Here is a 47,281-nt window from a genome sequence, read left to right as displayed (position 1 = left end):
GTGGCCGCGATCTCCTCGTAGGTCAGCCCCTCGATGTCGCAGAGGACCACCGCCACGCGGAACTCCGGCGAGAGGGCGTCGAGGGCCGCCTGCACCTGCGGGTCCAGGTGGGTGTCGGCGTAGACCTGCTCGGGGCTGGGCGCGGTGCCGGGCAGCCGCTCGGTGTCCTCGGGCAGCGCGTCGAACCGGATCCGCTGCCGGCGCCGGACCATGTCCAGGAACAGGTTGGTCGTGATCCGGTGCAGCCAGCCCTCGAACGTGCCGGGCCGGAAGTCGGCCAGCGAGCGGAACACCCGGATGAAGGTCTCCTGGGTGAGGTCCTCGGCGTCCTGGGCGTTGCCCGACAGCCGGTAGGCCAGCCGGTAGACCCGGGCGGAGTGCTCCCGCACGACCTGCTCCCAGGTCGGCGTCACCCAGCCCTCGGGCCCGAGGGGGGCAGCGGCAGGGGCGGCGGCGGGCGAAAGATCAACGGTGCTCACGGCGGAGGCCTCCAACACAGGGTCGGCAGGTCTCCCCCACCTGGACGGCGCCAGGCCGGTCGCGCCGGGCCTGATTCCAAGCCGTACTGACGACGCTCCGCGGAGGGGTACTCCCCTACGGCACCCATTCTGCACGACTTCGGCGACGCGCGGGCGCCTCCCCCGCCCGCGTCCCCCGAACGTGGCGGCCGCTCACGGCGCGGCGGCGTCCTTGCGGTTCCGCTTGGCGGCGTACATCGCGGCGTCGGCGGAGGCCAGCGCCTGGGCCGCCGTGCACCCGGTGGCGTCGATGAGAGCCAGCCCGGCGCTGACCCGGACCGACAGGGTCCGCCCGCGCAGCGCCACCGGCTCGCTGCAGAGCCACTCCACCCGGTTGCACAGCTCCCGGGCGTCGGCGGCGGTCGGGAGGTGCGCCGCGAGCACGAACTCGTCCCCGCCGACCCGGGCCACGGTGTCCTCCTCGCGCAGGGCGTCCCGCATCCGGGTGCTGAGCACGACGAGCGCCAGGTCACCGGCGTCGTGGCCGTGCACGTCGTTGATCTGCTTGAAGTCGTCGACGTCGAGGTAGAAGACGGCCACCACCCCGCCGTCCCGGTCGCGGGCGCGCAGCACCCGGTCGATGTCGTGGTCGAGCAGCGCCCGGTTGCGGATCCCGGTCAGCGGGTCGTGCATCGCCAGGCGGGACAGCTCCGCGTGCCGCGACCGGTGCTCGGCGATGTCTTCAGCGGCGACGACCGCGCCGATCGGCGCCCCACCGGCGTCGCGGAGCAGCGTCGCGGTGACCCGCACCCAGATCAGCTGCCCGTCGGCGTGGCGGAGCCGCTTCTCGATCGACGGGCCCCGGGTGGCCCCGGCCATGAGGACGGCGACCGCCTCGTGGTCCAGGTGGAGGTCCTCGGGGTGGGTGAGGGTGTGGTACGTCGCGCCCAGCAACCGGTCGGCGGGGTGGCCCACCAGGTCGCACATCGCCTGGTTCACCCGCAGGCACTGCCCGTCGAGCGTCGTGACGACCAGCGCCACGGGGGCGGCGTCGAACGCCAAGGCGGCCACGTCGAGCCCGTCCGGCAGCGCTGCCGCGGGAGAGATGAGGCGGACGTCCTGGCCGGACGGCCGGCGCGGGATCGGCATGGACACGGCGACATGCGCTCCGATGGCTCAGACCGCCGAGGCCCTGGCGGCGCGGCTGCCGAAGCTACCGGCCCCCCGGGGATTCCGGAATGCCTACGACGACGTCCGCAGGCCCTGCGGCGCAGGCTGGGCGCCTGCTGTCTCGCCGCGCAGCGGAACCGCCACCCCCCACCCTCCCGCGGCACGGGCCTCTGAACGAGGAGCCTGGGACGCCACCGTCCAGCCCGAACGGAACTCCCTGCTGGACGGGATCAGCAGGGAGCGTCTCCGCCGGTTCGGGGGCGACCCGGGCTGCACCCCGCACACCGCGTGGCGGGCCGCGGAGCGGGGCACAGGCCCGGCATGAACCGTGCGAGCTTCGACTTCACCGACTCGGTCGTTCTGGTCACCGGCGGCGGCAGCGGCATCGGCCTGGCCATCACCCGGGCCTTCCTCGGGGCCGGCGCCACGGTCGCGATCACCGGCCGCCGCAAGAACCGCCTCGAGCAGGCGCTGGAGGGGTATCCGGGCGAGCGCACCGCGGCGATCCCCGCCGACGTGTCCGACGGCGCCCAGGTGGCCGGCCTGGTGCGGCAGGTGCTCGACCGGTTCGGCCGGCTCGACGTCGTCGTCAGCAACGCGGCCGACTACGCGACCGGGCCCATCACCGAGCTGACCGACGAGGCGTGGGAGCGGCTGCGGGCCACGAACGTGGATGCCTTCTTCCACCTGGCCCGGTCCGTCCTGCCGCACCTGGCCGACTCCGGCGGCAACCTGGTCGCCGTCTCCTCGGTCTCCGGCGACCGGGGCGACTGGAACCAGGCGGCCTACAACGCCACCAAGGCGGCGATCACCAACTTCGTCCGCTCCCTGGCCCTGGACTGGGGTCGGCGCGGGGTGCGGCTCAACGTCGTGTCCCCGGCGTTCACGCTGACCGAGCTGACCGAAGGTGTCGGGCGGGATGAGCAGTCGCTGGCGCCGTTCGTCAACCGGATCGCCCTGGGCCGCCCCGGCCGGCCGGAGGACGTCGCGCCCCCTGTGCTGTTCCTGGCCAGCGACGCCGCCCGCTACGTCACCGGCGCGGTGCTCCCGGTGGACGGCGGGACCAGCGCCTCGACCGGGCAGCCGAATGTCTAGCCGCCCCACCGGATCCGGTCACCCGGGGAACAGGGCATTCGGTCGTGGCCCTCGGTAGATCCCCCACGGCACGGGGAACACCGGACCGGTGAGCGTGCTGCCCGCTGACCGACCAGCGACGAGGCGCGGCATCGTGCGCCTGCTCAACACCGCCGGCGGACGGGTGCTGTGCCTGGCCGGCACGGTCGACGACGCGGCCGTCGACTCCTTCCTGCGGCGGTACGGGCGGGAGCCCGCGCCGGTCGACGTCGTCGACGCCGGCTCGGTGACCTCGCTGTCCATGCGCGGCCTCGAGCTGCTGCTCGACCACCTCGACGCCGCCGAGCGGGCCGGGCGCCCGGTGACCCTGCGCCGGTCGCTGCAGGTCGAACAGCTGCTCGCCGGGCGGGGTCAGCCCGCCCGGTAGTTCACGTGCGGGTGGTCCATGTGGTTGGCCGTCGCGCCCCCGCGGTCCTCCATCTGCTGCCAGGCGCCACCCGGCGAGGAGAGCATCCGCTGCTCCCAGATGATGTAGTCCACGCCCAGCGCGTCCCAGTGTGCGAGGTGGTACGCGACGATCGCGTCGCCCAGGGCGGCGTCGGACATGACCATGTAGTCCAGCGCCAGCCCGGACGGGTGGCCGCCCGAGTCGGCCGCGCTGCCGCGGGTGCCGCCGAGGGTGATCGAGCCGGCCCCCGGGACGTTGGCGACGACCGCGTCGGCGGCCGCCTGCACGACCCGGTGCACGGGCCCGGCGCTGTTGGTGATGAGCGCGGCCCCGGCCGGCGCCGCCGCGGGCGCCGCGGCGGCCACCTCGGCCTCCCGGGCGGCGGCCTCGGCCGCTGCGGCGGCCTCGGCGGCGGCACGGGCCCCGGCCTCGGCCTGCTGCCGGTCGAGCTCGGCCCGGTCGGCGGCGGCCTGCGCCTGCTGCGCGGCGACCTGCTCGGCCTCGCGGCTGCTGCGGCTGGCCGCGAGGTCCACGAGCGGCTGCAGGTCCGGTGGCGCGGTGGCCGGCCCGGAGGAGGCGGTCAACCCGAGCTGCTGGGCGACGCTGACCGGCTCCGCCGTGCCGGCCTCGGCCTGCGCGCCCGGTTCCGGGACGACGAGGACGTTGGCGAGGACGGCACCGGCGGCGGCCACGCCCAGGTAGAGCCCAGGACGGCGGGGTGCGGAGAGTGGACGGCGGTGCGCGCGGGCACGGCCGGCGAAGGTGCGGGGGCGATCCATGGGGAGGCGCTCCGAGGGGTACGAGCGCAGCAGCGCCCCGGGGGGTGGGGCGGTCGGGCTGCGAGGGTGTGCGCGCGGCGAGGGCTGCGGCCGGCCAGGAGCGCGGGGCCGCCGGGCACACCAGGGAAGCGGCGGAGAGCCGGTCGAGCAGGGGTGCTCGGGAGCGGTGGGCCCGGGGGCGGCGGTCAGGGACGGCCGCGGGCGGTCAGGTGCGCGGGCACACCCGCGGAGGACGGTGCCGGGGCGGGCGGGGTCGTGCGTGAGGGCTGGGGCGCGCCATCGGACGGCTCTCCGTTCTTCCGCTGGCCGCCTACCGGGTTAGCTGACGGGTTCGGGCGGGAAGCGGCCCTACCTGCGCCGGGCGGTGCGCCCGGGAGCGGGATTCACCCCAGTACTGCGGTGGGTCCCCGGCTCGCCTGCGTCCTCGGAAGGTCGCGGGCGACTCGGCGGCGTCCGCCCGGACTCCCCTGATGGGGACGTGACCACCGACCGGACCCGGCCAAACTAGCGGGCGTTATGCATCCGTGACAATCCGCGACGGAGGAATCGGGGGGCTAGGTTGGTCCCGAGTCAGGGCGCAGGAACCGGATGAGCCGCCGACGAGGCGAGGTCGGACGCGAACATGACCTTCCCGGTGCGCGAGGACCGGTCACCGCCCGAACCTCTGCACGCCGTGGCCGCCACGCTGCTTCGTGCCGTGCCGCCTCTGTGGCGGCGGCTGCCGAGGCGACTGCGCACTCACTCGCGAAGGATCGCGCCGGTCAACCGGGCGCTGATGGCACTGGGCGGCGGGCCTCTCGTGGTGGCCGACATGCGCGCGGGGCACCGGCTGATCGTGGACCTGCGGTCCGGAACCGAGTGGTTCACCTACTACACCGGCGAGTTCGACGACCGGCGGATCCGGGTGGCCCGTGCCGTGGTGCGTCGCCGGCCCGGCGTCGCGGTGGACGCCGGCGCGAACATCGGCCTGTGGACCGTGCCGCTGGCGCTGGAAGCCGCTGCCGCGGGCAGCCGCGTGGTCGCGGCGGAGCCGGTGCCCGCCAATGCGCTCCGGCTCGCCGAGAACCTGCGGCTGAACGGGGTCGAGGCGCACGCCGACATCCGCCGGGTGGCGCTCTCCGATGCACCTGGCCGCGTGACCCTGACCCTGCGCGAGGACTTCGCGGCGGGGGCGATGACCGGCAATGCGGCGGTCCTGATCGATGACGGCAGCGACGCGCAGTGGGATCACCTGGAGGTGCCGGCTCAGCCGCTGGACGAGGTGCTGGACGACCTGGGGCGGCCCTCCGTCTCGGTGATCAAGTCGGACCTCGAGGGCTCCGAGGACCGGTTCCTCGCCGGAGCCGACCGCACCTTCCGGTCCGACCGGCCGGTCGCCCTCGCCGAATGGAACGCGGTCTACTACGACCGCCGGGAAACCCGCCCGACGGAGACAACCGCTCCCCTGCTCCGCGACTGGGACTACCGGTGCCTGCGGCGGGACGCGCGGGAGTGGACCGTCGACCACCTCTTCCGGAGCAACCGCCCCCTCGACAACGTCCTGCTGGTCCCGGCCGAGCGGGTCGAGGAGATGATCGGACTTCTCCGGCAGACCGACCGCGAGCCGCTCTGACCTCCGCCACCAGCCCATCTCCGCGTCCGGCTTCTCACGGTTGTCAACATCCGACAGAGTCGTCGGCGTAGTTCATGGCGTCCGCTACCCAGCTGACAGGGGCAGGACGCCGATGGTTGTCGCATGCCCGCTCGGCTCGTCACGGCGCGGTCTGCGATGGAGCAGCCCCGCCCGGCCTCGCAGTCGCCGTCGCCCTGGTGGCGGTCCGCGGTGGTCTACCAGGTGTACCTGCGGTCGTTCGCGGACGGCAACGGCGACGGCATCGGCGACCTGACCGGCCTGCGCGCACGGCTGCCCTATCTGACGTGGCTCGGCGTCGATGCCCTGTGGATCAACCCGCACTACCCCTCGGGCGGCGCGGACGGCGGCTACGACGTCATCGACTACCGGGCCGTCGACCCGGACTACGGCGACGTGGCCGACCTCGAGGCCCTGGTCGCCGATGCCCGCCGGCTCGGCCTGCGGGTTCTGCTCGACGTCGTCCCGAACCACACCTCGGACCAGCACCCCTGGTTCCGGGCGGCGCTCGCCGACCCGGACTCCCCCGAGGCCATGCGCTACCACTTCGCGCCCCCGTCGGAGGAGCCGCCGAACAACTGGCAGTCGCTGTTCGGCGGGCCGGCGTGGTCGCGCACCCCGGACGGCCGCTGGTACCTGCATCTGTTCGCCCCCGAGCAGCCCGACCTGAACTGGCGCGACCCCGCCGTGGCCGCCGATTTCGAGAAGACCCTGCGCTTCTGGCTCGACCGCGGGGTCAGCGGCTTCCGCGTCGACGTCGCCTACGGCTTGTTCAAGGACGCCGGGCTGCGGGACAACCCCGGCGCCTACTCCCCCACCCTCTTCGGGCACGGCCCGGAGCAGGCGATGACCTGGAACCAGCCCGAGGTGCACGACGTCTGGCGCCGCTGGCGGTCGATCTGCGACGAGTACCCGGACACCATGCTGGTCGGCGAGGTGTGCCTGGCCGACCTCGAGCAGGTGGCCCTGTACTCGCGACCCGACGAGATGCACCAGTCGTTCTCCTTCCGGCTGCTCAAGTCCCCGTGGTCCGCGGAGGCCTTCGCCGACGGCGTCCGGACCGCGCTGGACGCCTTCGGGCGGGTCCAGGCCCCGGTGTCCTGGGTGCTGGGCAACCACGACAAGGACCGCCTGGTGACCCGGTTCGGCGGCGGGGCGGTGGGCGCCGCCCGGGCCCGCGCCGCCGCCCTGCTCCTGCTGGCGCTCCCCGGCTCCGCCTACGTGTACGCCGGCGACGAGCTCGGGCTCCCGCAGGCGGAGGTGCCCGACGAGGCCAAGCGGGACCCGATCTTCTTCCGCAGCGCAGGCGCCCGCGCCGGTCGCGACGGCTGCCGCGTCCCGATGCCGTGGAACGCCTCGGCCGGCGTGGGCTTCTCCCCGCGCGGAGCGGCCGAGCCCTGGCTGCCCATCCCCGCCGGCTGGCCGCGCTCCGCCGTCTCCCGCCAGACCCGGGACGGCGGCTCGATGCTGCACCTGTACCGCAGGGCGCTGGCGCTACGGGCGGAGCACCCGGCGCTCGGCTCCGGTGCCGCGACGGTGAGCAGGCGCGGCGACGTCCTCACCGTGCGCTGCACCGGCGAGGGACGGACCGTCCGGTGCGTGGTGAACATGGGGTCCGGGACGGTCCTGGTCCGCTCGCGAGGCACCGTTCTGCTGGCCTCCGCCGAGCACGTGCCCTCCTCGGGCGGCAGCGTCGCCCTGCCCCCCGACAGCGCCGTCTGGCTGGCCGAGGACTGAGGGGCACCGCACGCGGCGCGTCAGGATGGGACGAGCACCGACCAGGCGTGCTGCTCGACCCGCCACGTCCGCGACCCGACGGGCTCCTGCAGTTCCCCGTCGGCGATCACCTCGACCGGAGGGCCGCTGAAGGTCACCTGCCGGCCACGCGTCACGAGGACGTCGTCCCGGTCGACGTGCGACCCGGCGAGCAGCGCGGCCGCGAACGCGGCCCGGGCCACCGGGCCCGTGGCGGCGCACACCACCACGTCGGCCAGCCCGTCGTCGACGAGCGCGCCGGGGGCCAGGGGCGTGCCTCCCGCGATCGTCGGCCCGTTGCAGACGGCGAGCATCAGGACGTCGGTGCTGCCGTCGGCCCGCCAGCCCCCGGCCTCGTGGACGACGACGTGGCCGTCGACCTCGACCCGCAGCGGGGCACCCGAGCTCGTCACCCCCGCGATGGCCGCGCCGAGCGGGAAGGCCGCCGTGCCGAGCCGGCTCTTGAACCGCGTCGCCTCGGCGCCGGCGCGGGCCCCGACGCCGGCGTGGACGGCGTTGACGACCGTACCGCCCGCGTCGTCGCGCAGCAGATCGACCGGACGCGGGCGGCCGGCGAGGACCACCCCGGCGCCCTCGACGGGGTCCAGCGGCAGCCCGAGGGCCCGGGCGAAGTCGTTCCCGGTGCCGGCGGGGATGAGGCCGACCGGCTCGTCCGGCCCCAATCCGCCGGCGCGGTCGAGCGCACGGACCGCTGCGTGCAGGGAGCCGTCCCCGCCGATGACGACCAGCCGGCGATCCCCGCGGGCGGCCACCGCCTCGACCAACTCGGTCTCGTCGGCGGTCATGAGCACGGTCACATCGGCATCCCGGCGCAGGGCGCCCAGCGCCGCCTCCACCGCGGGGTCATCGCCTGATCCTGCGGACCGATTCAGCACGACGAGCAGCCTCCGCATGCCGGGCACCCCACCTTCCGACCTCCGGCACCGTCTCGCCGGCCGCGGGCCACCCGCTGAGGACGAGAGGCTAGTGCCGTCAGGACCGGGCCGCCCCCGAACCGGCGGCCGCGGTGATCATCACCCGGCCCTAGGGAGGGTGAGCCGTCAGCCGCGCAGCTCGGGGAAGTCGGTGTCGCCGTACTCGGTCGGCGAGCCGCCGGAGGGCGCGAGCTGCTCCTCCCGCTGGCGCAGCTCGACCCGGCGGATCTTGCCGCTGATCGTCTTCGGCAGCTCGGCGAACTCGATCCTGCGGACCCGCTGGTACGGCGCGAGGTTCTCCCGGGCGTGCCGCAGGATCGACAGGGCGGTCTCCCGGCTGGGCTCGTGCCCGGGCGCGAGGGCGATGTAGGCCTTGGGGATCGCGGCCCGCACCGGGTCCGGCACCGGGACGACGGCGGCCTCGGTGACCGCCGGGTGCTCGATGAGCACGCTCTCCAGCTCGAACGGGCTGATCTTGTAGTCGCTGGCCTTGAAGACGTCGTCGGTCCGGCCGATGTAGGTGATGTAGCCCTCGGCGTCCCGGCTCGCGACGTCCCCGGTGTGGTAGTAGCCGCCGGCCATCGCCTCGGCGTCGCGCTCGGGATCGCCCTGGTAGCCGGTCATCAGGTTGAGCGGGCGGGCGCCGAGGTCCAGGCAGATCTCGCCCTCGTCGGCGGGCTGCCCGCTCACCGGGTCGACCAGCACCACCGGGACGCCGGGCAGCGGCCGGCCCATCGAGCCGGGCTTGACGACCGAGCCGGGGGTGTTGCCCACGGCCGCCGTCGTCTCGGTCTGGCCGTAGCCGTCGCGCAGGGTGAGCCCCCACCGGGCCCGTACCTGCTCGATGACCTCGGGGTTGAGCGGCTCGCCGGCGGCGACGGCCTCGCGGATCGACCCGGGCCCGCCGGAGAGGTCGGCCTTGATGAGCATCCGCCAGACGGTCGGCGGGGCGCAGAAGGTGGTGATGCCGTCCGCGCGGATCCGGCCGAGCAGGGCGGCGGGGTCGAAGCGCGTGTAGTTGTAGAGGTAGACCGTGGCCTCGGCGATCCACGGGGCGAAGAAGCAGCTCCACGCGTGCTTGGCCCAGCCGGGCGAGCTGATGTTGAGGTGCACGTCGCCGGGCTGCAGGCCCAGCCAGAACATCGTCGACAGGTGGCCGACCGGGTAGCTCACCTGGGTGTGCTCGACCAGCTTGGGCCGGCTGGTCGTGCCGCTGGTGAAGTAGAGCAGCACCGGGTCGGTGGCCACCGTGCCCGGGGAGCCGGGCGGGGCGTCGTCCGCCTGGTGCGACTCCGCGTAGGCGCGCCAGCCCTCCGGGGCCTCGCCGACGGCGATCCTCGTGTAGTCGCCGGGGACGGTCGCGAACTTGCCGGCGTCGGCGGCGTTGACGATGACGTGCCGCGCGCCGCCGCGGTGGATGCGGTCGACCAGGTCGGCCGGCCCGAGCGCGGTCGTCGTCGGCATGATGACCGCGCCGAGCTTCATCACCGCGAGCATCGCCTCCCACAGCTCGACCTGGTTGCCGAGCATGAGGACGACGCGGTCGCCCTTGCCCACCCCCTGCGCCCGCAGCCACGCGGCCACCTGGTCGGAGCGCCGCACCATCGTGTCGAAGCCGTACCGGGCCGACCGGCCGTCCTCCTCGACGATGTGCAGCGCGGTGCCGTCGTTGCCGCGGGCGTAGGCGTCGAACCAGTCCACCGCCCAGTTGAACGGGCCGTCGACGGTCGGCCAGCGGAACTCGGCGACCGCCTTCGCGTGGTCACCGCGCAGCGCCAGCAGCTGGTCGCGGGCGGCGCGGTAGGCGGCCGTGGCGGGGCTCTCGGACATGGCTCTCCCGACCTCGAGGATGTGGGTGCGGCCACATGCTGGCCTCTTCCCGGAGGTGCCCGCCACCCCGGACGTGCCGGTCCCCGGGAGCGGGTGGCTCCCGGTGCCGTCCGCGCCGCCCGGCAGCTGGGCCTGCTGCCGGAGGCGCTCAGCCCAGCACGCGGGTCAGCGCCGGGCCGACGTCGGTCAGCCCGCGTACCAGCTGCGCAGTCCCGGCGCCCCGGGCGGCCAGCGCCCGCGCAGCCGCCTCCGCCTCCGCCGTCGGGAGCGGGCACAGCACGTGCAGCCGGTCGATGCCGGCCAGCGCCGCCTCGGGCGGGTCGCCCGTGGTGTGCAGGCAGTCCGAGAGCAGGACGACGAGCCGCTCGTCGGCGTCGGCCGCGCTCAGCTGCGTGCGGGCGGCGCGCAGCCCCGCAGCGAGGTCGGTCATGCCGTGCCCGCGCAGCGCGACCAGCCGGCCGACCAGGTCCTCCGCGCCGCGCTGCTCGCCGTGCCGCTTGAGCACCTCCACCCGGTCGGCGAAGGTCAGCACGCTCACCTCGAGCCGCGCGTCGCCGGCGAGCACCACCCCCGCGGCGGCGACGGCGGCGATCGCGACGGCGAGGCCGGTCATCGACCCCGAGCAGTCCACGAGCAGGCAGACCGCCCGGCGGGCCCCCGTCCAGCGGCGCACCACCAGGTCCTCGGCCGGGGGCGGCCAGCCGCCCGACCACCGGTCCAGGGTGCGGTCGAGGTCGAGATCGCCCTCGGTGCGGCGGCCGTGCACCAGCCGCCGCGTGCCGCGGCTCCGGGCGCGCCCCACCCGGCCGACCTGGATGAACACCCGGCAGGCCAGCCGGCGGGCGGCCGCGCGCAGGTCGCGGTCGGTGGCCAGCGCCAGGTCGGCGAGCAGCGCCGCCGCGGCGTCGGGGTCCTCGACCATCAGCGCGGCGAAGGCGTCCTCGTCGAGCTCGCCCACCTCGGGGCTCACCTGCTCGAACGAGTCGTGCCGCGCCGCCAGTTCACGGCGGCTCGTCTGCCGCCGGGCCGCCCCCGTCTTGCGGTCCCGGCGCAGGGAGGAGGCGGAGTCCGGGCCTGCCGTCTCGGCCGGCAGGCCCTCAGCTTTTCCCGGGCCGTCCCCGGAGGGGTCCTCGGGCGCACCCGCCTCGTCGTCCGGCGGCGGCATGTCCTCCGGCCAGACGTCGTCCAGGATGCTGTCGATGACCGCCTCGGCGGTGCGGTCGACGCCCTCGGCGACGCGGATCCGGCCGGAGAGGGCCGCGTACGCGGCATCGCGCACGGTCTCCCGGGCGCCGGGGGCGGAGAGCCCGTACCCGCCGCGCAGCCGGAGCAGCCCGCCCAGCAGGAGCACGAGGTCGATCGCGCCACGCACCGACGACCCCATCCGCAGGTCCCGGTGCTCCCGGGTGGCGCGGACGAGGCGGACGGCCAGGCCGATCGGGGACGGATCGGCGCCGGTCACCGCCGCGACGATCGCCCGTTCCGCGGCGGCGTCCTGATAGCCCAGCACCACCCGGCACATCCGGTCGGCGATCGCCTGGCCCACCCGCGCGGTGCCGACGGCGTCGAACGGGTTCATCGCCGCGATCAGCCGGAAGCCGGCGGTGGCCCGGACCAGGCCGAGCCGGGGGACGGTGATCTCCCCCTCGGTGAGAACGGTGATCAGGACGTTGAGGGTCTCCTCCGGGATGCGGTTGAGCTCCTCCAGGTAGAGCAGCCCGGAGCCGCGCATCGCGGTCAGCAGCGGGCCGTCGGTGAAGCTGGCGGGCACGTACCCCCCGGCCATGACGGCGGCCGGGTCGTACTGGCCGACCAGGCGCGCCGGGGTCAGCTCGGCGTTGCCCTCGACGAAGACCACCTCCTGGCCCACGTCGGCGGCGATGGCCCGCAGCAGCGTCGACTTGCCGGTGCCCGGCGGCCCCTCCAGGACCACGTGCCGGTTGGTCTGCAGCGCGACGGTGAGGACCTCGCGCTCGCGGCGCAGCCCGATCACCGGGCCGACCGCGGCCGGCGTCCCCGCACCCTCGGTGCGGGCCGCCCCCGGCACCGCCGTCCCTGCGCTCACCGTGCCCTCCTCTGCTCAGTGCGCGGGGACCGGCTCCCCGGCACAGGCGTCGGCCGGGACCGGTCGGGTGACCGGTCCCGGCCGCGCGCCACGGTCAGGCCGGAGCGCCCTCGAGCGGCGGCGTGTCGTACCTGATGACGCCGCGGATGTTCTTGCCCGCGATCAGGTCCTCGTAGCCCTCGTTGACCTGGTCGAGGGTGTAGGTCGTGGTGATCAGCTCGTCGAGCTTGAGGTCACCGGACTGGTACAGCTCGACCATCTTCGGGATGTCGTGGAAGGGGTCGCCGGAGCCGAACAGGCTGCCCTTCACCGTCTTCTCGAAGAGGGTGAGCATCGAGCTGCTGAGCTCGATGTTCACCTTGGTCGGGTCGGCCAGGCCGGTGATGACCACCGTGCCGCCCTTGCGGATGGCGTTGAACGCGTCGCTGACCACCTTCGCGTCGACGACGCCGACGGTGATGATCGCCTTGTCGGCGCCGACGCCGTGGGTGAGCTGGGTGATGAGCTCCTGCGCCTCCTCCGCGGTCTCGCAGCTGTGGGTGGCGCCCATCTGCTCGGCGGCCTCGCGCTTGTTGGCCAGCGGGTCGATCGCCACCACGTTGCGCGCACCGGCGAGCGAGGCGCCCTGCACCGAGTTGATCCCGATCCCGCCGATGCCGTAGATGGCGATGGTGTCGCCCGCCTCGGTCTCGGCCGCGTGCACCGCCGAGCCCCAGCCGGTGGGAACGCCGCAACCGATCAGCACGACCTTGTCCAGCGGCAGGTCCGGGTCGACCTTGATCGCGGAGTTCTCGCTGATGACGGCGCGCTCGGAGAACGTCCCGAGCATGCACATGCCGCCGTAGTCGTTGCCGTCCTCGTCGTGGAACCGGTAGGTGCCGTCGGGCAGCATCCCCTCGAGGATGGTGGCGCCCTGGTCGCACAGGTTGGACTTGCCGGTCGAGCACCAGCGGCAGTGCCCGCACACCGGCAGGAACGAGCAGATCACGTGGTCGCCGGGCTGGAGCCGGGTGACGCCGGGGCCGACCTTCTCGATGACCCCGGCGCCCTCGTGGCCGCCGACGATCGGGAAGCGCGGCACGATGTCGCCGTGGCGCAGGTGCTCGTCGGAGTGGCACAGCCCGGCGGCGACGAACCGGATCTGCACCTCGCCGACCTTGGGTTCGTCGAGCTCGAGCTCGACGATCTCGAACGGCTTGCCCACGCCCTTGAGGACTGCGGCCCTGGTCTTCATCGACCCCTCCTTGGTCTCTCCTGCGATCGGCTGCGCGGACGGAGCCCGGCGGGGCGCGCGTCCGCCCGGGGTGACCACCCCGGCGGTCTGCACCCTCCGCCGGCGGCCGGGTCATCATCGGTCGCCCGTGTGACCTGGACCACCCCCGGACGGGGGTGCCCCGGACCGTAGCCGAACTCGGCGGGTCCGGCGCCGCGATCCGCTGCGCCGGGCCCGCGGTCACGGGAGGGATTCAGGTGCGGTTCGGCTGCCTCGGCCGTCTCCGGCCGAGGGCGTCGGCGACGGTCTGCACGGCCGTGTACGGGGCGGCCAGGAGCAGCACGCCCGCGCCCCGGCGGGCGCTGGTCAGGGGTGCGCGCCGTTCGGCCGCTCCCGCTCACCGCCGTCGCCTGGTCGCGGTGGTGTGACCCCGGGGCCGGGGCCCGCCGCCGAGTCCTAGGGTGGCGCCGTGGAGGTCTGGTTCAACCCGTCGTGCTCCAAGTGCCGTACCGCGCGGAACCAGCTGGAGGAGGCCGGCGTCGAGTTCACGCTGCGCCGCTACCTGGACGACCCGCCGAGCGAGGCCGAGCTGCGGGCCGCACTCACGGCGCTGGGCCTGCACCCGTGGGACATCGCCCGGACGGCCGACCCGCTCGCCCGCGAGCTGGGGCTGCCGGGGATGGCCAGGGAGGCGGGGGACGCCGACGCGTGGATCCGGGTGCTGGTCGAGCACCCGGCGCTCATCCAGCGCCCCATCGTGCTGACCGACGACGGCCGCGCCTGGCTGGCCCGGGACGACCGGACGCTGGCCGAGGTGGTGGCGGCGGCGCCCGGAGCATGACCCCGGCCACGCGCTGACCCCTCGCCGGGGGCCGCGCACCGCTGACCACAGCCTTTCCGGGGACGGCCCGGATGTGACGGGCGTCATGGCGACAATGCACATAACCGCTCGTAGCGTTTTGGCTGCGCTCAGCTAAATACGAGCGTGGCGCCGGTCCGCCCAACCCTGCCCACCGGTCGTCCAGCCACCACATCAGGGCAGGGGTGGGGGACCCACGTTCACGGCGTGCTCGCGCGCGCCTGGGGGTGAAGCCGTGCACCGCGGCCGGGCACCGATCGCCCGAACCCGACAGCTCACCTCGCCGGCGGTGATCGGAGAATCACCATGGCCAAGCATCGCGCGCCCCGCTACGTCCGCACCAAGAAGGCTCTCTCCCGGGTCCCCGTCGCCGCGGGTGCCACCGCCGTCGGGCTCGGCGTCCTGAGCTCCCCCGCACAGGCCGGCACCGCCGCGCCCGCCGCGGCACCCGTCACCGTCGCCGAGCAGCCGAGCACCGCCCCGGGCGGTGAATACACCGTCGCGCGCGGGGACACGGTGGCGAAGATCGCCGCCGCCCACGGCCAGTCGTGGCGCGACCTGTACGAGCGCAACGTCGGCATCATCGGCGGCAATCCCGACCTCATCACCCCCGGTCAGGTGCTGGTGGTCTCCGGGACGGAGCAGGCCGCTCCGGCCCCGGCGGCCCCGGCCCCCTCCGCCGGGTCCGCCGCACCGGTCGCGGCCCTGACCGGCACCGCGCTCGCGAAGATCACCAACAGCGCCGGCGGCGTGCAGCCGCACGCGCAGGCGGCGGCCAACACGGTCGTCGCCAACGTGCCCGGCGTCGCCGGCATCACCATCGGCGGGACCCGCGCCAGCGCGACCGACCCGAAGGGCCACCCCTCCGGCCGGGCGCTGGACTACATGGTCATGTCGAACGCCGCCCTGGGCCAGGCGATCGCGCAGTACCACGTCGCCAACTGGGACGCGCTCGGGGTGGAGTACGTCATCTGGCAGCAGAAGATCCTCACCTCGCCCGGCGGCGCCTGGAAGGCGATGGAGAACCGCGGGAGCGCGACGGCCAACCACATGGACCACGTCCACGTGAACTACCGGGGCTGACCAGCCTGGGTGCGGCCTCCGGCTCGGCCGGGCCCGCGACCGCACCCGGCGCTCTCCCGCAGCGACCCCTTCCCCGTCCGACGGGGAGGGGGTCGCTGCCGTTCCGGCCCTCAGCGCAGCCGTGCGGCGATCGCGGTGGCCAGGCGGGCGGCCGCGCCGTCGGCCACGGAAAGGTTCAGGCTCGGCTCGGTGAGCTCGACCTCGAGCACCCGGGGCCGGCCGTCGTCGCCGGGCACCAGGTCGACGCGGGCGTAGAGCGGCTCGACGCCGGTGCGCGCCCGGACCTCGGCCAGGACGGCGTCCCCCACGGCCCGCTGCGCGGCGGTCGCCGTCCGGGCCGTGATCGTCTCCTCGGCGAACAGCCCGGGCCCGAGCGGAGCACCGGCCAGCAGGGCGCCCTTGCCGAAGGCGTGGCTGTAGGCGCCGTCGAGGTAGACCAGGCCGGTCTCCCCTCGGCGTCCAGCCGGGCGAGGTAGGGCTGCACGATCACCGGTCGCCCCCCGGCGAGGATCCGCTCGGCGAACGCCGCCGCCGCGCGGCGCTCGGCGGCGGGGAAGCGGGCGGTGTCCCGGGCCCCGGCGGAGACGACCGGCTTGACCACCAGGTCTCCGTCCCAGCGGGCCAGGGCGGCCGGCAGCTCGGCCGCGCCGGTCACCCAGGCGGTGGGGACGACCGGCAGCCCGGCGTCGGCGAGCTCGCCGAGATAGCGCTTGTCGGTGTTCCACTCGAGCACCTCGGCCGGGTTGAGCAGCGCGGTCTCCCCCGCGACCTTGCGCGCCCAGGCGAGGAACTCGTCGCGGCGGGGCGCGTAGTCCCAGGTGGAGCGGACGACGACCAGGTCGGCGGCGGCCCAGTCGACGCCCGGGTCGGCCCAGTCGGCGGGGGCGGCGGTCAGCCCGGCGTCGGCGAGGGCGGCCAGCAGCAGCGGCTCGTCGTCGTCCCGGCCGGCCGCCTCGGCACAGGTGGCGAGGAGCACGCGCGGCATGCGCCGATGATGCCGACCGCGGCTGTGTGACCCGCAGCACCGCCCGCGGAACGCGCCGGCCGTCGGCGAGCGCGGGCATCGGGCGACGCGCGCCGCGGGTCAGCGGATCGCTGCGACCGGCTCGGTGGTGGACCGGGTGAGCACGACGGTGGCGAGCAGCGCCGCCAGCGCTCCGCCGGCCACCACCAGGGCCATCGGCACCGGCGACCCCTCGGGACCCAGGCCGACCAGCGGGGTGACGAGGATGCCGCCGCCGAACATGCACGCGCCCAGCACCGCGGAGGCCGATCCGGCGGCGGAGGCTCCGCGTTGCACACCGAGCACGGTGGCGTTGGAGGCGACGAGCCCGCGCGTGGTGATGACGACGAACAGCGGCGGCAGCACGGCGAGCAGCCCGAGCCCGGCGCCGGCCGTGACGCCGAGGACGAGGACCACAGCCGCGACCGCGGACACCGACAGGCCGAGGACGAGCAGCCGGCGGACGGCGAACCGGGCCACCAGCCGGGCGTTGGCCAGCCCGAGCAGCACCATCCCGGCCGCGTTGAGGGCGAAGACGGCGCTGAAGGCCGAGGCGCTCAGGCCGTAGTGCTGCTGCAGCGCGAACGAGGACCCGGAGATGTAGCCGAACAGCGCGGCGTAGGCGAGGGCCACGGTGAGCGCGTAGCCGAGGAAGGCGCGGTCGCGGACCAGTGCGGCGAAGGCGCGGCCGGTCTGCCGCAGCCCCCCGCGGTGCCGCCGCTCCTCCGGCAGCGTCTCCGGGATCGCCCGCCAGACGGCCACGGCCAGGACGGCGTTGAGGACGGCGAGCAGGTGGAAGACGACCCGCCAGTCGCCGGTCCAGGCCAGCAGCGCCCCGCCGATCACCGGCGCGATGATCGGGGCGCCGCTCGACAGCGTCATGAACAGCGAGAACAGCCGGGCCGCGGCGACGCCCGTCGTGAGGTCGGCGGCCACCGCCCGGGCGAGCACGATCCCGCCGCCTCCGGCGAAGCCCTGGACGAACCGCCACACGGTCAGCGCCCCCACCGTGGGCGCGAGGGCGCAGAGCAGCGAGGCCAGCGCGCACAGCGCGGTCGACCCGAGCAGCAGGCGGCGCCGGCCCCAGGCGTCCGAGAGCGGGCCCAGCACCAGCTGCCCGGCGACCAGGCCGAGGACGTCCGCGGTCAGGGTCAGCTGCACCTGCGCCTGGGTGGCGCCCAGGTCGGCGGCGAGCCGGGGGAACGCCGGCAGGTAGAGGTCCATGGACAGCGGGCCGAAGGCGGTGAGGCCGCCGAGCAGGACCGTCAGCACGGCGAGCCGCCGTCCGGCGACCGTTCCGGGGGCGGACGTCGTCACGTTGACGAGTCTCTGCAGCCCCCAGCAATCTGTCCAACGACACGTCGCGGTCTCAGCGATCGGATGAAGTGATGGATCTGCGTCAGCTGGAGTACGTGGTCGCCGTGGCCGAGGAGCGCAGCTTCACCCGGGCGGCCGCCCGCTGCCACGTCGTCCAGTCCGCCCTCAGCGCCCAGGTGGCCCGGCTGGAGCGGGAGCTGGGGGTGACCCTGTTCCACCGCACCAGCCGCTCGGTCCGCGTGGCCCCGGCCGGCGAGCTGCTCCTCCCCCACGCCCGCGCGCTGCTCCGCGGCGCCGAGGTGGCCCGGGCCGAGCTGGCCGCCTTCGCCGGGGTGGTCACCGGACGGCTGCGGGTGGGCATGGTGGGCACCGCCGGCCGCGGCGCCCCGCTCGTGGAGCGGGCCCTGCTCGCCTTCCACCAGCAACACCCCGCCGTCGAGATCGCGGTGCAGGACACCGGCAGCCGGCACATGGCCGAGCAGGTCCGCACCGGCGACCTGGACCTCGCCTTCGTCGGCCTGTTCGCCGACCAGGTGCCGCCCGGCGTCGTCCACCACCTGCTCGCCGACGAACCGCTGGTCGCCGTCGTCGCCCGCACGCACCCGCTGGCCGGGCGCGCCGGGGTCGCGCTCGAGGAGCTCGCCGCGACCGGCCCGTTCGTCGACATGCGCGCCGAGGCGGGGCTGCGCCTGCAGGTCGACGCGGCCTTCGCCCGGGCCGGGGTGGCGCGGGCCGTGGCCTTCGAGCTCAGCACCTCCGTCGCCGTCGTCCGGTTCGCCGGGCTGGGCTTCGGCGCCGCGCTCGTGCCCGCCTCGGCGGCCGACGGGGTCCGCGACGTCTCCGTCCTCCCGGTCGACGACCCCGCCGCCCGGCACCCGATCGGCCTCGTGCACCGCGCTCCGGCACCGTCGGCCCCCAGCGCCCGCGCCTTCCTGGCCCTCCTGCTCGAGGAGGGCGCCGACCGCCGCGGGAACCGCTGAGCCGCCGCGCGTCGGGTACCTCCCGTCGGGTGGGCATCCACCAGGGACACGGGCCCCGGCCACGGCCGGACGACGAGGGCCTCACCCCGGAATCACCGCCCGGGCCGGTGACCCGGGTCCTGGTCCGGGGCGTGCACTACGGCGAGTCGCTGGTGTTCGCGACGCTCGCTCTGCTGCTCTTCGGCATCGCGGTGCTGGTGCTCGTCCAGACGACGCGGAGCCTGATCACGCCACCGGAACCGGAGGCCTTCGCCGAGACCGTCACCAAGGCCCTCAACGGGGTGCTGTTCGTCGTCATCGTCGTCGAGGTGCTCCGGACCATCGTCGCCCACGTCCAAGGGGAGGGGCTCCGGCTGCAGCCGTTCCTGGTCATCGCCATCGTGTCGACGGTGCGGCACATCCTCACCGTCGCCGCCCGGCTGTCGCTGGCGGGTGAGAAGAACGAGATGCTGCTGGTCCTGGAGCTCCTCGCCAGCGCCGGGGTCGTGCTGATCCTCGTGCTCGCCCTGGTGATGCTCCGCCGGTGGGCCGGGCTCGAGGAACCATGAGGATCCACCGCCATGAGCCGGCGTCGCAGGAGCGGTCCGGTCAGCCCAGGCGCAGCACCCGCCTCACCCGGTCGGCCATCCCGGCCTCCCCGAGCGCGTTGGGGTGCACGACGACCGCGTTGCTGCCCTGCAGCACCGGCTCCACCCAGCGGACCCCGATCGGCTGACAGGCGTCGTGGCCCTCGGAGACCCGGCCGAGGTCGACGTAGGTCACGCCGGTGGCCGCGGCCGCGCGCCGGATCGCGTCGTTGAGCGTGGCCTGCACGCCCCGCAGGTACGGGACGTCCCCCTCGGCCACCGGCATCCGGTCGAAGCAGCCGCCGGTCGCCGGGAGGATCCACGGGTAGCCGAGGATCGCAACGTCGGCCTCCGGGGCCCCGGCCCGCGCCGCCGACAGCGCCTCGACGAGCGCCGGGTAGGTGGCGGTGCGGATGGTGTCCTCGAAGGAGGACCCGTACTGGTCCCGGCAGGGGCTGCCCCGGCCGAGGGTCGTCAGGCCGGCGAGGCCGCACTGGACGATCGAGCGGATGAAGACGCCGCCGTCGTTGCCGCCGATGGTCATGGTGACCAGATCGGTGCCCTCCGCCAGCGCCGACAGCTGGGGCGCGACACCCGGGTACTGGGCGGTCGCGAAGTGCCCGGTCTCCGCGGCACCGCAGGTCACGTCGGTCAACCGGGCCCCGGTCGCCGCGGCGAGCAGGTGCGGGTAGTTGCGGGTCGAGCGCAGGCACGCGGGCGACGCGGTGGGGTCCGGCGGGAGGACGCCGGACGCGGCGCTGTAGGAGTCCCCGAGCGCGACGTAGTCCAGGGGAGGCGGTGCGGCCTGGGCCGACGGGGCGGCGAGCAGCACGGAGACGAGGGGAACGAGGACACAGGCGGCGAGACGTCGCACGGGCTACTCCATCGGGGCCTGGGGGCTTCCCCCAGCACAACGGAGCCGGGCCCCTCGGGTGACGGGAGTCACGGCAGGAACCGGACGTCAGCCGAGGACGACCGGCCCGACCCCGGGCGGCAGGATCTCCAGGGGCTTGCCCGACCACCGGGGGTGCACGAGACTCGGCGCCTTCCTGACCGATCGGTCGGGTACCGCGCCGCACGATCGGTCGCGGCTCCCGCACCGACGACCGACCCGGGGGCGGACGACGATGACCCGTGCGGACCTTCGGCCGGCGGATGCCCTCGCCCTCGTCGACCCGGCCACCTACGAGGACGGGCCGCCGTTCGAGGTGCTGCGCCGGCTGCGGGCCGGAGCGCCGGTGACCTGGGTCGAGGAGCCCGCGCTGCACGGCCAGCCGGCCGGGCCCGGGTTCTGGCTGGTGGCGCGGCACGCCGACGTGGAGCGGGTGCTGCGCGACCCGGCGACCTTCTCCTCGTGGCTGGGTGCCACGCAGGTCCGCGACGCCGCCGATCTGGCCTGGGTCCGGCGGATGATGCTGAACATGGACCCGCCGGACCACTCCCGGCTGCGGCGTCTGCTCTCCCGGTCGTTCACCCCGCGGGCCGTGGCGGCCCTGACCGAGTCGATACAGCGGACGGCGGCCCAGCTGGTCGAGCGGGTGGTCGGCGGCGCGGCCGAGGGCCGGTGCGACTTCGCGAAGGACGTCGCCGCGGACCTGCCGCTGCTCACCCTGGCCGACGTCCTCGGCGTGCCGGCCGAGGACCGCTGGCTGATGTTCGACTGGTCGAACCGGGTCATCGGCTGGCAGGACCCCGACTACGCCACCTCGGCGGCCTTCGACGGCACCGGCGGGACGCCGATGGCCCGCGCGGCGGTGGCGCTGCGGCCGGTGCCCGGTCCCCACGGCCCGATGCCGGACCCGCGGACCCGCGCCGGCATGCCCGACCTCTACGCCTACGCCCGCCTGCTGGCCGAGGAGAAGCGCCGCTCCCCGGGCACCGACGTCATGTCGGTCCTGCTGGCGCAGGTCGACGAGGACGGTGGCCAGGTCAGCGACGCCGAGTTCGAGAACATGTTCTGGCTGTTCGCCGTGGCCGGGAACGAGACCCTGCGCAACGGCCTGCCCGGCGGGCTCATCTCCCTCCTGCAGCACCCGGAGCAGCTGGCCGCACTGCGCGCCGACCCCTCGCTGCTGCCCGGCGCGGTCGAGGAGATGCTGCGCTGGTGGACCCCGGTGATGGTGTTCCGCCGCACCGCGGCCACCGACGTCGACCTCGCCGGCGTCCGCATCCGCGCCGGGGACAAGGTGGTCGTCTCCTTCACCTCGGCCAACCGGGACGAGGCGGTGTTCGCCGCACCGGATGCCTTCGACGTCCGCCGCTCCCCCAACCCGCACCTGGCCTTCGGGCACGGACCGCACTTCTGCCTCGGCGCCCAGCTGGCGCGCGTGCAGATGCGAGCGCTCTTCGCCGAGCTGCTGCGCCGCACCGACGACCTGCACCTGGACGGGCCTCCGGCGCTGCTGCGGTCCAACTTCCAGCGGGGCGTCAAACGGCTGCCGCTGCGCTGGACCGCCGCGTGAGCGGAGTGGATCCATCCACGTCACGCGGACGGATCCACTCCGCTCCGGTCAGGGCCAGGTCTTGGCGACCATCGTGAGGACGTCGTAGGTGGCCACCGGCGTGCCCTCGGTGTTCACCACGACCGCGTCCCAGCGCACCTCGCCGTGGTCGGCCCCGCCGCGCGGGCTGATCTGCTTGGCGGTGAGCGTGACGGTCAGCTCCTCCCCCGGCTTGACCGGCGTGAGGAAGCGCAGGTTGTCCACGCCGTAGTTGGCCAGCACCGGCCCCGGGGCGGGATCCACGAACAGCCCCGCGGCCCAGGAGACGATCAGGTAGCCGTGGGCGACCCGACCCCCGAAGAGCGGGTTGGCCGCGGCGGCCGCCTCGTCCATGTGGGCGTAGAAGGTGTCACCGGTGAACTCGGCGAAGTGCTCGATGTCCTCCAGGGTGACCGCCCGCGGGCCGGCGGTGACCGAGTCGCCGATGCGCAGCATGGCCAGCGACTTGCGGAACGGGTGCACCCCGTCGTCCCGCCGCTGCGCGCCGGCCACCCAGCGGCCGCCGATCGCGGTGAGCTGGTCGGGCGAGCCCTGGACGGCGGTGCGCTGCATGTGGTGCAGGACGCCGCGGATGCCGCCGAGCTCCTCGCCGCCGCCCGCGCGGCCGGGGCCGCCGTGCACGAGCACGGGCAGCGGCGAGCCGTGGCCGGTGTTCTCCCGCGCGTCGTCCCGGTCGAGAACGAGGATCCGGCCGTGGGCATGGGCGGCGCCGAGGACGAAGGCGCGGGCCACCGCCGGGTCGTGGGTGACGATCGAGCCGACCAGGCTGCCCTGTCCGCGGGCGGCGAGCTCCACCGCCTGCGCCACGTCGTCGTAGGGCAGCACCGTGCTCACCGGGCCGAACGCCTCGACGTCGTGCGGCTCGGCGGCGGCGAGGTCGTCGCAGCGCAGCAGCAGCGGCGGCAGGAAGGCGCCGCGGTCGCGGTCGGCCCCGACGACCTCGAAGTCCTCCGGGTTCCCCGCGACCAGCTCGGCGACGCCGCGCAGCGCCTTGAGCGAGCGCAGCACCTCCTCGCGCTGGTCGAGGCTGGCCAGGGCGCCCATGGTGACCCCCTCGGCCCCCGGGGCGCCGACGACGACCTTCGCCAGCCGCGCGCGGGTGGCCTCGATGACGTCGTCCACCAGGTGGCGCGGGACGAACGCCCGGCGGATCGCGGTGCACTTCTGGCCGGCCTTGACCGTCATCTCGGTCACCAGCTGCGCGACGAAGAGCTCGAACTCGGGGGTGTCCGGGCCGGCGTCCGGCCCGAGGACGGCGCAGTTGAGCGAGTCGGCCTCGGCGTTGAACCGCACCGAGTTCGCCACCACCGCGGGGGAGCTGCGCAGCTTGCGGGCCGTGGCCGCCGACCCGGTGAAGGCGACCAGATCCTGCCCGGTCAGCCCGTCGAGCAGGCCGGTCGCGCTGCCGGCCAGCAGCTGGACCGAGCCCTCCGGGAGCAGGCCCGACTCGACGACCGCCCGGACCACGGCCTCGGTGAGGTAGGCGGTCTGGCTGGCCGGCTTCACGATCGACGGCACGCCGGCGAGGAAGGCCGGGGCCAGCTTCTCCAGGAACCCCCAGACGGGGAAGTTGAACGCGTTGATCTGCACGGCCACGCCGCGCAGCGGGGTGTAGAGGTGCTGGCCGACGAAGGTGCCCCGCTTGCCCAGCGGCTCCACCGGCCCGTCGAGCACGACGGTGTCGTCGGGCAGCTCGCGACGGCCCTTGCTGGCGTAGGACAGCAGGGTGCCGAAGCCGCCGTCGACGTCGACCATGCTGTCGCGGTCGGTGGCCCCGGTTCGGCGGGAGAGGGCGTAGAAGGCGTCCTTGTCGGCCATCAGCCGCAGGCCCAGCTGCTTGAGCAGGCCGGCCCGCTGGTGGAACGTCAGCGCGCGCAGCGCCGGCCCGCCGACGGTGCGGGCGTGCTCGATCATGCCCGGGACGTCGAGGCCGGTGCTGCTGATCCGGGCGACGGTCTCCCCGGTGACGGCGTCGGCCAGCGGCGTCCCGGCGTCGGGGGCGGCGTGCCAGCGGCCCGCGGCGTAGCTCTCGAGCAGGGGTGCGGTCATCAGGTACTCCTCGGGACCTTCCGCGGGAAGGTCGGGGTCGGCACCGGGACCGTCGGCGCGGACGGTCCCGGCGGAACGGTCAACGGGAGGTCGTGCGGAGGCCGTCGAAGGTCGTGGCGACGAGGGCGTCGGCCAGGGCGTCGGGCGAGAGCCCACCGTCGGGGCGGTACCACTCGGTGAGCGAGTTGACGGCGCCGAACAGCAGCCGACTGGTCACGGCGGGGTCGACGTCGGGGCGCACGTCGCCCTCCTCCTCGGCGGCGCGGACCAGGTCGGTGACGATCCGGTCGAACCGGCGGCGGCGCTGGAGGGCCGCCTGCTCGACCGGGGAGTTGCCGCGCACGCGCAGCAGGAGGGTGACGAAGGGCAGCTCGGCGGTGAGCACGCGGACCGAGCCGCGGACCACGTGCTCGAGGCGGTCCAGCGCCGGGCCGGTGGTGGCGCCGGGCTCCTCGGTGACGGCGAAGAGCGCGTCGAGGGCGCGGTCGAGGGCCAGCCGCAGGAGCTCCACCTTGCTGGGCACGTGGTGGTAGATCGCCGACTTGGTGACGCCGAGCCGGGCGGCGAGCTCCTCCATGCTCGTGGCGTCGTAGCCGCGCTCGTTGAAGACCGCGACGGCGACGTCGAGCAGCGAGTCCAGCGAGTGCCCGGGGCGGCCCCGGCGCGCCCGGGCGGTCTCGGGCGTGGCGGTCACGACCCCGCCCGCTCGCGACGGTCGACCAGCCGCTGGAGCTTGCCGACCGAGCGGGCCAGGGTCTCCGGGTCGACGACGAGCACCTCGACGCTGGTGCCGACGGTGTCCTTGATGCCCCGGGCCACCTCGGCGGCCGCCTCCGGGCGGCGCTGCGCCGGGCAGTCGGGGCGGGCCTCGATCCGGACGGTCAGGTGGTCCATCCGGCCCCGCGTGGTGAGCTCCAGGGCGAAGTGCGGGGAGAGCCCGGGGGTGCGCAGCACGATCTCCTCGATCTGGGTCGGGAAGAGGTTGACCCCACGCAGGATGATCATGTCATCGGTGCGGCCGGTGACCTTCTCCATCCGGCGCATCCCCGGGCGGGCGGTGCCCGGCAGCAGCCGGGTGAGGTCGCGGGTGCGGTAGCGGATGACCGGCATGGCCTCCTTGGTGAGGGAGGTGAACACCAGCTCGCCGATCTCCCCCTCGGGGAGCACCTCGCCGGTGAGCGGGTCGATGATCTCCGGGTAGAAGTGGTCCTCCCAGACGTGCAGGCCGTCCTTGGTCTCCACGCACTCCTGCGCCACGCCGGGGCCCATGACCTCCGAGAGCCCGTAGATGTCGACGGCATGGATGTCGAGGCGCTCCTCCATCTCGCGGCGCATCTGCTCGGTCCACGGCTCGGCGCCGAAGATGCCGATCTCCAGCGAGCAGGCCCGCGGGTCCAGCCCCTGCTTCTCGAACTCGTCGATCACGGTGAGCATGTAGCTGGGGGTCACCATGATCACCCGCGGCCGGAAGTCGGTGATCAGCTGCACCTGGCGGGGCGTCATCCCCCCGGAGACCGGGATGACCGTGCAGCCCAGCTTCTCGGCGCCGTAGTGGGCGCCGAGCCCGCCGGTGAACAGCCCGTAGCCGTAGGCGTTGTGCAGCCGGTCGCCCGGGCGCCCGCCCGCGGCCCGGATGGAGCGGGCCATGACCGCCGCCCAGGTGTCGATGTCGCGCTCGGTGTAGCCCACGACGGTCGGCCGGCCGGTGGTGCCCGAGGAGGCGTGCACCCGCCGGACCTGGTCCTGCGGCACGGCGAACATGCCGAACGGGTAGTTGTCCCGCAGGTCGGCCTTGCTGGTGGTGGGGAACTTCGCCAGGTCGGCGAGCTCCCGGCAGTCGTCGGGGTGCACGCCGGCGGCGTCGAAGGCAGCCCGGTAGTGCGGCACGTTCTCGTAGGCGTGCCGCAGCGTCGCCTGCAGCCGCTCGAGCTGGAGAGCGCCCAGCTCGTCGAGGCCCATGCGCTCCGCGGGGTCGAGCAGGGCCGGGTCCGGCGCCGCTCCCAGGCGTCGAGTCGTCTCGCTGGTCGCAGCGGTCATGGCGGAGGCCTCCGTGGTCCTGAGCATCCGTGGTGCCGGGCGTCGTCGCCGGATGGTCGGCGGGGCTCGCCCCCAAATACCGACCGGGTGGTCAGGTAATCAACTCCTCGGTGCGGTCCGTGTCAAGGCCGCCGGGTGGCGTCCGGCCCGGTACTTGTGCGGCCGGAGGGGATCGTGCACACTGATTACCGACCGTCCGGTCAGTAAATGACTTTCTCCGTCGCGACCCGAGGGAGCGAGATGCCCGCGCCCACCCTGGAACGGCCCGAGGGCGACAGCCCGATCGACACCGCGGCGCTGCAGGAGCACTTCGACGCCACCATCGCCGCCGACCACCGGGTCGAGCCGCGGGACTGGATGCCGGAGGGCTACCGCAGGACGCTGATCCGGCAGATCGCCCAGCACGCGCACTCGGAGATCATCGGGATGCAGCCGGAGGGCGACTGGCTGCTGGCCGCGCCGAGCCTGCGGCGCAAGGCGATCCTGCTGGCCAAGGTGCAGGACGAGGCCGGCCACGGCATGTACCTCTACTCGGCGGCCGAGACCCTCGGCGCCGACCGGGCCGATCTCACCGACAAGCTCATCGAGCGGAAGCAGAAGTACAGCTCGATCTTCAACTACCCCACGCTCACCTACGCCGACGTCGGCGTCATCGGCTGGCTGGTCGACGGCGCGGCGATCTGCAACCAGGTGCCGCTGTGCCGCTCCTCCTACGGGCCCTACGCGCGGGCGATGATCCGCATCTGCAAGGAGGAGTCCTTCCACCAGCGGCAGGGCTACGAGCTGCTGATGACGATGATGCGGGGCACGCCTGCGCAGCGGGCGATGGTGCAGGACGCCGTCGACCGGTGGTGGTGGCCCTCGCTGATGATGTTCGGCCCGCCGGATGCCGACAGCCCCAACTCGGCGCAGTCGATGGCGTGGGGCATCAAGCGGCACAGCAACGACGAGCTGCGCCAGCGCTTCGTCGACATGAGCGTGCCGCAGGCGGAGTTCCTCGGCGTCACGCTGCCCGACCCGGAGCTGCGGCTGGACCCGGAGACCGGCCGGTACCACTTCGGGGCGATCGACTGGGACGAGTTCAAGCAGGTGCTCGCCGGCAACGGCCCGGTCAGCGCCGAGCGGATCGCCCGCCGGCGCGCCGCCCGCGACGACAACGCCTGGGTCACCGAGGCCGCCACCGCCTACGCCGCGAAGCACTCCGCCGGGGAGCGGGCGGCATGAGCCTCACCAGCGAGGGCGGGAAAAGCACCCCGTCCTCCCCACCCCTCGTAGAAGGACCACCTCCTCCCCACCCCTCGCACGCTCGGGGCGGGACCCGGGAGGCGGCCGGCCCTGAACGGGGCCGGCGGGACTGGCCGCTGTACGAGGTGTTCGTCCGCGGCAAGCGGGGCCTGAACCACGTGCACGTCGGCTCGCTGCACGCCCCGGACGACGAGATGGCCGTGCACGCGGCCCGCGACCTCTACACCCGGCGCAACGAGGGCGTGAGCATCTGGGTGGTCAAGGCCGCCGACATCACCGCCTCCAGCCCCGATGAGAAGGATCCGCTGTTCGCCCCGAGCGGCGACAAGGTCTACCGCCACCCGACGTTCTACGAGATCCCCGAGAACGTCCCCCACATGTGAAGGACCCCCTCCTCCCCCCGCACCTCGTTCCTCGGCGCGGGGCCCCTAGGAGGGGGCCGATGGCCGTGCACTTCGTGCCCGGAAGAGAGGGTTCCCATGGCGCATGAGGAAACCGTGTACGACGCGCTCGACCACGCCCACGGCGGCGAGGGTCACTGGGCGTTCGGCACCGGCTTCGACGAGCCGCTGGCCGGGGTCGACACCACCGTCCCCGACGGCGTCGACCCCACCGACCTGGGCACCTACTGCCTGATGCTCGGGGACGACGCCCTGGTGCTCGCCCAGCGGCTGACCCAGTGGGTCACCAACGCCCCGGAGCTGGAGGAGGAGGTCGCGGTCGCCAACGTGGCGCTGGACCTGCTCGGTCAGGCCCGGCTGCTGCTGGCCCGCGCCGGCTCGGTGGGCGTGCTCGGCCGGTCGCGGGCGCTGGCCACCGCGTCGATCCCCGACGAGGACGCGCTGGCCTACTTCCGCGACCCCGACGAGTTCCGCAGCACCGCCCTGGTCGCGGCGCCCAACGGGGATTTCGCGCAGACGACGGTCCGGCTGCTGGTGGCCGCCACCGTGCGCCTCGCGGTGCTCGACCGGCTGCGCGGGTCCCGCGACCCGGTGCTCGCCGCGATCGCCGCCAAGGGCGTCCACGAGCTCGCCTACCACCGTGACCACGCCGCCCGCTGGGTGCTGCGCCTCGGCGACGGCACCGCGGAGTCGCACCGGCGCGCCCAGGCCGGCGCCGAGGCCGTCTGGCCGCTGCTGGCCGACGTCTTCACCGCCACCGACGTCGAGACCCGGCTCGCCGCGGCCGGGGTCGCGGTCGACCCGGCCGAGGTCCGCGAGGAGGTCCGGGCGGTGCTCACCGAGGTGCTCACCCGGGCGACCCTCCGCGTGCCCGCGTGGCCGGACGACGCCGCGCCGGCCGGGCGGCTGGGCCATCACGACGCGGAGCTGACCGAGCTGCTCGCCGAGCTGCAGGGCCTGGCGCGGCAGCACCCGGCGGCGACCTGGTGACCGCCGTGCTGACCGACCCCCGCGCGGTCGCCGAGACGGTCACCGACCCCGAGCTGCCGATGCTCACCCTCGCCGACCTCGGTGTCCTCCGCGACGTCCGGGTCCAGGACGGCACGGTCGTCGTCGAGATCACCCCCACCTACTCCGGCTGCCCGGCGATGGGGGTGATGCGCGCGGACCTGCTGCACGCCCTGCACCGCGCCGGCTTCCCCGACGTCGACGTCCGCACCGTGCTGGCGCCGGCCTGGAGCACCGACTGGATCAGCGAGGAGGGCCGCCGCAAGCTGGCGGCCGGGGGCATCGCCCCGCCCGGGCGGGCGCCGGTCCGCTCCGCCGGCCCTGTCCCGCTGCAGCTCGGGCCGACCCGGCGGACGGCGTCCTGCCCGCAGTGCGGCTCCCCCGACACCGAGGAGCTCAGCGAGTTCAGCGCGACCTCGTGCAAGGCGCTGCGCCGCTGCCGCTCGTGCCGCGAGCCGTTCGAGCACGTGAAGGAGATCTGATGAGCGCTCCTCCCCGGCGCCGGCCCCGGTTCCACCCGCTGACCGTCGCCCGCGTCGAGCAGCTGACCGACGACGCCGTCGCGGTGACCTTCGACGTCCCCGAGGAGCTCGCCGCCGACTACCGGTTCCAGCCGGGTCAGGCGCTCACGCTGCGCCGGGTCGACGGCGACCGCGACGAGCGACGCTCGTACTCCATCTGCGCCCCCGTCGGGGCGGCGCCGCGGGTCGGCGTCCGGGAGGTGCCCGGCGGCTTCTTCTCCTCGTGGCTGGTGCACCAGGTCCGGCCGGGCGACGCGATCGAGGTGCTCCCCCCGTCGGGCACCTTCACCGCCGACCTGTCGGTCCCCGCCGACCACGTCTTCGTCGTCGCCGGCTCGGGCATCACCCCCGCGCTCTCGCTGGCGGCCAGCGTGCTGCGCGACGGGAAATCCACGGTGACCGTCTTCTACGGCAACCGGCGCACCAGCACCGTGATGTTCGCCGACGAGCTGGCCGACCTGAAGGACCGCTACGGCACCCGGCTGCAGCTGGTGCACGTGCTCTCCCGCGAGCCCCGGGACGCCGAGCTGACCAGCGGCCGGCTCGACGGCGCCCGGCTGCGCACGCTGATCGCAAACCTGGTCGACGCCGAGCACGTGGACCACTGGTGGCTGTGCGGCCCGCACGGGATGGTCAGCGAGGCCCGCGACCTGCTGGCCGAGCTGGGCGTCCCGGCCGCGAAGGTGCACCAGGAGCTGTTCTACGTCGACGACGTCCCGCCGCAGCCGGTGCGCGGTGACGAGGAGACCGTCACCGGGCCGAGCAGCCAGGTGACCGTCGTCCTCGACGGCCGCGCCACCACGCTCGCGCTGCCGCGGGACGTGCCCGTGCTGGACTCCGCGCAGCGGGTCCGCGGCGATCTGCCGTTCGCCTGCAAGGGCGGGGTCTGCGGCACCTGCCGGGCGCGGGTCACCGACGGCGAGGTGCAGATGCGGCGCAACTACGCCCTCGAGCCCGCCGAGGTGGCGGCCGGGTACGTGCTGACCTGCCAGTCGGTCCCGCTGTCGGAGTCCGTGACCGTCGACTTCGACGCCTGACCGGGCCCGCAGGACGGCGTCGCCCAGGATGGTCGCCGCACCGGTCGAGTTCCCGACCCGTTCGGCCGGCCGGACGCCCCGAAAGCTAGGCGGGGGTGAGCTGGGTGGCCGGTTCGCGGACCGGTTCCCGGTCGGCGGCCTGCGCGGCACGGTGGGCGAGGGCGAGGATCGGGCCCAGGGTCGCACCGCCGGCCCAGTAGGCCTGCCCGGACGCCGAGGCGACGCAGTTGCCCACCCCGTAGAGGCCGGGGACCGGGGTGCCGCTGTCGTCGAGGACCTGCCCGTCGGGGTTGGCCCGCGGCCCGCCCTTGGTGTCGAGGGTGCCGCCGGTGACCAGGGCCGCGTAGTACGGGCCGGTGCCGCTGATCGGCCACATGGTCGGGTTGGTGCGGCCCGGCTCCTCCCTGACCCCGCCGTTGAACAGCAGCTGCACCGCCTTCTCCCCGCGGTGGAAGTCCTCGTCGACGCCTCGCTCGGCGAGCGCGTTGAACCGCTCGATGCTCCCCCGGAGAGTGCTCGCGAAGTCCGGGGCGAGGGTCAGCCCGCCGGTCACGCCCCGGTACCGGGCGAGGCGCTCGGCGACGGCGTCCGCGAGCGCCTCGAGGGTGTCGCCGCGGATGACGTGCGCGTCGTCGGTGCCCGGCGGGACGATCAGCCGGCCGTACTCGTCGCTGGCCGAGAAGTCCTGGCTGCGCTGATCCCAGATCTGGATCAGCACCAGGTGGGGGTACTCCCCCTTCTCGCCGTCCCACCGGAAGAACTCCTGGGCCAGCTCGTTGTACTGCAGCTTCTCGTTGACCACCCGGCGGCCGGTCTTGTCCACGAAGATCGTCGAGTCCCCGGCGACGGAGAACATGCCGATCATGCCGGGGTCGCCGGCGACCGCCCGCTCCAGCGGCACCGGGCACATCCAGGCGTAGTTCATGTTCCGCGGCTGGGCGCCGACCGGGCCGGCGATGGCCAGGAAGTCCCCCTCGTTGGTGGCCGCGGCGCAGCCGCCGTAGACGGGGGCGTGCAGGAAGTTCCGCCGCAGGTCGGCGTCGTGGGTGAACCCGCCGGTGGCGAACACGACGGCCTTGCGGGCGGCGATCCGGTGGGTGCGCCCGTCGGCGGTGGTCGCTTCCACGCCGACGACCGCCCCGTCGGCGACGACGAGCCGCTGCACCCGGTGGCCGGTGCGGACGTCGACCCCGTCGCGCCGGGCCGCGGCGCTCATCGACTCCACCGCGACGACGCCGCCGTCGGACATCGACTCCCGGGCACCGCGGGGCACCAGCACCCGCCCCTTCGGCGCCTTGTCCTCGGGGAGCTCCGACCAGTAGTCGGGCACGTCGGCGCAGTGCCGGTACTCCAGCGCCCCCTTCTGCGCGAGCAGCTCGGCCGCGGGCGAGGCGCTGGCGTAGATCGCCCGGCACATGTCGTGCTCCCACTGCGAGAGCCCGAGCGTCGGGGAGTCCGGGTCGTACGCCGTCGGCCGGGCCAGCCGGGCCACGTAGCGCAGGAAGTCGGCCTCCTCGTCGACGAGGCCGGCCGCGCGCATCGGCTCGTTGTTCGGCACCCAGTACCAGAAGGCCGCCTTCCGGGCCGTGCCGCCGAGCTCGCCGGCCTTCTCCAGCAGCACGACCTCGTTGCCGAGCCAGCGGCTGAACAGCGCGGTGGGCAGCCCCCCGCCGCCACCGCCGACGACGACCACGTCGGCGACCGCGTCGGGCGGTCGGTCGTCGGGGACGGGGGTGGCCGATTCGCGGGACGGACGGCGCTGCTGGCCGTCGGACGGGGGCAGCTGGCTCTCGTGCGGAGTGGTCATGTCGACCTCGCTGTGTCGGAGCGGGTGAGCGGCACCGGAAACGCGGCCCCACGATGCCACGGTCGCCCGGCCCCGGACAGGGCGTCCGGGCCGGTCAGGTACCGGGACCCGCCGAGGGCAGGACCAGCGCGGTGCTCACCGACCGGGGCTCACCGGCCGGATGCTCGCCCGCCGGGCCACTCCGATGCCCGGAGGGGCAGCCACACGGCCAGGCCCATGATGAGCAGGGCCAGGGGCACGTGCACGGGGGTGAGTGCGGTCACGCCGTCGAGGTAGATGAGGCCACCCAGGTACGCCTCGACGACGAGCAGGACGGCCAGCACGATCGCGCCGATGACGAGGTCCCGGCGCGACCGGAGCCGGATCAGGGCCCACCCCGCGGCCAGGACGGCCAGCGCGATGGCCACCTCCCCGTCGCGGGCGTGGAGGACGATCCAGCCGGCGGCCACGTCCCGCTGGCCGTCGTGCTGCAGGAACAGGCCGGCCCAGACGCCTTGCAGCAGCACCGCGAGGGCAGTCAGGCCGGTCAGGCCGGTGTAGACGCGACGTCCCACCACGTCGTCGGTGTGCGCTCGTACAGCGGTGCGCTCGCTCGTGGTCATGCCCTTCCTCCTGTCCTCCGTGCTGCCTGCGGTGGCGTGGGTCGGTGCTGCCGGTCCCACCCTGGCGGGGGCTCGGTGAGAGTCCGGTGAGAGCCCACGGCGCGGGCTCACCCTCCCGGCCTGCCCGTAGGCAGCGCCGCGCCGGTCTCATGCGTCCGGATCGAGCCGGTAGCCGGCGCCACGCACGGTGCGGAGGGTGTCCCGCCCGAACGGCCGGTCGACCTTCTTCCGCAGGTAGCGCACGTACACGTCCACGACGTTGGACCCGCCGTCGTAGGCGAAGTCCCAGACGTGGTCGATGAGATAGCTCCTGCTCAGCGCCTCCCCCGGCCGCCGCATGAGCTCCTGCAGCAGCGCGAACTCCTTCGGGGACAGGGCGATCTCGGCCCCGCCCCGGCGGACGACGTGCGCCACCGGGTCCAGCTCCAGGTCGCCGACCCGCAGGGCGACGGGGCGCTCGAGCGGGTCCCGGCGGGTGAGCGCGCGCACCCGCGCGAACAGCTCGGCCAGCGCGAACGGCTTGGTCAGGTAGTCGTCGGCGCCGGCGTCGAGGCCGCGGACCCGGTCGGGCACGCCGTCCCGGGCGGTCAGCATGAGGACCGGGACCCAGTGCCCCGCGGCGCGCAGCCGTCGGCAGACCTCGAAGCCGTCGGGGGGCGGGATCATCGCGTCGAGCACGACGCCGTCGTAGTCGTTCTCCCGGACGCTCCACAGCGCGTCCTCACCGGTACCGACGGCGTCGACCGCGTACTGCTCGTGCGTGAGGCTGCGCACCAGCATCGCGGCCATGCCCGGGTCGTCCTCTACGACGAGGAGCCGCACGCCGGCCAGCCTAGGAAGGAACGGCCCGGTCCGCCGACGGTCCCCGTCGTGATCATCTGCTTTCCCCACTCCTACCGCGGCCACGCCCGCAGCCGCGCGTTGAGCCGGGCCACGTCGACGGCCAGCCGCTCCACCTGGCCACGCAGCTCCTCGAGCTCGGCCGCCGTCCGCCGGGTCGCCTCCAGGTGGTGCAGGGCCAGCTCCTGCGCGACCCGGTCGGCCCGGCGGACGGTCATGAGGAGCACGGACAGGCCGAGCAGCACCAGCCCGGAGACCACGACCCCGAGCACTGCGACCGCGCCGTCCACCTCGTCCTGCCGGATCGCCGCGACCATGCCCACCTCCAGCAGGACGGCGATCACGACGACGAACGTCCACGACCCGATGCGGCCCCCGACCCAGGTCACCGCCCGTTCCCGGCAGCTCGGCCGGCCGGCCGACGGCACCCCCGGGTGCAGCTCCCAGCCCGCTCGCCGGCGGAGCCCGGTGAGGCCGGTCCGGTGCCGGGGTGGCGAGGCGGAGCCGTGCACGGTCACGTCCGAAGGCTGCGACCGGCTCGATGAGAAGACGGTGAGGAGGCACTGGCCGGGGGCGGCCGCCCCGGATCACCCTTGCCCTGCCCGCATGGCAGGCACGGGGACGAGGCCGGGTGAGGTGGGGTGCGACTGGGACCGCGCTCGTTGCGGGCACGGCTGACGCTGGTGGTCACGCTCGGGGCGGCCGCCGCCGTCGGGCTCGCCCTGGCGCTGCTGTACATCACCCTCGACCGGCAGCTGGCCACCACGCTCGACAGGGACCTGACCGCCCGCGGGAACGATCTGGCCGCCGCCGTCGCGGCCGGCGGGGCCGACGCGGTCGCACGGGACCCGCTGGCCCAGCTCTACGCGGCCGACGGCGCCCTGCTGGCCGGCTCCCCGTCGCTGGGCGAGCGGCGGCTGCTCGCCGCCGGCGAGGTCCGCCACCTCGACACCGACCGCCTGGAGACCCGCATCCTGCCCGCCCGCGGCGGGGCCGCGGAGGTGGTCGCCCGCGTGCTGTCCCAACCGCTCGACGACGCCCGGGTGCTCAGCGTGGGGGTCTCCGTGGAACCGCTGCGCCAGGCCCGCCAGGGGCTGCTGCAGGTGCTCCTCCTCGCCGCACCCCTGCTCCTCGCTGCCGTGGCGGGAGCCGGCTGGCTGGTCATCCGGGCGGCGCTGCAGCCGGTGGACGTGCTGACCCGCGAGGTGGCCTCGATCGTCTCCTTCGACGCCGAGCGGACCCTGCCGACGGTGCCCGGCGACGACGAGGTCGCCCGGCTGGCGGCCACCCTCGACGCGATGCTCGTCCGGCTGCGCGTCGCCTTCGAGCGGGAACGCGCCTTCGTCGACGATGCCAGCCACGAGCTGCGCACGCCCGTCGCGGTGCTCCGCGGGGAGCTCGAGCTCGCCCTGCTGGCTGCCGACGACCCCGGCGAGCGGGAACGGGCGCTGCTGACCGCGCTCGACGAGGCCGAGCGCCTGTCCCGGCTCGCCGAGGACCTGCTCCTCCTGGCCCGCGAGCGGGCCGGCTCGCTGATCCTCCGCGAGGAGCCGATCGACCTGCTGGACCTGGTCGCGAGCGAGGCGGCCCGCCTCCGGCCGGCGCTCGGGCTGCGCATCCGGGTGTCGGGCGACCCGGTCGTGGTCGTGGGCGACGACGTCCGGCTGCGGCAGGTCCTGGTCAACCTCGTGCAGAACAGCGCCGCCGCGGGCGCGACCACGGTGCGGCTGCACACGACCGCCGGCCCGGGGGCCGTCGCACTCGAGGTCGCCGACGACGGCCCCGGCCTGCCACCCGAGGTGCTGCACGCGGCGTTCGAACGGTTCGTCCGGGGCGAGCGGTCCCGCACCGGCCGCGGCGCCGGCGCGGGGCTGGGCCTGTCGATCGTCCGCGCGGTGGTGACCGCCCACGGCGGCACCGTCGAGGCGCGCAACGACGGCCCCCTGGGGGGCGCCGCGGTCACCGTGCGCCTGCCGCGGCACCCGGGGTGAGGCGTCGAGCGGACCGGCCGCAGTACCCGGGCCGCGCTTCTCACGGACCTCTCATCCACTCCTCGGCAGCCTCGGGCGAGGCCGCTGTGCACTCCATCTCCGAGCCGAGGGAGCAGCTGACGTGAAGACGCAGAACCTGGTCGCCACCGGTGCCGACGCGGGAGCCGAGGGCACCGTCGGCAGCCCGCCGCCGCGGGACGTCGTCGTCGGCGTGGACGGCAGCCGGACCGCCCTGTCCGCCGTGAGCTGGGCCGCCCGCGAGGCACGGACCCGCGGAGCGCCGCTGCGGATCGTCCACGCCGCCCCCTATCTCGGCGAACCCGGGTCCCGCAGCGCGGCCTCGCCCGAACTGCCCCGCGCGCGCCGGATCGCCGCCGTCGCCTACACCGTCGCCCGGCACACCGCGCCCGGAACGGCGGTCTCGACCACGATCGACCCGGGCGGGCCGGTTCCCGCGCTGCTCCGGGCGGCCGCGGCCGGGCAACTGCTCGTTCTCGGCATCTCCACCACGGGCGCGGTCGACGAACTCGTCCTGGCCGCCGTGGTGCAGAAGGTGTCCGCGCGGTCGACGCAGCCGGTGGTCGCCGTGCCCCGCACCCACCCCGAGCGGACCCCGGGGCGCCCGGTCGTCGCGATCCTCGGTCTGGGCGACACCGCCGATGACCGCGCCGTCGCCGCCTTCGCGGCGGCGGCCGCCCGCCGGACCGGCCGGGGGCTCGCCGTGCTGCAGACGCGGGCCGGCGGGGCGGCGCAGGCGGACGGCTGGGCCGGGCAGTTCCCCGACCTCGCGGTGGCGTACCGCTCGATGCCCGGTGCACCCGGCGTCGACCTGCTCGACGCGGCCGGACCGACGCCCCTGCTGGTCCTCACCACCGGGCACGCCGGCAGGTTCCACCGGTCCCTGGACGGGCTGCACCGGTGGCTTCTCCGGCACTCCACCTCACCGATGGCGCTGGTGCCCTCCCGGCAGGAGACCGGCGCGTCATAGCCGCGGCGTCGTGCGCCCTCCACCACGACGGGGAAGGGGTGGCGCGGCCCTATCCGCCGACGGGCGTCCAGCGCAGGCCGAGGATCACCGTGTCGTCCCGGCCGCCGTCCCCGGTCTGCGCCTGCATCAGCTCGTCCAGGAGCTCCGGCAGCGGCTGCGTGTCCGCGGCGGCCGCCGTCGCCCGCAGCCGCTCCAGCCCGGTGTCGAGGACCTCGCCGAGGCGCTCGACGGCCCCGTCGGTGAACGCCAGCAGGGTCGCCGGCCCCGAGACCCGTGCCTCCGTCACCGCCGGGGACGCCGAGGGCGCCACCCCGATCGGGCGGGCCGCCGGGACCTCCAGGAACTCGGCGTGGCCCGCGCGGACCAGCAGCGGGCCGAAGTGCCCGGCGGAGACGACCCGGACCAGGCCGGCCGCCGGGTCCAGCTCACCGAGCAGCACGGTCGCGAACTGGTGGTCGACCTCGATGTCGAGCAGCCCCCGCAGCCGGGTCAGGACGGTGGCGATGTCGTCGCCCTGGGCCACGTAGGACCGCACCGCGAAGCGGAGCGCGGCCATCGTCGTCGCCGCGGGCAGCCCCCGGCCGGAGATGTCGCCGACGACGAACACGCACTCCCCCGACGGGCGGGTGATGACGTCGTACCAGTCCCCGCCGACCTCCATTCCGTCGGCGCCGGCGACGTAGCGGGCGGCGATCTCGATGCCGTCCACGTGCGGCACCTCGGGCAGCAGCGCGTGCTGCAGGCCGCTGGCGATGCTGCGCTGCTGCTGGTAGAGCCGCTGGTTCTCGGCGGCCAGCCGCTCGGCGACGGCCCGCCGCCGGGAGAGGGTCTCCACCACCGCGCCGCCCCCGACGGCCAGCACGCCGCCGACGCCGAGCACGATCCACGGCAGGGCGGCCGACAGCGAGCCGGTCAGCCCGGAACGCGACGCGGCGACGACGGTGAGCTCGGTGTCGCCGAAGGGGACGCGGGTGGTGGCGGTGTCGCCGCGGATCGGGAGCGGCGCGGTGGTCTGCACCAGCTGGTCGGCGGCGGTCGTCCGACCCAGGAAGACCGCCAGGTCCAGGCCGCTGAACGCCTCGCCCGGCTGCACCGAGACCTGGCGGTTCAGCGGGATCTCGGCGTAGACCACCAGGCCTCCGGGGTCGTCGGCGGGCATCAGCGCGTAGGCCAGGCGGGGCTCGGGGCCCTGCAGGATGCCGGCGACGCTGAGCCGACCGGTCGGCTCCAGGCCGGTGAAGAAGGGCGCCGGGCCACCGGGCGGCAGCTGCGGGTCGGGGCCGTGCACGGCCAGCTGCTCGACCCGGTCGCCGTCGACCCGCCACAGCGACAGCGACGTCCCCGGCACGGCGGCCGTCGAGGCCGCGAAGCGGGTGAACGGGGCCGGCCGGCCGCTGGTGGCCGTGGCGACCTGCCCGGCGTCGGCCATCTGCGTCTGGATCACCGCCACCTGGGTGACCAGCAGCGTCGCGGCCTGGGCGACCTGCTTCTGCAGCAGCCGCTCGTTGTTGTTGGCGTTGACCGTCGACGCGAGCCACGCCAGCAGCAGGGTGACCGTCAGGACGACGGCGACGAAGACGGCGCTCAGCCGGGGGGCCGCGGCGCGGGAGACGAAGCGGCGGTGCCGCCGCACCCTCGCGGCACCGCCGCGGGGGACGCCCGGCGTCGTCCGGGGCGCGGCCGCCGGCCCCTGGGCGGGCGCGCCGGTCGGACCGGCCACCGCCGGCTGCGGCGCGGGGGCGGGGGCCGGGGCGTCCGGCGGGGTGGCGTCGCCGGTGAAGTCCACGCTGGCCCACACGACCTTGCGGCCGCCCTCCCCGGCCGTCCAGCCGTGGGCGCTGCAGAGCCGGGCGACCAGGTACAGGCCCAGCCCGCCGAGGGCGGCGTCCCGGTCGACGGCCGGGGCCGGCGGGGCGTGTCCGGCCGCGTCGCTGACCTCCAGCAGCCAGCCGGAGGCGCCGGTCGTCAGGATCATCTGCACCAGCCCGCCGCCGTGCCGCACCCCGTTGCTGCCGAGCTCCTCGAAGGCCTGCAGCAGCCGCGCCACGTCGTCGTCGGTGGCCCCGGGCGGCCGGCCGCCGTCGTCGAGCACCGCGCGCAGCTGCAACCGCAGCGCGCGGAGCTCGGCCAGCGTGGTGGGTGCACCGCGCCAGACGCCGCGCACCGGGGAACCCGGCTGCGGCTGCGGCCGGTGTGTCCACAGCGCCTCGCTCATGAGCCTCTTTCCGGCGACGGTGCCGGCCGGCGGCGCCGGGGCACATGAATGGTCGATGGCGGGGGATCGGCAGCGTCCGGGTTCTGTTGAGCCGGCCGGCGCGGGTTCCGCCACGGAACCGTCCGCACGGTATCGGAGACTCACCCGGCGTCGGCCCAGGACTCGACGACCGCGACGTCGAGCGGGAAGTCGACGGGGAAGGCGCCGAACAGCAGCCGGCCCGCCGTGGCCGCGGCCCGCCGCACCTCCTCGACGACGGCCGCGGCCAGGTGCTCGGGGGCGTGGACGACGACCTCGTCGTGGAGGAAGAAGACCAGGTGCGGCCGCTCCTCCACCCGCCCGGTGCCGCCGAGGCGCCACAGCCGGTTGCGGAGGTCGGCCAGCCAGCACAGCGTCCACTCCGCGCCGGTGCCCTGGACGACGAAGTTGCGGGTGAACCGGCCCCAGGCGCGGCGGTGCCGGTCCCCGTCCGGCCGCGCGTCCCGCTCGTCCGGCGGCTCCCCCAGGTCCACCGCCCGTTCCGCCCAGGCCCCGGTGGGCGCCGGGGACCCCCGGCCGAGCAGGGTGTGCACCACCTCGCCCCGCTCCCCCGCCCGGGCGGCCTCCTCCACCAGCCCGATCGCCCGGGGGTACCGGCGGGCCAGGCGGGGCAGCATGCGCCCGCTCTCGCCCCGGGTGCCGCCGTACAGCGCGCCGAGCATCCCGACCTTGGCCTCGGCCCGGGTCGCCACGGCCCCACCGGCGACGATGCCCTGGTAGAGGTCGGCCGAGCGTGCCGCCTCGGCCATCGCCGTGTCCCCGCTCATGCCGGCGAGGACGCGCGGCTCCAGCTGGGCGACGTCGGCGACGACGAGCCGCCAGCCGTCGTCGGCCACCGCCGCCGGGCGCACCTGGACGGGAACCGACAGCGCTCCCCCGCCGGTGGACGCCCACCGGCCGGTCACCACCCCGCCGGGCAGGAAGGACGAGCGGAACCGGCCCTCGCGCACCCAGCTCTCCAGCCAGTTCCAGCCGTTGGCCGCGAGCAGCCGTGCCAGCTTCTTGTACTCCAGCAGGGGCGGGATGCCGGGATGGTCGAGCGTCTCGAGCGTCCACGAGCGGGTGTCACCGACCGGCAGTCCCGCCGCCTGCAGAGCGCGCAGCAGCTCGCCGGGCGAGTCGGGGTTCAGCCCGGGAGCACCGAGCGACGCGCGGATCTCCACCGCCAGCCGCTCGAGCACCGCCGGCCGATGACCGGGCCGCGGCCGGGGGCCCAGCAGCTCGGTGAGCAGCCGGTCGTGCACGTCGGCCCGCCACGGCAGCCCGGCATGTGTCATCTCGGCGGCCACCAGCGCGCCGGAGGACTCGGCGGCGAGCAGCAGGCCGAGGCGGCCGGGCTGCGCCGAGGCGGCGAGAGCCGCCTGCTGGCGGTCGTGCTCGGCGACCGGGTCGAGCCGGTCGGCGGGGTCGGCGAGGGGGAAGAGTGCGGGGTCGGCGGGCGGAACCGGCTGCAGCGCGTCCCACCCGGAGGTCTCCTCGCCGGCCAGCCGGGCCTGGTCGACGAACGGCGAGCGCCGGAGGACGGCGTGGGTGAGCCGCAGGTCCGTGCAGCGCTCCACGCGGACGCCGGACGCCAGGAGCGCCGGGTACCAGCGGGTGGTGTCGTCCCACACCCACCGGACCGGGGTGCGTTCCCGCTCCCGGACGAACCGGGCGAGCTCCCCGGCGGGCAGCCGCGTCACCTCGACCGCCGTCCCGTCCTCGGCGCACTCCCGCGCCTCCACGGCCGCCCCGCGGCGCAGGAGGACGACGCGGCTCACCGGCGCAGTGTCGCTGAGGGGTCGGACAGGTTCCGGGGAGGCCACGCCGCCGCGCTGAGCTCCCGCGGGGCGGTCCCGGCGGGCAGGATGACCCGCGCGGGACGCCAGTCCGGGAGGGAGGTCGCCGATGCTCCTCGTGCAGCACCGCGTCCCTCCCCCGCTGCGGCCTTTCGTCGCCACGGCGCACGGCTACCGGGCACCGGCGTTCCCGACCGGCGTCCACCGCGGCCTGCCCTCCCGGCACCTCACGCTGGTCGTCGAGCTGGCCGCGCCGCTGCGGGTGACCGGCCAGGGCACGGCCGTCGAGGCGCACGCGGTCGTCGGCGGCCTGTGCACCCGCCCGGCGTTCATCGATGCCACCCGCCCGCAGGACGGGCTGCAGTACGGCCTGTCCCCGCTGGCCGCGCCCGCCCTGCTCGGCCTCCCGGCCCTCGAGCTCGCCGAGCGCACCGCCGACCTGCGCGACGTGCTCGGTCCGGCCGCCGACGGCCTGGTGGAGGACCTGGCCGCGGCGCCGGGCTGGGCCCAGCGGTTCGCCCGCCTGGACGCGGCCCTGCTCGCCCGGCTCACCGAGCCCGCCGTCCCGGCGCCGGAGGTCCGGGAGGCGTGGCGGCTGGTGCACAGCAGCGCCGGCCGCTGCCGGATCGGCGACCTCGCCGCGCACGTCGGGTGGAGCCGACGGCACCTGAGCGAGCGGTTCCGGCTCGCGACGGGGCTCACTCCCAAACATGCGGCACGGATCGCCCGGTTCCAGGCCGCCCGGCGGCTGTTGCTCGACCCGCGCTGCCCGCCGCTGGCCGACGTCGCCGTCCGCTGCGGCTACACCGACCAGCCGCACCTGGCCCGGGAGTGGCGGGAGCTGGCCGGCTGCACGCCGGGCACCTGGCTGCGCGAGGAGCTCCCATTTCTCCAAGACACCGACACGGTGCCCGGTGCATCCTCCGTGCATGACCTCCCCCCAGCCGACCACCGCTGACCCCACCCCCCGCGTCGACGGGCCGCCGGCCCCCAGCGTCTGGCCCAGCGTCGGGTTCTCCGACGTCGACGCCGGCATCCGGTTCCTCACCGAGGGGCTGGGCTTCGTCGTCACCGCCTGCTACCGCGGCGACGACGGCACCGTCGAGCACGCCGAGGCCCGCTGGCCCGACGGCGGGGGCGTGATGTTCGGCAGCCGCGGCAAGGCCGGCGACTGGGGCGCGCTCGGCCCGCAGGGCGTCTACGTCGTCGCCGCCGACGCCGCCACCGTCGACGCCGCCTGGCAGCGCGTCCGCGGCATGGACGGCGTGGCGGTCCTGCGGGAGCTGCACGACACCGACTACGGCTCCCACGAGTTCGACGTCCGCGACGCGGACGGCAATCTCTGGGCGCTCGGCACCTACCGCGGCGCCTGACCTCCCGGTCGGCGGACTGCGACGATGGCGCCGTGCTGCTCGCCGACGTCCTCGCCGCCTCCGCCGCGGTCGCGGCCACGCGGTCCCGGACCGCCAAGGCCGCGGCGATCGCCGAGCTGCTCCGGCGGGCGGCTCCCGACGAGGTGCGGCCGGTCACCGCGTGGCTCGCCGGCGACATGCTGCAGGGCCGGTTGGGCGTGGGCCGGCGGACGCTCACCCGGCTGGCGCACGACCCCGCACCGGCGCCCGCGCTGACCGTCGCCGCCGTCGACCGGGCCTTCACCGAGCTGGCCGCGACGTCCGGCCCGGGGTCGACGGCCCGCCGGGAGACCGTGCTCGAGGTGCTGTTCACCGCCGCCACCGCCGACGAGCAGCGGTTCCTCGTCCGCCTGCTCACCGGCGAGCTGCGCCAGGGGGCGCTGGAGGGCGTGGTGCTGGAGTCGATCGCCGCGGCCGCCGGGGTCCCCGCCCCCGTCGTCCGGCGGGCCTTCATGCTCTCCGGCAGCCTGCCGGGGACGGCGGCCACCGCGCGCTCCGGCGGGATCCCGGCGCTGGAGGCGGAGCGGCTGCAGGTCGGCCGGCCGGTGCGCCCGATGCTCGCCAGCCCCGGCTCGTCGCTGGACACCGCGCTCGCCGACCTCGGGGACGACGTCACCGTGGAGTTCAAGCTCGATGGCGCCCGGATCCAGGTGCACCGCGACGGCGACGCCATCCGCGTGTGGACCCGCACCCTGCGCGAGGTCACCGACGGCGTGCCCGAGCTGGTGGACCGCGTCCGGGCGCTGCCCTGCACCACCGCCGTGCTCGACGGGGAGACCCTGGCGCTGGACGACGACGGCCGACCCCGGGCCTTCCAGGACACGATGAGCCGCTTCGGCAGCCGGCTGCCGAACGGCGGGGCCGACGACGCCGCCGCCGTGCTGCTCAGCCCGTTCTTCTTCGACCTGCTGCACCTCGACGGCCGGGACCTGCTCGACGAGCCGCTCGACGTCCGCCTCGACGCGCTCGCCGGGCTGCTCGCCGCCGAGGAGCACGCGCCGCTGCGGATGCCCGGCCTCCGCCGGCCCACCCCCGACCAGGCGGCCGGGGTGCTCGACGGAGCGCTCGCCGAGGGCCACGAGGGCGTCGTCGTCAAGGACCTCCGCGCGCCCTACGCCGCGGGCCGGCGCGGCCGGGCGTGGCAGAAGGTCAAGCCGGTGCACACCCTCGACCTGGTGGTGCTCGGCGCGGAGTGGGGGTACGGCCGCCGGTCGGGAAAGCTGTCCAACATCCACCTGGGCGCCCGCGACCCCGACGGTGGGGAGCCGGTGATGGTGGGCAAGACGTTCAAGGGGATGACCGACGAGCTGCTGGACTGGCAGACCCACACCTTCCCCCAGCTGGCCCGCGAGACGACCGAGTGGGGCGTGCTGCTGCGGCCCGAGCTGGTCGTGGAGATCGCCCTGGACGGCGTGCAGCGCAGCCCCCGCTACCCCGGCGGCCTCGCCCTGCGCTTCGCCCGGGTGGTCCGGTACCGGCCGGACAGGACACCGGCCGACGCGGACACCCTCGAGGCGGTCGGCGCGCTGCTCACCGGCAATGGCCCGCCCGGCTAGCCCGGGTCGGCGATCCAGTTGCCGTGGAAGCCGAGCGGCACCCGCACCGGGAGGTGCACGCGCGCGACGGGCCCGGCGGCGAAGTCCTGCGCGGCGAGGACCACCAGGTCGGCGGCCCCGCGGTCGGGGTCGTGCACGAAGGCCAGGACGTAGCCGTCGTCCTCGCCGGACCGGGGCGCGGACGGCGCGAACACCGCCTCGCCGACGGCGGCGTCCCGCCCGAACGGGTGCGCCTGCACGGTGCCGGTGGCCAGGTCGTGCTTGAGCAGCGCATTGGTGAACGCGCCGTCCGCGAAGTCCCCGCTGGGCGCCACGGTGTCCCGGCCGACGTCCCCGAGCGCGGCGCTGTAGCCGAACCGGTGCGGCCGGGAGACCACCCGGTCGTCGACGCGCGGGAACTCCTGCGCCCGGTCGTCGAGGCGCTGCTCGGCGACCGTGCCGCGGACGGGGTCGACGGTCCAGCGGTCCAGCGTCAGCGGTCCCTGCTCGGCCGGTGCGGCCAGGTCGTACCCGCCGTCGTAGCGGCACAGGTCGACGACGACGCGGTCGCCGTCGTCGTACGCGTTGAGCGTGTGGAACACCCAGCAGGGGTCCACCTCGAACCACCGGGCCCCGGGTGCGCCCTCCCGGGGCAGCAGCCCGACCCGGGGTGGGTGCGCCGGGTTCCAGGTGTAGGGCAGCCGCGATCCGGCGGTCGCGGCGTCCATGCTGAAGGTGACCGGCAGGTCGAGCAGCACCACGTAGCGCTCGGTGAGGGCGAAGTCGTGCATCATCGGCCCGTCGGCGACCGGGACGTCGGTCGTGCGGCGGACCCGGCCGTCGGGGCCGATGACGACGTGCTGCACGTGGTCCCAACCCCAGAAGTAGGCGAGGGCGTGCAGGTCACCGGTCCGCCGGTCGAGCTTGGTGTGCGCGGCGTACCCGCCGGGCAGCGTGCCGCCGAAGTCGCAGGGGCCGATCGTCTCCAGCTCGGGTGTCAGCTCGTAGGGCAGCGAGCCGGCCTCGACGGTGGCCAGCGTGCGCCCGGCGTGGGCGAGGACGTGGGTGTTGGCGGCGAAGTCCGTGTCGTTGTGCACCGGCCCGCCGGGCCAGGTCTCCCCCAGGGCCTCGGCCACCGCCCGGGAGCGGACCCAGCGGTTGCGGTACCACTCGGCCCGGCCGTCCCGCAGCCGGACGCCGTGCACCATGCCCGGCCCGAGGAACCAGTGCTGCCCGGGGTCGTCCAGGCCCAGCGGGTTGGGCCCGTTGCGCAGGTAGCGACCGGTCAGCTCGGCCGGCAACCGGCCGGTGACCGGTAGGTCGAAGGCGGTGATCTCCTCGGTGACCGGGGCGTACGGGCCCTCGAGGAAGGGGCTGCGCTGGAGCTGGGTGTCCTCGGCCATCGCCGGTGTCCCCCCGGACGGTCGTCCCCGTCGGCCCCGCCGATGCTGCCCCGCCCCACCGGGCCTCACAAGGCCCCCGCCGGCGCCGCCCTCGTCGGTGCCCCTTGTCCCTGGCAGGACACCTACGCCCGGTGCGCCGCCCGCCCGCTCGACTGGGGGCGCGCGCGGCGACTCGGGTTCGGCCGGGGGGTGAGGACCGCTGCCGGTGACTGCGCCGCCTCGTCGGCAGCCTGCACCGCTGCGGCGACGATCCCGTGGTCGGGCGAGAGGTGGCAGACCGGGTCCGTGCGCGCGGCGTCACCGGTGAGCGCGAACGCCTGGCAGCGGCACCCGCCGAAGTCGACCTCGCGGCGTGGGCAGCTGCGGCAGGGGTCGGGCATCCAGTCCGTGCCGCGGAAGCGCTGGAACACCGGTGAGCACTCCCAGATCCAGGCCAGGGAGTGCTCCCGCACGCTGGCCCGCGGCAGGGGCAGGGTGTGCGCCGTCGGGCACGGGAGCACCTCGCCGTTGGGGATAACGGTGAGCTGCCGGCGGCCCCAGCCACCCATGCAGGGTTTCGGGTACCGGCCGTGGTAGTCGGGAAGGACGTAGATGACCTCCATCCGCCCCTCCAGCCGGGCCCGCGCCGCCCGCACCACCGCCTCGGCGGACTCCAGCTGCGCCCGGCTGGGCAGGAGGCCGGCGCGGTTGCGCAGCGCCCAGCCGTAGTACTGCGTGTGCGCCAGCTCGATCCGGTCGGCCCCCAGCTCCTCGGCCAGGGCGAGGACGCGCCCGACCCGGTCGACGTTGTGCCGGTGGAGGACCACGTTGAGCGTGAGCGGCCAGCCCAGCTCCTTCACCAGCCGGGCGGCCGCCAGCTTGCGCGCGAACGACGGCGTCCCGGCCAGGCGGTCCGACAGCGCCGGCTCGTCGGCCTGGACGCTGATCTGCACGTGGTCGAGGCCCGCGGCGCGCAGCTGCCCGGCCCGGCGGGGCGTCAGACCGAGCGCGCTGGTGATGAGGTTCGTGTAGAGGCCCAGCTCGCTGGCGCTGCGCACGATCTCGGTCAGGTCGCGGCGCAGGAGCGGCTCACCGCCGGAGAGGTGCAGCTGCAGCACCCCGAGCGCCCGGGCCTCGGCGAGCACCCGCAGCCACTCCGCCGTGGTCAGCTCGTCGGCGTAGGCGGCGAGGTCGAGGGGGTTGGAGCAGTACGGGCAGTGCAGCGGGCAGCCGTAGGTGAGCTCGGCCAGCAGCCCGAACGGCCTGTCCACGGCCGCGCTAGCCACGGCGGGCCTCGCCCTGGTCGACCTCGAGGCAGCGCCGGGCGGCGAGCCGGTCGAGGAAGAGCCGCACCTCGTCGTCGTCCACCCGCGCGTACCGCCCGTGCAGCTCCGCCGCGATCTCGCTCACCGTCCGCGTCCCGTCGCAGAGGCCGAGGATGGCCGCGCCGGTGCCGTTCAGGACGGAGACCGCCTCCGGCGTCAGCAGCACGTGCCGCTGCCGGGCCGGGTCGAACCTCAGCCGGACGTGGCGGGCCAGGTGGGGGCGGGCGGCGCCGTCACCGGTCTGCACGTGAGGAGTCGATGGCATCGAGCATGCTCCACAGGACGTCGCACTTGAAGGACAGTGCCGCCACGGCGGCGGCGCGCTGGTCGGGGGTCCGGCACCGCGCCGTCACCACCTCCAGGGCGTGCTCGGAGTCGCGGGGCGCCTGCCTCAGGCGGGCCCGGAAGTAGGCCAGCCCCTCGGGATCGATCCAGGGGTAGTGGCGCTCGAACGCCGCGAGGCGCTCGGCCATCAGGTCGGGCGCGAACAGCTCGGTCAGCGAGGAGGCCACCGCCTCGACCCACGGCCGGGTACGGGCGAAGGTGACGTAGGCGTCGACGGCGAACCGCACCCCGGGGACGACGTGCCGCTCGTCCTCCACCTCCTCCCGGCTCAACCCCACCGCCTCGCCCAGCCGCAGCCATGCCTCGATGCCGCCCTCGCCCTCGGCCGTGCCGTCGTGGTCGTGGATGCGCCGGATCCAGCGACGGCGCACCTCGCGGTCGGGACAGTTGGCGAGGATCGCGGCGTCCTTGCGGGGGATGTTCGCCTGGTAGTAGAAGCGGTTGGCCACCCAGCTCCGGATCTCCCCGCGGCTCAGGGCTCCCTCGTTCATCCTCCGGGAGAAGGGATGGCGGTCGTGGTAGCGCAGCGCCTGCGCGCGCAGCGCCGCCACGAAGTCCGCGGTCTCCGTTGCCGCCAGCGTGGCCGTCACACCTCGATCTCCATTCCGTCCACAGCGACCTCCAGGCCGTGCTGCTCGACGGCCCGCCGCTCGGGCGAGTTCTCGAGCAGGATCGGGTTGGTGTTGTTCATGTGGATGTAGACCATCCGGTCGATGCGCAGGGCGGCCAGCTGCTCGAGGCTGCCGCCGGGACCGTGGATCGGCAGGTGCCCCATCTCGCGCGCCGTCCTCCCGGCCAGGCCGAGCCGGATCAGCTCGTCGTCGGACCAGCAGGTCCCGTCGACGAGCAGGCACGAGCAGTCCTCGAGCTGGTCGCGCACCGCCGTCAGGTCCTGCACGGCCGGGAGATGGACGAGTGCCCGGCCGCTGCGCTCGTCGGTCAGGCGGAAGCCGACCACCCGGCCCTTCGCCTCCCCCGCGCCGAACCGCGCCCGCTTCGTGGTGGGCACGTCGAAGGCCCGGTAGGTGAGCCCGTCGGCCAGCGGGACGTCGGCTCCG

At 75.2% G+C, this 47,281-nt stretch carries 43 protein-coding genes and 2 riboswitches (1 of these 45 only partly in view); of the genes, 19 read left to right on the top strand and 24 right to left on the bottom strand.

The window, feature by feature from the left end:
* Window positions 1-479: RNA polymerase sigma factor SigE (gene sigE / locus BMZ50_RS18890; RefSeq protein WP_245753733.1), on the bottom strand; the 479-nt coding region annotated here is incomplete at its 3' end.
* A gap of 192 nt (window positions 480-671) precedes the next feature.
* Window positions 672-1,607 (bottom strand): GGDEF domain-containing protein, encoded by a 936-nt coding sequence (locus BMZ50_RS18885; protein ID WP_245753736.1) that lies wholly within the window; start codon window positions 1,605-1,607, stop codon window positions 672-674.
* A gap of 342 nt (window positions 1,608-1,949) precedes the next feature.
* Here BMZ50_RS18885 and budC point away from each other — a divergent pair, with 342 nt between their 5' ends.
* Window positions 1,950-2,723 carry a meso-2,3-butanediol dehydrogenase gene (budC, locus tag BMZ50_RS18880; protein WP_091328064.1) on the top strand — a complete coding sequence of 258 codons (774 nt, stop codon included), beginning with the start codon at window positions 1,950-1,952 and terminating at the stop codon, window positions 2,721-2,723.
* A 133-nt stretch (window positions 2,724-2,856) separates the two neighbouring features.
* Window positions 2,857-3,129, top strand: coding sequence for a hypothetical protein (locus BMZ50_RS18875; protein WP_245753732.1), 273 nt, complete (start codon window positions 2,857-2,859; stop codon window positions 3,127-3,129).
* On the opposite strand, the gene BMZ50_RS18870 is transcribed toward BMZ50_RS18875, so the two are convergent.
* Window positions 3,114-3,929 (bottom strand): VldE C-terminal domain-containing protein, encoded by an 816-nt coding sequence (locus BMZ50_RS18870; RefSeq protein ID WP_245753731.1) that lies wholly within the window; start codon window positions 3,927-3,929, stop codon window positions 3,114-3,116. The two genes, BMZ50_RS18875 and BMZ50_RS18870, sit on opposite strands and share 16 nt — an antisense overlap.
* A gap of 307 nt (window positions 3,930-4,236) precedes the next feature.
* Window positions 4,237-4,378: riboswitch (cyclic di-AMP (ydaO/yuaA leader) on the bottom strand.
* Between the two features lie 173 nt (window positions 4,379-4,551).
* Here BMZ50_RS18870 and BMZ50_RS18865 point away from each other — a divergent pair.
* Window positions 4,552-5,541 (top strand): FkbM family methyltransferase, encoded by a 990-nt coding sequence (locus tag BMZ50_RS18865; protein ID WP_091328059.1) that lies wholly within the window; start codon window positions 4,552-4,554, stop codon window positions 5,539-5,541.
* A 123-nt stretch (window positions 5,542-5,664) separates the two neighbouring features.
* Window positions 5,665-7,296, top strand: a complete 1,632-nt coding sequence (locus BMZ50_RS18860) for a glycoside hydrolase family 13 protein (RefSeq protein WP_091328056.1) — start codon at window positions 5,665-5,667, stop codon at window positions 7,294-7,296.
* Between the two features lie 20 nt (window positions 7,297-7,316).
* Here the strand turns inward: BMZ50_RS18860 and BMZ50_RS18855 are convergent, their stop codons facing one another.
* From BMZ50_RS18855 to BMZ50_RS18840, 4 genes are all read right to left on the bottom strand, one after another.
* Window positions 7,317-8,228 (bottom strand): diacylglycerol/lipid kinase family protein, encoded by a 912-nt coding sequence (locus BMZ50_RS18855; RefSeq protein WP_091328119.1) that lies wholly within the window; start codon window positions 8,226-8,228, stop codon window positions 7,317-7,319.
* A gap of 147 nt (window positions 8,229-8,375) precedes the next feature.
* The gene (locus tag BMZ50_RS18850) at window positions 8,376-10,079 is read right to left on the bottom strand and encodes an AMP-binding protein (protein WP_091328053.1); all 1,704 of its coding nucleotides are present in this window, start codon (window positions 10,077-10,079) and stop codon (window positions 8,376-8,378) included.
* A 148-nt stretch (window positions 10,080-10,227) separates the two neighbouring features.
* Window positions 10,228-12,144: an AAA family ATPase gene (locus tag BMZ50_RS24365; protein ID WP_177212886.1), complete on the bottom strand. Its 1,917-nt coding sequence runs from the start codon at window positions 12,142-12,144 to the stop codon at window positions 10,228-10,230.
* A 94-nt stretch (window positions 12,145-12,238) separates the two neighbouring features.
* Window positions 12,239-13,378, bottom strand: coding sequence for an NDMA-dependent alcohol dehydrogenase (locus BMZ50_RS18840; RefSeq protein WP_091328050.1), 1,140 nt, complete (start codon window positions 13,376-13,378; stop codon window positions 12,239-12,241).
* 448 nt (window positions 13,379-13,826) lie between these two features.
* On the opposite strand from BMZ50_RS18840, the gene BMZ50_RS18835 reads away from it, so the two are divergent.
* Together BMZ50_RS18835 and BMZ50_RS18830 are read left to right on the top strand one after the other, a co-directional pair.
* Window positions 13,827-14,198, top strand: a complete 372-nt coding sequence (locus BMZ50_RS18835) for an ArsC/Spx/MgsR family protein (protein ID WP_091328047.1) — start codon at window positions 13,827-13,829, stop codon at window positions 14,196-14,198.
* A 175-nt stretch (window positions 14,199-14,373) separates the two neighbouring features.
* Window positions 14,374-14,520, top strand: a riboswitch (cyclic di-AMP (ydaO/yuaA leader).
* 2 nt (window positions 14,521-14,522) lie between these two features.
* Window positions 14,523-15,299: a LysM peptidoglycan-binding domain-containing protein gene (locus BMZ50_RS18830; RefSeq protein ID WP_091328044.1), complete on the top strand. Its 777-nt coding sequence runs from the start codon at window positions 14,523-14,525 to the stop codon at window positions 15,297-15,299.
* 175 nt (window positions 15,300-15,474) lie between these two features.
* Here the strand turns inward: BMZ50_RS18830 and BMZ50_RS18825 are convergent, their stop codons facing one another.
* Both BMZ50_RS18825 and BMZ50_RS18820 read right to left on the bottom strand, forming a co-directional pair.
* Window positions 15,475-16,284 carry an ATP-grasp domain-containing protein gene (locus tag BMZ50_RS18825; protein WP_218146340.1) on the bottom strand — a complete coding sequence of 270 codons (810 nt, stop codon included), beginning with the start codon at window positions 16,282-16,284 and terminating at the stop codon, window positions 15,475-15,477.
* A 99-nt stretch (window positions 16,285-16,383) separates the two neighbouring features.
* On the bottom strand, window positions 16,384-17,619 hold the full coding sequence (locus BMZ50_RS18820; protein ID WP_091328042.1) for a multidrug effflux MFS transporter: 1,236 nt from the start codon (window positions 17,617-17,619) through the stop codon (window positions 16,384-16,386).
* Between the two features lie 71 nt (window positions 17,620-17,690).
* Between BMZ50_RS18820 and BMZ50_RS18815 the strand changes: the two genes are divergently transcribed.
* Both BMZ50_RS18815 and BMZ50_RS18810 read left to right on the top strand, forming a co-directional pair.
* Complete coding sequence (locus BMZ50_RS18815) at window positions 17,691-18,599, top strand: LysR family transcriptional regulator (RefSeq protein WP_091328040.1); 909 nt, start codon at window positions 17,691-17,693, stop codon at window positions 18,597-18,599.
* A gap of 107 nt (window positions 18,600-18,706) precedes the next feature.
* A complete protein-coding gene (locus BMZ50_RS18810; RefSeq protein WP_091328038.1) occupies window positions 18,707-19,147 on the top strand; it encodes a phosphate-starvation-inducible PsiE family protein in 441 nt (146 codons plus the stop codon).
* 40 nt (window positions 19,148-19,187) lie between these two features.
* On the opposite strand, the gene BMZ50_RS18805 is transcribed toward BMZ50_RS18810, so the two are convergent.
* Window positions 19,188-20,039: an SGNH/GDSL hydrolase family protein gene (locus BMZ50_RS18805; RefSeq protein WP_091328037.1), complete on the bottom strand. Its 852-nt coding sequence runs from the start codon at window positions 20,037-20,039 to the stop codon at window positions 19,188-19,190.
* A gap of 253 nt (window positions 20,040-20,292) precedes the next feature.
* Here BMZ50_RS18805 and BMZ50_RS18800 point away from each other — a divergent pair, with 253 nt between their 5' ends.
* Window positions 20,293-21,627: a cytochrome P450 gene (locus tag BMZ50_RS18800; RefSeq protein WP_091328035.1), complete on the top strand. Its 1,335-nt coding sequence runs from the start codon at window positions 20,293-20,295 to the stop codon at window positions 21,625-21,627.
* A 48-nt stretch (window positions 21,628-21,675) separates the two neighbouring features.
* Here BMZ50_RS18800 and paaZ read toward each other — a convergent pair whose 3' ends face one another.
* The 3 genes from paaZ to paaK all read right to left on the bottom strand — a co-directional run bounded on the left by paaZ (window position 21,676) and on the right by paaK (window position 25,752).
* The gene (paaZ, locus tag BMZ50_RS18795; protein WP_091328031.1) at window positions 21,676-23,715 is read right to left on the bottom strand and encodes a phenylacetic acid degradation bifunctional protein PaaZ; all 2,040 of its coding nucleotides are present in this window, start codon (window positions 23,713-23,715) and stop codon (window positions 21,676-21,678) included.
* A 79-nt stretch (window positions 23,716-23,794) separates the two neighbouring features.
* A complete protein-coding gene (locus BMZ50_RS18790) occupies window positions 23,795-24,409 on the bottom strand; it encodes a TetR/AcrR family transcriptional regulator (protein WP_091328028.1) in 615 nt (204 codons plus the stop codon).
* Window positions 24,406-25,752, bottom strand: coding sequence for a phenylacetate--CoA ligase PaaK (gene paaK, locus BMZ50_RS18785; protein WP_091328022.1), 1,347 nt, complete (start codon window positions 25,750-25,752; stop codon window positions 24,406-24,408). The genes BMZ50_RS18790 and paaK overlap by 4 nt, the downstream gene beginning before the upstream one ends.
* A gap of 207 nt (window positions 25,753-25,959) precedes the next feature.
* Between paaK and paaA the strand changes: the two genes are divergently transcribed.
* From paaA to paaE, 5 genes are all read left to right on the top strand, one after another.
* Window positions 25,960-26,976 (top strand): 1,2-phenylacetyl-CoA epoxidase subunit PaaA, encoded by a 1,017-nt coding sequence (paaA, locus tag BMZ50_RS18780; protein ID WP_245753729.1) that lies wholly within the window; start codon window positions 25,960-25,962, stop codon window positions 26,974-26,976.
* Entirely contained in the window at window positions 26,973-27,380 is a 408-nt protein-coding gene (gene paaB / locus BMZ50_RS18775) for a 1,2-phenylacetyl-CoA epoxidase subunit PaaB (protein WP_425432017.1), read from the top strand. The genes paaA and paaB overlap by 4 nt, the downstream gene beginning before the upstream one ends.
* A 96-nt stretch (window positions 27,381-27,476) precedes the next feature.
* A complete protein-coding gene (gene paaC / locus BMZ50_RS18770) occupies window positions 27,477-28,388 on the top strand; it encodes a 1,2-phenylacetyl-CoA epoxidase subunit PaaC (RefSeq protein WP_091328016.1) in 912 nt (303 codons plus the stop codon).
* A complete protein-coding gene (paaD, locus tag BMZ50_RS18765; protein ID WP_218146339.1) occupies window positions 28,385-28,888 on the top strand; it encodes a 1,2-phenylacetyl-CoA epoxidase subunit PaaD in 504 nt (167 codons plus the stop codon). Before paaC ends, paaD begins: the two co-directional genes overlap by 4 nt.
* Window positions 28,888-29,964, top strand: coding sequence for a 1,2-phenylacetyl-CoA epoxidase subunit PaaE (paaE, locus tag BMZ50_RS18760; protein ID WP_091328013.1), 1,077 nt, complete (start codon window positions 28,888-28,890; stop codon window positions 29,962-29,964). Before paaD ends, paaE begins: the two co-directional genes overlap by 1 nt.
* A gap of 85 nt (window positions 29,965-30,049) precedes the next feature.
* On the opposite strand, the gene BMZ50_RS18755 is transcribed toward paaE, so the two are convergent.
* From BMZ50_RS18755 to BMZ50_RS18740, 4 genes are all read right to left on the bottom strand, one after another.
* Window positions 30,050-31,771, bottom strand: a complete 1,722-nt coding sequence (locus BMZ50_RS18755) for an FAD-dependent oxidoreductase (protein ID WP_091328010.1) — start codon at window positions 31,769-31,771, stop codon at window positions 30,050-30,052.
* A gap of 149 nt (window positions 31,772-31,920) precedes the next feature.
* Window positions 31,921-32,373: a hypothetical protein gene (locus BMZ50_RS18750; RefSeq protein WP_091328006.1), complete on the bottom strand. Its 453-nt coding sequence runs from the start codon at window positions 32,371-32,373 to the stop codon at window positions 31,921-31,923.
* A gap of 147 nt (window positions 32,374-32,520) precedes the next feature.
* The gene (locus BMZ50_RS18745) at window positions 32,521-33,195 is read right to left on the bottom strand and encodes a response regulator transcription factor (protein WP_091328001.1); all 675 of its coding nucleotides are present in this window, start codon (window positions 33,193-33,195) and stop codon (window positions 32,521-32,523) included.
* A gap of 71 nt (window positions 33,196-33,266) precedes the next feature.
* Window positions 33,267-33,731, bottom strand: coding sequence for a hypothetical protein (locus BMZ50_RS18740; RefSeq protein WP_091327997.1), 465 nt, complete (start codon window positions 33,729-33,731; stop codon window positions 33,267-33,269).
* Window positions 33,732-33,854: 123 nt separating this feature from the next.
* Here BMZ50_RS18740 and BMZ50_RS18735 point away from each other — a divergent pair, with 123 nt between their 5' ends.
* Window positions 33,855-35,204, top strand: coding sequence for a sensor histidine kinase (locus BMZ50_RS18735; RefSeq protein ID WP_091327993.1), 1,350 nt, complete (start codon window positions 33,855-33,857; stop codon window positions 35,202-35,204).
* Between the two features lie 121 nt (window positions 35,205-35,325).
* Complete coding sequence (locus tag BMZ50_RS18730; protein WP_245753728.1) at window positions 35,326-36,192, top strand: universal stress protein; 867 nt, start codon at window positions 35,326-35,328, stop codon at window positions 36,190-36,192.
* Window positions 36,193-36,241: 49 nt separating this feature from the next.
* On the opposite strand, the gene BMZ50_RS24575 is transcribed toward BMZ50_RS18730, so the two are convergent.
* The gene (locus BMZ50_RS24575) at window positions 36,242-38,407 is read right to left on the bottom strand and encodes a SpoIIE family protein phosphatase (protein WP_091327990.1); all 2,166 of its coding nucleotides are present in this window, start codon (window positions 38,405-38,407) and stop codon (window positions 36,242-36,244) included.
* 140 nt (window positions 38,408-38,547) lie between these two features.
* Window positions 38,548-40,206, bottom strand: a complete 1,659-nt coding sequence (locus BMZ50_RS18720) for a bifunctional 3'-5' exonuclease/DNA polymerase (RefSeq protein WP_091327986.1) — start codon at window positions 40,204-40,206, stop codon at window positions 38,548-38,550.
* A 127-nt stretch (window positions 40,207-40,333) separates the two neighbouring features.
* On the opposite strand from BMZ50_RS18720, the gene BMZ50_RS18715 reads away from it, so the two are divergent.
* Genes BMZ50_RS18715 through BMZ50_RS18705 form a run of 3 tightly spaced genes read left to right on the top strand, consistent with a single transcriptional unit; the run spans window position 40,334 to window position 43,192 of the window.
* Window positions 40,334-41,182, top strand: a complete 849-nt coding sequence (locus BMZ50_RS18715) for an AraC family transcriptional regulator (RefSeq protein WP_091327983.1) — start codon at window positions 40,334-40,336, stop codon at window positions 41,180-41,182.
* On the top strand, window positions 41,154-41,597 hold the full coding sequence (locus tag BMZ50_RS18710) for a VOC family protein (protein ID WP_091327980.1): 444 nt from the start codon (window positions 41,154-41,156) through the stop codon (window positions 41,595-41,597). The genes BMZ50_RS18715 and BMZ50_RS18710 overlap by 29 nt, the downstream gene beginning before the upstream one ends.
* 32 nt (window positions 41,598-41,629) lie before the next feature.
* Window positions 41,630-43,192 (top strand): ATP-dependent DNA ligase, encoded by a 1,563-nt coding sequence (locus BMZ50_RS18705; RefSeq protein ID WP_091327977.1) that lies wholly within the window; start codon window positions 41,630-41,632, stop codon window positions 43,190-43,192.
* Here the strand turns inward: BMZ50_RS18705 and BMZ50_RS18700 are convergent.
* The 5 genes from BMZ50_RS18700 to pqqB all read right to left on the bottom strand — a co-directional run.
* Window positions 43,189-44,574 (bottom strand): carotenoid oxygenase family protein, encoded by a 1,386-nt coding sequence (locus tag BMZ50_RS18700; protein ID WP_091327974.1) that lies wholly within the window; start codon window positions 44,572-44,574, stop codon window positions 43,189-43,191. The two genes, BMZ50_RS18705 and BMZ50_RS18700, sit on opposite strands and share 4 nt — an antisense overlap.
* Before the next feature lie 122 nt (window positions 44,575-44,696).
* Window positions 44,697-45,839 carry a pyrroloquinoline quinone biosynthesis protein PqqE gene (gene pqqE / locus BMZ50_RS18695; protein WP_091327971.1) on the bottom strand — a complete coding sequence of 381 codons (1,143 nt, stop codon included), beginning with the start codon at window positions 45,837-45,839 and terminating at the stop codon, window positions 44,697-44,699.
* On the bottom strand, window positions 45,832-46,125 hold the full coding sequence (pqqD, locus tag BMZ50_RS18690) for a pyrroloquinoline quinone biosynthesis peptide chaperone PqqD (RefSeq protein ID WP_218146338.1): 294 nt from the start codon (window positions 46,123-46,125) through the stop codon (window positions 45,832-45,834). The genes pqqE and pqqD overlap by 8 nt, the downstream gene beginning before the upstream one ends.
* Entirely contained in the window at window positions 46,112-46,813 is a 702-nt protein-coding gene (pqqC, locus tag BMZ50_RS18685; RefSeq protein ID WP_091327966.1) for a pyrroloquinoline-quinone synthase PqqC, read from the bottom strand. The genes pqqD and pqqC overlap by 14 nt, the downstream gene beginning before the upstream one ends.
* A protein-coding gene (gene pqqB, locus BMZ50_RS18680; RefSeq protein WP_091327963.1) for a pyrroloquinoline quinone biosynthesis protein PqqB crosses the window boundary here: on the bottom strand, window positions 46,810-47,281 show its 3' portion. The gene runs 422 nt beyond the window's last position; only the last 472 of its 894 coding nucleotides appear in the window; its start codon lies off the right edge, out of view; its stop codon occupies window positions 46,810-46,812. Before pqqB ends, pqqC begins: the two co-directional genes overlap by 4 nt.

The organism is Geodermatophilus ruber (genome assembly GCF_900114385.1).
In the GTDB taxonomy this organism is placed as follows: domain Bacteria; phylum Actinomycetota; class Actinomycetes; order Mycobacteriales; family Geodermatophilaceae; genus Geodermatophilus; species Geodermatophilus ruber.
Note: the sequence above shows the minus strand (reverse complement) of the source record. Positions and strands in the feature narration are given on the sequence as shown.

Coding starts and splice junctions, on each gene's coding strand:
- BMZ50_RS18885 (WP_245753736.1), bottom strand. CDS start 1,607: ATGCCGATCCCGCGCCGGCCGTCCGGCCAGGACGTCCGCCTCATCTCT.
- budC (WP_091328064.1), top strand. CDS start 1,950: ATGAACCGTGCGAGCTTCGACTTCACCGACTCGGTCGTTCTGGTCACC.
- BMZ50_RS18870 (WP_245753731.1), bottom strand. CDS start 3,929: ATGGATCGCCCCCGCACCTTCGCCGGCCGTGCCCGCGCGCACCGCCGT.
- BMZ50_RS18865 (WP_091328059.1), top strand. CDS start 4,552: ATGACCTTCCCGGTGCGCGAGGACCGGTCACCGCCCGAACCTCTGCAC.
- BMZ50_RS18860 (WP_091328056.1), top strand. CDS start 5,665: ATGCCCGCTCGGCTCGTCACGGCGCGGTCTGCGATGGAGCAGCCCCGC.
- BMZ50_RS18855 (WP_091328119.1), bottom strand. CDS start 8,228: ATGCGGAGGCTGCTCGTCGTGCTGAATCGGTCCGCAGGATCAGGCGAT.
- BMZ50_RS18850 (WP_091328053.1), bottom strand. CDS start 10,079: ATGTCCGAGAGCCCCGCCACGGCCGCCTACCGCGCCGCCCGCGACCAG.
- BMZ50_RS18840 (WP_091328050.1), bottom strand. CDS start 13,378: ATGAAGACCAGGGCCGCAGTCCTCAAGGGCGTGGGCAAGCCGTTCGAG.
- BMZ50_RS18830 (WP_091328044.1), top strand. CDS start 14,523: ATGGCCAAGCATCGCGCGCCCCGCTACGTCCGCACCAAGAAGGCTCTC.
- BMZ50_RS18825 (WP_218146340.1), bottom strand. CDS start 16,284: ATGCCGCGCGTGCTCCTCGCCACCTGTGCCGAGGCGGCCGGCCGGGAC.
- BMZ50_RS18815 (WP_091328040.1), top strand. CDS start 17,691: ATGGATCTGCGTCAGCTGGAGTACGTGGTCGCCGTGGCCGAGGAGCGC.
- BMZ50_RS18800 (WP_091328035.1), top strand. CDS start 20,293: ATGACCCGTGCGGACCTTCGGCCGGCGGATGCCCTCGCCCTCGTCGAC.
- paaZ (WP_091328031.1), bottom strand. CDS start 23,715: ATGACCGCACCCCTGCTCGAGAGCTACGCCGCGGGCCGCTGGCACGCC.
- paaK (WP_091328022.1), bottom strand. CDS start 25,752: ATGACCGCTGCGACCAGCGAGACGACTCGACGCCTGGGAGCGGCGCCG.
- paaA (WP_245753729.1), top strand. CDS start 25,960: ATGACTTTCTCCGTCGCGACCCGAGGGAGCGAGATGCCCGCGCCCACC.
- paaB (WP_425432017.1), top strand. CDS start 26,973: ATGAGCCTCACCAGCGAGGGCGGGAAAAGCACCCCGTCCTCCCCACCC.
- paaC (WP_091328016.1), top strand. CDS start 27,477: ATGGCGCATGAGGAAACCGTGTACGACGCGCTCGACCACGCCCACGGC.
- paaE (WP_091328013.1), top strand. CDS start 28,888: ATGAGCGCTCCTCCCCGGCGCCGGCCCCGGTTCCACCCGCTGACCGTC.
- BMZ50_RS18755 (WP_091328010.1), bottom strand. CDS start 31,771: ATGACCACTCCGCACGAGAGCCAGCTGCCCCCGTCCGACGGCCAGCAG.
- BMZ50_RS18750 (WP_091328006.1), bottom strand. CDS start 32,373: ATGACCACGAGCGAGCGCACCGCTGTACGAGCGCACACCGACGACGTG.
- BMZ50_RS24575 (WP_091327990.1), bottom strand. CDS start 38,407: ATGAGCGAGGCGCTGTGGACACACCGGCCGCAGCCGCAGCCGGGTTCC.
- BMZ50_RS18715 (WP_091327983.1), top strand. CDS start 40,334: ATGCTCCTCGTGCAGCACCGCGTCCCTCCCCCGCTGCGGCCTTTCGTC.
- BMZ50_RS18710 (WP_091327980.1), top strand. CDS start 41,154: ATGACCTCCCCCCAGCCGACCACCGCTGACCCCACCCCCCGCGTCGAC.
- BMZ50_RS18700 (WP_091327974.1), bottom strand. CDS start 44,574: ATGGCCGAGGACACCCAGCTCCAGCGCAGCCCCTTCCTCGAGGGCCCG.